Origin of the sequence: Pseudomonas sp. RGM2987, assembly GCF_022952855.1 — a bacterium.
Taxonomy (GTDB): domain Bacteria; phylum Pseudomonadota; class Gammaproteobacteria; order Pseudomonadales; family Pseudomonadaceae; genus Aquipseudomonas.
The window spans coordinates 1-44,441 of record NZ_JALJDX010000181.1; the positions used below are offsets into that span (position 1 = coordinate 1).

The following is a 44,441-nucleotide window of genomic DNA, read 5'->3' on the forward strand; positions in this document are numbered from 1 at the left end:
CGCGAAGAGAGCGGCCCATTCAACATCAATGCACGGCGCCCACCGCTTTCGCGAGCAAGCCCGCTCCCACAAAGGGCATGTGGCGTATATCAGGCCTCAGATCAGAAATGATACTTCAGCAAAAAGCTTGTATTGCTCTGGTTGGTCTTGAAGCCTTCGCTGTCTTCGATCCCGTACTTGTTCTTCCAGTAGTCATATTCCACCCCCACATACAGCTGCTTGGCGCCCAGGTTCAGGGCCTTGCCCAGGTCATATTTGATCTGCGGGTTGATGTGCAGGTTGGCGTGGTAGGTGCCTTTGGCATTGCTGTCATTGTCCACCACCCAATCGATGAAACCGTCGATCAGGATGTCGGATGAGCCCACCGCAATGGTGTAGGCCCAGGTCGGGGTGATCTGCCAGACGTTGTCGCCGGCGCGTGGGCCTTCGGTCTGGCGGTTGTAGAAGTTCAGCTGGAAGTAGTCGAAGCCGGGAATCGCCAGGTCGAAGCCCGGGCCGATCAGGTAGGACTCGTTGTCACCTTCGCCGAACTCGTAGGTCATCGCCAGCAACACATCCTTGATCGGGCCGAGTTCCAGCTTCTGGTCGAAGATCTTGCCGAACGACAGGCGCGGGCTGAACTCGCCGTAGTAGGTGTTAGGGCCCGACTGGCCGTCTTCCTTGCCGTTGTAGAAGATCCGGTCGAGGAAGAAGAAGTTGTCGCCGTATTTCCAGGCATCGGCGTGTTCGAAGGTCACGGTTTGCTGGATGCGCGGGTTGACCTGGAAGTCCTTGCCGTACAGGTAGGTCAGGCTGTTGTTCTGCCATTGGAACAGATCGTCGGCCATGGCCTGGCTGCCGGCCAACAAGGATCCTGCGAGTATCAGGCTGGTGCAGGTACGTTTCATTCGGTTTGCTCCCAAAGGTAAGTGGTACCGCTTTTTGTGAATCAGCGCTCTGATGTGGCGCCTTATTTCGGCGGATGAAACATCCGTTCGGTCAGCTTTTTGCTCGTGACAAAGGCTGACAGGATCTGGGCCATGACCGGAAAAGACTGGCAGTGGGTCAGGCGTTTATAGGCAGTATTGGTGTCGGCCGGACTCGAACGGCCGCGCAGGATACGGGCTTGCTTCGATGGGCTCAAGTGGCCGGCGACGGCGCGTCAGCGCTGGCTTTGCAGCGCTATGGCGGGGCTGGATCATCGAGTGCTTCGCTCTTGTTGTCATGGTCGAGGCGCAGCCTGCCGCCGGCAGGCGACCGGTCGTGTGCCGGCCTGCCTGTCAGCGGTATAACGCTGGTGCAGCGTTTGACTCAGTTGGTTCGTGCGCCCTGAGTGATCCATGCGCCGATCAGGTCGCGTTCCTGCTGGGTCATCTGGGTGATGTTGCCCAGGGGCATGATCTGGGTCGTCACGGCCTGGGCCTGGATCCGCGCGGCCTGTTGCTGGATCTGCTGCGGCGTATCGAACATCACCCCGCCGGGCGCTGCGCTGAACAGCGGGCTGGTGGGCTTGGCCGAGTGGCAGACCGCGCAGCGTTCCTGGATCACGCCGTGGACTTTCTCGAACGACGGGCCCTGGGCGCTGGACGCCTGGGCGGGTGGTGCCGTCGGCGCGGCTGGCGTGGCCGCCGGCTTGGCGCCCCCGCCCACGGCGGTTTCCGGCAGCGGCTGGTACTCGATGGCCGCCGGCGCTTTGGCCACGTCCGGTGCGCTGGAGACAGGCTTGGGCCCGGTGACATACGCCAGGCAGATCATCGCCAAGGCACCGACCGGCAGCGTCCAGGCAAACCGGTTGCTGTCGTGGCGGGTGTTGAAGTAATGCCGCACCAGTACCGCCGCCACCGCAATCCCGGCCAGGATCAACCAGTTGTACTGGCTGCCGTAGGTGCTCGGGAAATGGTTGCTGATCATGATGAACAGCACCGGCAGGGTGAAGTAGTTGTTATGCCGTGAACGCAACAGCCCCTTGGCCGGCAACGCCGGATCGGGCGTGCGGTTCTCGGCAATGGCTGCCACCAGTGCGCGTTGCGCCGGCATGATGATGCGGAACACGTTGCCGACCATGATCGTGCCGATGACCGCCCCGACATGCAGGTAGGCACCGCGACCACTGAACACCTTGCTGAACCCGTAGGCAGCGGCGATCAGCAGCACGAACAGGATCAGGCCGAGCAGGGCGGGGCGCTTGCCCAAGGCCGAGTCGCAGAGAAACGAATAGACGAACCAGCCGACGAACAACGAGCCAATGCCCAGGGCCACGCCTTCGGGGCCGCTCAGGCCACTGCCGGGCGCCAGCAGGTAGACCGTGGGGTTCCAGTAGAACACCACGCACAGCAGCGCGATGCCTGACATCCAGGTGAAGTAGGCTTCCCACTTGAACCAGTGCAGGTTGTCCGGCATGGACGGTGGCGCGAGCTTGTATTTTTCCAGGTGGTAGATGCCGCCACCGTGGATGGCCCAGAGGTCACCGGCCAGGCCGCTCCTGGGGTTGACGCGGTTGAGGTTGTTTTCCAGCCAGACAAAGTAGAACGACGCGCCGATCCAGGCCACGCCAGTGATCATATGAACCCAGCGAATGCTCAGGTTCAGCCATTCCAGCATATGTGCTTCCACAGTCGTTACCTCTCGCCCGTCACGCTTGTCTTCGCGTGATCGGACGCTTCTCTTATTGGTGGGGATCGAGGATCAACAACTCATCCTCTATGAAGAAATGCTCATCGCAGTTATTGCCTGTGCCACTGCGATCAACCACCAGGAAGTCATCCCGCTTTTCGATCGTCAGCACCGGGTGGTGCCAGACGCCGCGATGGTAATTGATGCCCTGCCTGCCGTTGGTGACGAAGGCGCGGACCAAGCCTGATACAGGTGCATCGCCAAGTGGCGCGACCACGATCAGAAAGGGGTTGCCGAGCAGCGGAATGAACGCCTGGCTGCCCAGCGGATGGCGCTCCAGCATGCGCACGGTCAGCGGCATCTCCAGCGCGTCGGCGCGGAAGATGCTGATGATCGCCTGGTCGTCCGGCGTGGCGGTCTCGACCGTCGCCAGGCGATGGAAGCGCATGGTCGAACCGTTGTTGATCATGAAGTGATCGCTGCCGTCGGTTTCGATCACGTCACCGAACGGGGCGAAGGCTTCTTTGGTCAAGGGTTCGATCTTGAGTGTGCGCATGCTGGTCTTCTTATCCAAAAATTCTGTGTTGTTGGTTCAGCTTTGTGGCGAGGGAGCTTGCTCCCGCTGGACTGCGCAGCAGTCCCTTGCTTTTTGCCAGAAGGGGGCCGCTTCGCAGCCCAGCGGGAGCAAGCTCCCTCGCCACGGGGGCGCCGCTTACTTCGCGACCTTGCCCAATACCCGCAGGCGACTCACGCCACCATCCGGGAACACATTCAGGCGGATGTGGGTGATCGGGCCCAGTGCCTTGATCTGCTCGTCGAAGGTGTGTTCGGCGTGCATTTGCAGCTTCTGGCTGGGCAGCAGCTCGCGCCAGAACAGCGATTGGGTTTCAATCTGGCTGTCGGTGCCACCCTTGACGAACGCGCCCTGGATCGAGCAGCTGTCCGGGTAGTTGCCCTTGAAATGCAGGGTGTCGACGATGATTTTCTCGACCTCACCGGCATGGCCCAGGGCGACGATCACCCAGTCATTGCCTGGGGTACGGCGACGGGCGGTTTCCCAGCCGTCACCCATGTTCACGCCACGGCCCGGGTTGAGGATGTTGCTCATGCGTCCGAAGTGTTCGTCGGAGCAGGCCAAGGCGCGGCCACCATTGAGGGCGGCGGCCAGGTCGATCTGTTCGTTGTCACCTACGGCCGACCAGTCGCGATACGGAATGCCGTAGACCCGCAGGCGGGCCACGCCGCCATCGGGATAGATGTTGAAGCGTAAGTGGCTGAACGCCTGGTCATTGCTGATTTCATGGTAGTGGTGGCTGTTGCCCTGCAACTCGACGGCCGAAAGCACTTCGGTCCACTGGGTGTTTTCGTCCGGCTCGCCTTGGGCCAGGAAGCAGGCTTCCAGGGACGCCGATGGCGGGTAGTTGCCGGTGAAGAACGAGGTGTCGATGTCCACGCCTTTGATCGAGCCCGCCACGCCCAGGCGGATCACTGCACTGTCGTAGCCTTCGAAGCGCTTGCGGCGTGATTCCCAGCCGTCCATCCATTTGCCGTTGTCGTCGAACACGCCTTCTTTCCACACCGCCGGGGTCGGCTGGAACAGGCGGTTGGCGTCGGCGAACCAGTCGTCGGTGACCGAGATGATTTTGGTGCCGAGGCGGGCGTCGGCCAGGTTGACGAACTTCTCGAACGGTACGGCGTAAGCTTTCATTCTTCTTGTCTGCCTTTGATAAGTTTGGCTGGGGATGCTTGCAGTGCTGTTTGACAGGCTGCTTGCTAGAGGGTCAGTAGTCGGAACAACGCGATTTTGTTGATCTCTGCCAGCGCGCATTTGAATTCGGTGTCGACCGAATGGTGGATGCGCGTTTCGAACGCCGCGAGGATCTGGTGCCGGTTGCTGCCTTTTACCGCCATGATGAAGGGAAACCTGAACTTGGCCTTGTAGGCGTCGTTCAGCTCGGTGAAGCGTTGGAACTCGTCACTGGTGCATTGGTGAATACCGGCGCCGGCCTGCTCGTGCGTGCTGGCTTCGGTCAGTTGGCCCTGGACGGCGGCTTTGCCGGCCAGGTCCGGGTGGGCGTTGATCAGTGCCAGTTGGCTGGCATGATCGGCGCTCAGCAGGATGTCGCTCATGCGCTGGTGCAGGGTTTCAATCTCATCGATCGACGGGTCCTGGCCCAGGTCGAAGGCTTTCTCGGCCACCCATGGCGAGTGTTCGTAGATATCGCCAAAGGCTTTGACGAACGCCTCGCGGCTCATGGTGGAAGGCTTGAGGGTCTGGAATGCAGTCATTTCGAACTCCCCGCTTCAGAAGCACCCGGATGCGGATGGACCTGCTGCCAATGCCGCGCAATGTCGACGCGACGGCTGAACCAGACCTGCTCATGGCCCTTTACATACTCAAGGAAACGCTTGAGGGAGGCGAGGCGGGCCGGGCGGCCGATCAGCCGGCAGTGCAGGCCGATGGAAAGCATCTTCGGCGCTTCGCTGCCTTCGGCATACAACACGTCGAAGGCGTCCTTGAGGTACTGGAAGAAGTCGTCGCCGTTGTTGAAGCCCTGGACCTGGGTGAAACGCATGTCGTTGGTGTCCAGGGTGTAGGGAATCACCAGGTGCGGCTTGCCGTTGGGGGTGTTCGGTTCCCAGTAGGGCAGGTCGTCGTCGTAGGTGTCGCTGTCGTAGAGAAAGCCGCCTTCTTCCATCACCAGCCGGCGAGTGTTGGGACCGGTGCGGCCGGTGTACCAGCCCAGCGGGCGTTCGCCAGTGATCTCGGTGAGGATGCGGATCGCCTCGAGCATGTGCTCGCGTTCCTGGGCCTCGTCCATGTATTGATAGTCGATCCAGCGATAGCCATGGCTGCAGATTTCATGGCCGGCGGCGACCATCGCACGGATCACGTCCGGGTGACGCTGGGCGGCCATGGCCACGGCGAAGATGGTCAGCGGGATGTCGAATTGCTTGAACAGCTGGAGGATCCGCCAGACCCCGGCGCGGCTGCCATACTCGTACAACGACTCCATGCTCATGTTGCGCTCGCCTTGCAGCGGTTGCGCCGCGACCATCTCGGAAAGGAACGCTTCGGACTCCTTGTCACCGTGCAGGATGTTGCGCTCGCCGCCCTCCTCATAATTGAGCACGAAGGACAGGGCGATGCGGGCATTGCCCGGCCACTGGGGGTGGGGAGGGTTACTGCCGTAACCGATCAGGTCGCGTGGGTAGTCAGCGCTCACTGCAGTCTTCCTTCTTGTTCGAACCATGTGGGTGGCGCCCGGGTGATGGATCTTGGGCTGGCGTCACGACGATGGAGTGATTGTATACAACTTTATGTGCGATTTGTAAGCCTGAATTTTCGCATTTTTCGCGCCAGCCTCTGATCTGGCTACACTGCAAGAAATCTGCCCACTTGATCAATTATTGAGTAGAAGCGTAGCGTATCCGTTGGTCTGGCTGTCAATTGCCCGTGGCGCTGCGCTGCGGTAGCCGGGGAATAAATTTCTGTTTTTTATTGTGTACAATTTTTGTCTGAAGTGTCTTAATTCGCTCATCGCCGTGGCGTTTCGTGCTCCGAAACGGTGCGGCCTTTCTTTCAACTGATTCAGGAGGCGTCGGGCCGGGCTGCCTTGCAGCCAGGCGCGCACAATCAATGGGACGTTTGACTACTCACGTTTTGGATGCTGCACATGGCTGTCCGGGCAGTGCAATCACAATCGAGCTGTACCGTGTGGAAGGCTCGCAGCTGCAATGGGTCGCCAGTGCGCAGACCAACAGCGATGGCCGTTGCGATGCACCGCTGCTGCAAGGCGAGGACTACCGCTCAGGGGTCTATCAACTGCAGTTTCATGCCGGCGACTATTACCGCGCCCGTGGCGTCCAGTTGCCCGAGCCGGCGTTCCTGGATGTGGTGGTGCTGCGCTTCGGCATCTCGGCCGAGCAGGAGCACTATCACGTGCCCCTGCTGATTTCGCCCTACGCCTATTCAACCTATCGAGGCAGCTGACCCCAAGCAGTTGCCTGGTCCTGGAAGCGACTGCGCATAGAGCTTCTCTGGTTTTTGCCCGCCCACACTGCGGGCTTTTTTTTGCGGCCTGTCTACAGCCTGGCGTTGTCATCCCTGATGATGAAAACGGTGTCCGCGTAGCCAGGCCGGATCTGCGCACCGCCCTTGAGCCAGATGATCTTGCCGGCCTGGTGGGCATCCTTGACCGCTTGTGCGGCAGCGTCGCCGACCTGGGTTTGCAGGTTGATGCCGGTGGTATTGGGATTCATGTGGGTGGGCAGGGAGAGTTTCGGCATGCGGGTGCGATGCAGGCTCATGAAAAATACGTAGTCATGCCCGGTGCGCCGAAACACCAGCGCCGGAAAGCTATTGAAGCTGTTGGGCTGCATGACCGTGTAGCCATTGCGCGTCAGGATGCCGGCCATGAAGCGCTTGAGGTCCATCGGCGAGTAGGTCGATATGAAGAAATTCCACTCTCGCTGGAACCGCAGGGGGTCGAAATCCAGCCGATCCAGCCTTCCTGTCGAAGTGGAAATGGGCAGGTCTATCGAACGCGAAGCACTTGTGATCCCAGAAGCGGTCGGGAGAACCGGCAGCATCAGCAAGGGATCGGTCCATTGCGGATGGATCGAGGGGGTCGCGTTCTTCCAGCCACTGAAAATCTGCCTCAGTGCGGTCAGGCCCGCTGCGTCGGCGAGAGATGAGCTGTTGGCGAGTTCGAATTGCCGTCTGGCGATATTTTCCAGGGTGACTGTGGTGACCTCCGGAAACATGTCCCTGACGTAAGCCGTCAGCGGTTTATCGAAGGGAAGCCTGGCGTCGATCTCCCAATGGTCGTCCGGCGGGACCCGGATTACGCTTCGGGGCTGCTCGTCCGGGGTATGCCTGAGGATGGCTTCCAGCAGGTCAAAATCATAGGCGGGATGGCCAGGATGCTGGATGTAGGCAATGGGGTAGTCCCGCGCGTCGATACGTGTCACCCGCTTATAGTGGGTGCTGCCGATGGTGATGAAGGCCGGCAGAGTGAGCTTTGGCTCGACCCCCCATTCCTTGCGAAAAACCGGGGCGCTTTGCACGGCGCCTTCGCCGGATGGTGCAACCGTGCGCTGGCGCTTGGGTGCGGGCCCTTCCAACGGATCATCGTCCGGCACGCTGTAGCGGGTAATGGTGAGCGTGGAGTCGCTGTCGTGGGAAATCTGCCGCCATAGCAGGCTGCCTTCGACTTGTTCCAGGCGTGGTCCGGAGGCAACGAGCTCAGCGCTTGACCGCGCCCGGTAGTGTTGGTCGGCATCGCGTCCCAGTAGCACCGTCCCACCTTCGGCAAGTTTGACGTAAGTCCGGGTCCTGAATGTCTGGATCCCGGAGATCGGGTCCGGGTCCGACAGCATGGGGATCAGCTCGGGGGAAAGGTAATAATTGTCCAGCGATAGCGAGGCGGGACCACCGGCGGTGGAGGCTTGGGCGGTGAGTTCCGTTACCTGGACCGCTGCGGGCTGGGCGTCGGCGGCTTCGGTTTGTCGTCCAGGCGACGAGCCGGACGATGGGTCGCTGTCATCGACCCGGATGGGGCTCCTGGGCAAGCTTTCGGGGGTGGTGTCGCGACTGCCGTGGGGTGTGTCGGGAGGAGACGTTGGAACGTTGGGGCGGGTGTTTTTTCTTGGGCTCATTGACGTTTGCGCTCTTGAATTTGAAAAATATGAACAACGGATGCGCCGTCGCCCGTCGTGTGGATTGACGGGCAACGCGCTAAAAGATGTTCTTGGAAAATCAACAGGCGGGTGCACTACATATGTATTGCGTTTGCAAGAGGCGTTCGCCGTCGCTGCTCAGGGCTAGGTATGTTCGGAGACGATCTCGCCTGGGGAGAGCATCCACCGCCAATGAGGAAGCTCCAGGCCAAAGGTCGGACCCAGGGCTATTGCCTGTGCAAGCATCAGTGACCTGTTCAACGTAGAGACCTGCGCCCATTTCACGCACTGTTCGCGCAACGAGCGCAGTGTCCCGTCGTCCAGGGGGGGATTCTGGCTGAGCCCTTCGCGAGCCAGGTCCTGATAGAGGCTGAGATGGTGATCGCACAAGTTGGTTTTTCTCAGGCTTGTTGGGGCGATCACACGGGATTGATCGGTATCGAGGGTCCACTTGCGCGCCTTGAGGTGATAACTCAAGGTGCCGGGCGAGCCATCCTTGAGCGCCATATTGGCCACCTTCAGTTGTGCCGATGCTAACCGTGACAATGGGTGGGGCAGGTCGGCTTCGGGATCGACCGGGGGAGAAAAATACCGGCCATCCAACGCCGTTACATAAATGCGCTCGAACAGGCTGTCGACTGTATGGACGACGCCCTGGGCCGTGATGACATGTATCTGGTCGACAAGGTCGTCCTCTGCGTAGGTGGGTAGATGAAGGACCGTCGTGCCCACTTGCAGCAGGTTATTGGCCAGTTTGATTTCGACCTCTCCGAGGCGGGTGGCGTCGAGTTCCCAGGTGGACGCGTGGGGGAGGCGGGGATTGGCGCCGGCCAGTGCGCCTGGCGTGGACAGGCGTAGCGTCATGCCCGGGCTCAGGTGGACAAGGTACGTGGCCCCTTGGCCTGTCAGCACCTCGATACCGCTCTGTTCAACGGCTGGCGTGAGCATCGCGCAAGTCGCCTGGCTGCCCATGGGGTGGGGTTTCTTATCCAGGGGCTGGAGAAACGCGTAGTGTTTTCTGGTCGGCGTGAGTGAAAGGGGGGCTAGTGTTTTCCATGCCACCGGATCTTTGTCGATGAATCCTTTGTCCAGCAACCGCGCAGGGTCGGGGGTGGGGATGGCCAGGCGGTAGGAGGCGCCGTCGCGCATGATCAGGATGAAAGTGTGCTGTGAATCCAGCGCGGAAAACGCACGTCGCCCGTTGGCCTTTGTTCGCGCGCTGTAGCGCTCATCGGAACGGGCCAGGTTGTTCAGGATGACACGGCGACTGCCAAAATCCAGGGTGAGACCGCACTCGCCATATTTCACCGTGTCCCCTTCGTCTTCCTGGATGACGTAGGCGTTGTAGTGAGCTTCGACCCGAGTCAGTTCGCTATGGACATAGTCCAGGTGAAGCGTGGTGGAATATTGGCTTTTTTGTCTCACCTTGAGCGTGGTGAATTCAATCAACCGGGAAACGTAGCAGCTCGTGTCTTTATCGTGAGCCACCCGGCGCTCGCTTCGGTCATTGAGGATGGCTGGGTTTCGCGGTATGCCGAGCTGCACCAGGATGGCTTCAATGACCAGGGGGCTGTCGTGTTCGAGGGTCTCCGGCAGGTCCGGCACCAGGTGGAAGCCGTCCTTCGTGATGAAGGTCAACCGGTTGTTCTGCAGGGATCTTGGGTAGTCCGTGTCGGCATAAACGTGGTGGATGGTGACTTTGCGTGACTCCCAGTCATTGCCATCGAAGCACGCCGTGATGACCAGGTTGCCTTGTTCGATCACCCAGCTTTCAATCAGGTCGGCGCGCCAGTCCAGTGTGATGAGGCTGCTGCCCACGCCGTCTTCGGTGACCGATACGTGGCCGGGTTTATGGGCAATGACGTACGCATCATCCCCAGGCCCACCGTCGGCGTTGCGGTTGTTGCCGCCGAGAATGAAGATCCGGTCATCACCCGCGCCGGCCTCGATGACATCGTTGCCGCGGGACTTGATGATGTTTGCACCGGCGCTGCCCTTGATGACATGGGTTCCGCCCTCAAGGATTTCCACATGTTCGATGCTTTCAAGGAGCGCGTGACGATACTGTTTGCTTCCATTCCTGGGACATTCCTGAGTGAGGATGGACGCCTGCCCTGCCTCCAGGTCGATGTGATAACCCAGTCGTGGTGTCTGACCATGAGCAGGGCCCCCAGCCAGTATCAACGCGTCGTTACCCAGGCCACCCACCAGTCTGTTCGGCGCAGGCGCGTCATCTCCAGCGGCGAGCTCTGTCGAGCCCTCGAAGACGAACACGTCATCTTTCGCGCCGCCCATCAGCCGTTTGACCCCTGATCCGTAGTGGAAAACGTTCGGCTTGTTTTCAGCCCCGACAATCGTGTCGTTGCCGCCGCCGATGTACCAATGGACGCCTTTGTGTTCCGCTGCCGCCTCGATGACCGCGCCGGGCGTTTCGTCCGTGACGCCTTGGCGGGCATCGATCCAGTCATCGCTGTCCTTGATTTTCGGGCGTACGGTGGTTGCTTGGTATTTTTCGCCGGTCCACCAGTTCCAGGTGTTATAGGTCACCTGCTCGAGTTCCACGGTGAACTGACCGTTCACGATCGCTTCGGTGCTGTCTTTCAACGGGCCCTTGAGCAAGTTCAAGGCGTTGGTCCGCAGCTGCCTGGTGTGTTCGGCGGTCGCCTTGGCGAGGGTGTAGCGCTGCTGGATATCGTCGTCGGGGTCGATTGTCCAGAAGGCGAACCACCCCGTTCGCAGACGCTCGTGGGCGCTGAGCGTTATGTAGTCGTCGATTTCATCGACCTGACGAATCGCCCCCCAGACCTGCGACCCGACCACCAGGATAAGCCCGGCGGCGAGACCCACAGGACCTGCTGAAGTGAACCCCGCCAGCGCTGCCATGCCGATGGTCAGGGTCATGGCGGCGCTGGTGACGCTCAAGGCTGCGCTGACGTAATGATCGGTGGCCGCTTTGCCGTTCGCGTTGGCGGCGGCCTTGAAAGCGTCAACCGCAGAGACGATGTCGAAAGGCAGGGTCAACACACTGGCGATCAGCCCACTCCCACGGGCCAAACGAGTCGCGAACGTGGTTTTCGCGAAATCCCCCAGGGAGCGCTGACCGGCCTGGATCATTTGCGTGGCTTGTCGGGTCACCAGCGCTTCGACACCCAAGGAAGCCACTTCGGCGGCCACGCTGGCGCCGTTGAACAGGGTCTGGTAATCGTCCTTGTTGCCGATGGCGTCCTGCAGGCCGCGCAGGCCACTGTAGATGCCAAAGGCCTGGAGCCCCAGGCCGGTGGGAATGAGGATCTGGCTCTTGGTCTTGTTTACCCAGTTCAGTGAAGTTTGGGCAAACTGATGAGGATCGAGGCCCTGCGCAGACTTCAGGAGTTTTTCCAGGATATTGTGGTAACTGCCCGCTTCAGCCCGTACTTCAGGGTTTGCTCTTAATAATGCACGCGCAGAGCGTGACCGTTGACTGGCTATTTCAAAAAGCAACGTCGGCAGGCGGTAGTCGTTTGCGTCGGTGGTCAGTTTTATGCGGGTTTCGACATCCGTTGCATTGAACTGCAGTGAGTCCAGGAAAAAACGACTGGGGGTACGAAAGAAACTGTTTTCACCGTTCAGTACCTGGCCATCGGTCGTAGCCCCCAGGGCATCCAAGGCGGAGCGGGTAACGGCTATGGAGCCGATATGGAGCGGGCCGTAAAGTTTGTCGACGACCTCAAGTTGGGCTTGCCGGTGCTTATGTTCCGGACTGAGCTGCGGCTGATCGGCGACTTTGAAGTCGAGCGTCTCGATCGTATGCTCATTGGCCTGAAAGACGATATCGCTAATGACGACAGCCCGGTCATCAGCAGCGGAAGAGGGCGCTATAAGTTGGGCCATTGTGAACTTCCTTGTTCAACGATGTTTGAATGGCCCTCTATGTAAGGTGTTTTCCCAAGTGCTGTATATCGATGGGTTGTTGCCACGTTTTGCCATTAGCTCAAGTCACGCAAATGAGGTCGTCAGGCGACACCGAAGGCTCAGTGGGCGGACAACAACGACGCTGCACCCGCGCCGCCAAACAGGCCTGCGCTGATCCGGTTGAACCAGCTCTGGCCCTTGCCTGTGCGCAGATAGCGCGCCGCGCCGTGGGCGCCGAGGCCGTAGGCCAGCTTGCAGAGCAGGTCGAGTACGGTCCAGGTGGCGATCATGATCAGCAGTTGTGGCAGGAACGGCTGCTGGGCGCTCAAGAACTGCGGCAAGAATGCGGCGAAGAACAGGATGTCTTTCGGGTTGCTGGCACCCAATACGAATGCCCGGCCGAACAGTGCGCGAAAACGTGGCACGGCGGCGGCCTGGGGCACTTCGGCGCCCTGGGCGGGTTGGCGCGATTGCTGCCAGCTCTGCCAGGCCAGGTAGAACAGGTACAGCGCACCGACGATCTTCAGCGCGCTGAACAATTTTTCCGAGGCCAGCAGCAACGCACCGAGCCCCAGCGCCGAGGCACTCAGCAGACAGATCGAGGCGAACACGCCACCGAGAAACGCCGGGTAGGAGCGGCGCAGGCCGTAGTTCAGGCTGTTGCCGATCATCAACAGCGACAGTGGGCCGGGGATGAGGATCACCACCAGGGCTGCACCGCTGAACAACAGCCAGGTTTCCAGATTCATTGCTTTGCTCCTGATAGACAAAAGCCTCACCCGACGGGGTGAGGCGGATGGCACCGTGTGCCGCTTACAAGAAGATGAACTTGGCGATGAAAATCGCGCAGAGCACCCACAGGCTGACGGAAATTTCCTTGCGCTTGCCGGTGCACGCCTTGAGCACCACGTAGGTGATGAAACCCAGGGCGATACCGTCGGCCACCGAGAACGTCAGGGGCATCATGATGGCCGTGACAATGGCCGGGATGCTGTCGGTCGCTTCGTCCCATTCGATGTGGGCCATGCCGCCCATCATCAGCATGGCGACGTAAATCAGCGCACCGGCGGTAGCGTAGGCGGGGATCATCCCGGCCAGCGGCGCGAAGAACATCGCGGCAATAAATAGCACACCGACCGTCACGGCGGTAAGCCCTGTACGACCACCCGCCGCCACACCGGCGGCGCTTTCCACATAGCTGGTCACCGGCGGCACGCCGACCATGGCGCCAAAGACGCTGGAGGCGCTGTCGGCCTTCAGGGCGCGGGACAGGTTTTCGATCTTGCCGTCAGGCTTGACCAGGCCGGCGCGCTGGGCCACGCCCATCAAGGTGCCGGCGGTGTCGAACATGTGCACGAACAGGAACGCCAGCACCACGCTGATCATGCTGACGTTGAACACGCCGGCCACGTCCATCGCCATCCAGGTCGGCGCCAGGCTCGGTGGCGTCGACATGACGCCGTTGTACTGCACCAGGCCTAGGCCCCAGCCGGCCAGGGTCACGGCGATGATGCTGATCAGGATCGCGCCGAACACCCGGTGATAGCTGAGCACGGCGATCATCAGGAAACACACGGCGGCCAGGAGCGGACCGGGTTCACGCAACGAGCCGAGCTTGATCAGCGTGGCGGGGCTGTCGACGATGATCCCAGCGGTCTTCAGACCAATCAGCCCGAGGAACAACCCGACCCCGGCGCCCATGGCGAACCGCAGGCTCACCGGAATGCTGTTGAGCAGCCACTCCCGAACTCGCGACAGGGTCAGGACCATGAACAGCACGCCGGAAATGAACACCGCGCCCAAGGCCGTTTCCCAGTGGTAGCCCATGGTGCCGACCACGGTGTAGGTAAAGAAGGCATTCAGGCCCATGCCCGGCGCCAGGCCTACCGGCCAGTTGGCGTACAGGCCCATCAACAGGCAGCCCAGAGCGGCGGCGATGCAGGTGGCGACGAATGCCGCGCCGTGGTCGATACCGGCGTCGGCCATGATGTTGGGGTTGACGAAGATGATGTAGGCCATGGTGATGAAGGTCGTCAGGCCGGCAATCAGCTCGGTCTTCACCGTGGTGCCGTGCAAGCTGAGTTTGAAGAGGCGTTCCAGCCAGCCACTGCGAAGGGGCGGCGAAAGGTCCAGCGTCTGGGCTTCGGGTTTGCGGCTTTCCACAGCGAGTACTCCTCAAGAGTTTTATTGTTATTTCCAGCGCCGCACGCCTAGGGGCTGGTTGCGAGGCTTTGAGGCAGGTAAGGCTGGCGAAGTGTTGACCGTATGGTCAGGAACTCGCACGAAGCGAATTATGCTTTTGTATACAAATAAAGCAAATAATGTTTTTCATGTTGTCGACGAAATGTTGGGCGATAGGGATATATCGCCCCTGTGGGAGCGGGCTTGCTCGCGAAAGCGGTAGGTCGGGCGGCATCTGTGTTGAATGTGCCGCCGTCTTCGCGAGCAAGCCCGCTCCCACAGTGGACCGTGGTGACTGAAGGACTTGTGTTCGACGACGCTATCCCTGTGGGAGCGAGCTTGCTCGCGATGGCGCCCGTTCAGACAACATCAGATTGAGGTTAAGCCTTCCCCAACCCCTGATTCACCGCCAACCAGCCATTCACCGCTTCCTCCCCCGCCTCGGCAAACACCCGCTCCAGCAATTTCACCTGTTCGCGACGCAACGCCTGCTCGAACCGCTGGCCCTCGGCAGTCAGCGCCAGCAGGCGTTTACGCTTGTCGGTTTCGGAGGCGACGCTGTCCACCAGGTGCATTTCCATCAACTGGCGCAGCGGCATATTCAGCGCCTGTTTGCTCACGCCCAGCAGCGCCAGCAGTTCTTTCACACTCAACGACGGATAGCGGGCAATGAAGAACACGATGCGCTGGTGAACCCGGCTCAACCCGCGACGCTCGAGCATTTCATCGGCCTTGGCGGTGAATGCCTGGTAGCCGAAGAAGAACGCTTCCATGGCCAACTGTTGGGAGATTGGATTTTTAAGGTCAAGCATGTTGACGTTTCCACAGAGGTCAGAGTAATTTCGGTCAACCAGTTTGACTCATTATTCCAACGACCGGCTACAGGTGACCCATGGCTTTCTCCGAACGTGTCTCGCGCCTCAAGAGTTCTTTGATACGAGAAATCCTCGCGGCGGCGCAGCGCCCTGAAGTGATGTCGTTCGCCGGCGGCTTGCCGGCCGAGGCCATGCTGCCGAAGGTGGAGTGGGCAGACATGCCGGTGTCCATGGGCCAATACGGCATGAGCGAAGGCGAGCCGGCGCTGCGCGAAGCCCTGGCGGCGCAGGCGCGCTCGCTGGGACTGGCCTGTGAAGCGAGCCAGGTGCTGGTGGTCAGCGGTTCGCAGCAAACCCTCGATCTGGCGGCGAAGCTGCACATCGACGTCGGCACCCCGGTGATGTTGGAAGCGCCCACGTACCTGGCGGCGTTGCAGATTTTCCAACTGTTCGGCGCTGACTGCATCACGGTGCCCCTGGAAGCCGACGGTCCGGACCTGCAACAGCTGCGGGCTCGACTGGAGCGTCATCGCCCGGCATTCATCTACCTGATTCCGACGTTCCAGAATCCCTCGGCCGTGCGCTACAGCGAGGCCAAGCGCGACGCAGTGGCCGCCTTGCTGGATGAGTTCGGTGTGACGCTGATCGAAGACGAACCCTACCGCGAGCTGACGTTTGATGGCGCCAGCGCCACGCCAATCACCAGCCGCTTGAAGAAGGCCAGTTGGATCTACACCGGAACCGTGTCGAAGACCTTGTTGCCGGGGCTAAGGGTGGGCTATCTGATTGCCAGCCCGGACTTGTTCCCGCACCTGCTGCGGCTCAAGCAATCGGCGGACTTGCACACCAATCGCATCGGCCAGTGGCAGGCGTTGCAATGGATCGGGACCGAACAGTACCGAAGCCATTTGTGCGAGTTGAGGGCTTTCTACCGCGACCGGCGCGACCGCTTCCAGGCCGCGCTGCACAAGCATTTTCATGACATCGCGGACTGGAACGTACCCCAGGGCGGGCTGTTTTTCTGGCTGACCCTCAAGCAACCGCTGGATACCCGCACCTTGCTCGACGCCGCATTGGCGGCCGATGTGGCGTTCATGCCGGGCGAGCCGTTCTTTCCCGAGCCGGACAAGCATCCGGGGCATCTGCGCTTGAATTTCAGCCACATCGATCCGGCGCGGCTGGATGAAGGGCTCAGGCGGCTGGCGGGGGTGGTGCGGGAGGGGTTGGCTGTGAAAGCAGCCTGACATCAGGACGTTTTTGCAGTGGTTTGCTGGCCCCTTCGCGAGCAAGCCCGCTCCCACAGGGATCGGTGCTGAATACAAATTTTGTGTTCGCCATATCCACTGTGGGAGCGGGCTTGCTTGCGAAGAGGTCCTAAGCACACCAGAAAATTGTCAGACTGCCGCGAACCGCTTATCCAGGTAATCAATGATCACCTTGGATTCATACATCCAGGTGGTCTTGCCATCTTCTTCGATACGCAGGCACGGCACCTTGATCTTGCCGCCTTGCTCCAGCAGCGTCTGGCGGTCCTGCTCGTTATTCTTCGCATCGCGCAGCGCCACCGGTACGTTGAGGCGGCGCAGGGTACGGCGGGTTTTCACGCAGAACGGGCAAGCATGGAATTGATACAGCGTCAGGCCCTGGGCCGCTTGGTCGACCTGCGCCTGGGCTGAAGCCGGGCGTTGTTTCTTGGCCGGACGGGTAATGAAATCGATGAAGATGATCAGCTGGCCCAGGCCAACCCGAAGTGCTTTGACGATCACGGAACAAGCCTCGCGGCAGGGAAGAAGAGGGCGCGCAGCTTACCTGATTTTCACGGGCGAAAAAAAACCGGCGATGGATGCCGGTTTTTTTCGAGTGACAGGTTACTTGATGAGGCTGAGGAACTCGCTGCGGGTGGCTGCGTTTTCCCGGAACTCACCGAGCATTACCGAGGTGATCATCGAGGAATTCTGCTTTTCCACACCGCGCATCATCATGCACATGTGCTTGGCCTCGATCACCACCGCCACGCCCAGGGCGCCGGTCACCTGCTGGACCGCGTCGGCGATCTGGCGGCTGAGGTTTTCCTGGATCTGCAGGCGCCGGGCATACATGTCGACGATCCGCGCCACTTTCGACAGCCCCAGCACCTTGCCGCTCGGGATGTAGGCCACGTGGGCCTTGCCGATGAAAGGCAACAGATGGTGTTCGCACAGCGAGTACAACTCGATGTCCTTGACCAGCACCATTTCGCTGTTGTCGGAACTGAACAAGGCACCGTTGGTGACTTCTTCCAGGGTCTGTTCATAACCACGGCAGAGGTACTGCATGGCCTTGGCAGCGCGCTTGGGCGTGTCGAGCAGGCCCTCGCGGGTAACGTCCTCGCCCAGTTGGCCGAGAATCGCGGTGTAATTCTGTTCCAGAGACATGAAACTACCTGTGGGGTTTTTCGCAAAGGGCAAGGGTACGGTGGCGGACACGGCGCTGCAAGCTCGGCAATCGCGGGCTACTCGTCGCGACCTTCCATCATGGTGCGCTTGAGCATCACGTACACCGCCCCGGCGCCGCCGTGTTTGGCCTGGCAGGAGGTGAAGCCCAGCACTTGTGGGTGCTGGCGCAGCCAGGTGTTGACGTGGCTCTTGATCATCGGCCGTTTGCCGTCCAGTCGCACGGCCTTGCCGTGGGTGACGCGCACGCAGCGGATTTCGAATTTGGTGGCTTCGGCCAGGAAGGCCCAGAGGGTTTCCCGGGCTTTTTCGACGTTCATGCCATGCAGGTCGAGGCTGCCTTCGAAGGGGATCTGGCCAACCTTGAGCTTGCGCATCTGGCCTTCCTGGACGCCGTCGCGGGCCCACATCAACTCATCTTCGGGGCCGACGTCGATCACGAACTGATCGGACAAGCCGTCCACAGTGGTGGCGTCGGTGCGCACGGTGGCCGCTTGGCGCAGCTTGGCGATCTGGGCGCGATCAGCCTTGGGTTTGCCGGTCTCGGCGCGATCGTGTTTGATCGGTTTAACGCCCTGGATCGCACTTTTGAACAGAGAAAAATCGTCGTCTTGCATGTCAGCCTCCGCGAAGGCCGGCCAGTTTACCCAACTCCGGCGGGATCAGGCGCGACAAAACGTCGGGTGGCGGCTCAGTCGTGCTTTTTCATCAGGTGGGGAGCCATGGCCAGCTCCAGGGATTGGCGGGCGCGACGGCGGCAGCGGCGCCAGAGCCAGACGCCCAGCCACAGGACCAGCAGGCCGACGACCAGGATAATCGCCGAACCGACCGGGGTGGCATTCAACTCGCCCAGCGCGGGTGGGCGGCCCAACAGGCTGGCGGCACCGGCCATGGCCAGCAGCACACCGAGCGTTGCCAGCAGCGCAGCGATCGCCGCGCCGATACGAAACCGCCAGTTGCTCTGGCCTTTGGGCCGCAACCGACGTGCGTCAAAACCATCGGATAACTTCATTCCGACCTTCCTCAATGGGTATCGGCCCTTCGACCGGAAGATGTTCGGGTTGTTCCTGAGGCTAGGGCAATTGCGGCGAATGAAAGGCTTTTGCGGATGAGCGGCTCCTGCGGCCGCTCACCGAGGGATAATCCCTCGAGATCAGATCAAATCGTGCGTCAGGGCCAGGGTGGCGAAGTTGTCCGCCATGATTGCCATTTCAGTCTGGTGCACATGTTCGGCGCTGAGCACGCCGCCCTTGTGCGGCAGGTCGCGGGTGGCGCAGGCATCTTCCACCAGGGTGCAGCGAAAGCCCAGGTTCTTGGCCGCGCGCACGGTGGTGCTGACGCTGGAATGGCTCATGAAACCGCAGACGATCAGGTCCAGCGGGCCAAACTCTTCCAGGCGCTTTTTCAATTCGGTGCCGTGGAACGCACTGGGCAACAACTTGCCGATAATGGTTTCGTCGCCCTGGGGTTCGAGGCCCGGGATGAACTCCCCGCGTTCGCCTTGTGGATCGAACAACCCGCCATGGGTGCCCAGGTGGCGCACATGCACCACCGGCCGGCCGGCCGCACGGGCCGCACCGAGCAATTGCTTGATGTTCGCGACGGCTGCATCCATGCCACTCAGGGCCAGGGGACCGGCCAGGTATTCTTTTTGGGCATCGATGATGATCAGGGTCGCTTGACTCAGGTTGGCTGCTGCGTAACCACGGCCGCTGAGTTGAAACATCGTTTTTGGAACGGACATTCTGGGGCTCCTTCGGGTGGGGCTTTTGCGACATTCTCCTCTGGCTGAGCGGTTCTGTGAATCGCTTCCATCGCAGGGGCCGTCGTTGCTGGCCTACAGCCTTGTCAAGATACTCGTCCTGTTCAATAGGTCGGGCAAAAAACGGAGATTTCCTACGGTTGGGTCGGTGTTTATCTTTCGTCCCTGAGCCCGGTTTGGGTGCTGTCGTGTTTGGCTGCTAGACTCGCCCGTCGATTTTTCTGGAGTTTGCCGCCGTGATCACTTCCCGCCTTCGCACCCTGCGTGACCATATCCGTTGGGCTGTCAGCCGTTTCCATGGGGAGGATCTGTTTTTCGGCCACGGCACCGACAACGCCTGGGACGAAGCCCGGCAACTGGTGTTGGGCGCGCTGCACCTGCCATGGGAAATTGCCGACAGCTACCTGGACTGCCGTCTCGAAGACGAGGAGCTGGTGCATGTCCAGCGCCTGTTGCGCCGGCGTATCGCCGAGCGGGTCCCGACCGCCTACTTGCTGGGTGAGGCCTGGTTCTGCGGGATGTCGTTCATTGTCGATGAGCGTGTGCTGATCCCACGTTCGCCCATCGGTGAGCTGATCGAAAAGCGTTTTGAACCCTGGCTGGGCCAGGATCCAGCACGGATCCTCGACCTGTGCACCGGTTCCGGCTGCATCGGCATTGCCTGCGCCTACGAGTTTCCCGAGGCCGAAGTGGTGCTGGCCGACCTGTCGTTCGAAGCGCTGGAAGTGGCAAACCAGAACATAGAGCGCCATGGCGTTGACGAGCGCGTGTTCACAGTCCAGGGCGATGGATTCGAAGGCTTGCCGGGACAACGCTTCGACCTGATCGTGTCAAACCCGCCCTACGTCGATGCCGAAGATTTCGCCGACATGCCCCAGGAATACCAGCACGAACCGGAACTGGGCCTGGCCTGTGGCGATGACGGTCTGAACCTGGTGCGCCGGATGCTGGCCGAAGCGGCTGATCACCTGACCGAGAAAGGCCTGTTGATCGTCGAGGTCGGCAATAGCCAGGTTCACGTCGAGGCGCTTTACCCGGAAGTGGATTTCGCCTGGCTGGAGTTCGAACGCGGCGGCCATGGCGTGTTCATGCTCAGCGCCGAACAATGCCGCCAGCACCAGGCGTTGTTTGCTTCGCGGGTTTAATTTCCCTGGGACGGTGCGACTGCTTCGCTCTTGTGGCGAGGGAGCTTGCTCCCGCTGGGCTGCGAAGCAGCCCTAAAAGCGTCACCGCACCGTTCCAGGAAAATCGCATCGCTGGAGTTCACGACTGCTGCGCAGCCGAGCGGGAGCAAGCTCCCTCGCCACAGGTGTCAACCATGTCCCCGGACCAAACAGGGCTGCGGTGAGCCCGGCCCTTAGTGCCGCGTCGCAATCCAGATCAACAGCCCCGCCTGGAACATGGCAAAAGCCACCAGGCAGGTGATGGTGAAGCGCAGGCCGGTGTCTTCGCGCTTGAACTTGTTGACCTTTTCTTCCTGCTGCTTGAGTTTGACTTCCTGTTCCGCCAGGTTCTGCTCGGCTTGTTGCAGCATCTGCGCAGCTTCGAGGATTTCCACGAACTGCAGCTTCTCGGTGTTCCAGTCCCCCACCAGATCGCCAACCTGGGCTGGCTTGACGCTGCCTTTGAGATGCTGGGCGTCGGCGTACGCCACCTCGAAACCCTGGGCCTTGAGAAAGCGATCACGGCGCAGGCGGGTGTCTTCGTTCAGCGCGTCCTTGTTATTCAGATCCAGGCCATCGACCCGATAGCCCGACCAGCGTTTCTTGGCCCAGGTGATGCCCTGGGCGGCCAGGAAGCGGCCGATCCCCCGGTTCAGCGGCTCGACTTGCAGGTTGTCCGGGGAAAAAGACAGGCATTTCTCGACGTGGTCGGCCCAGACATCCAGGTGATTCTGTTCCTTGCGCACCCGCTGGCCCGGCAGTTGGATGCTCATGCGCAGCAAACTGCGTTCCTTGCTGTGGCGCTCGGCATAGCTGAACTCGACGAACCGCAGCGGCCGCACGCCGGTGGCGCGGTCAGTCTTGAGCGGCGCCAACCGCAGCATCCGATGATGCTCGGCCTGCACATCCGCCCAAGGCAACTCCACAGCGGGCGGAGCCGGCGTTTCGGCAGTGGTGTCGGGTGAAGCTTGAGTGTCAGTCATAACGGCAAAATCCTGTCCAGGCCGGCGGGTCGGCAGCCATTGCGCTATCCGACACCGGTTTATCGGCCGTCTTTGCCAGGACTGGAGGGTTAAAAGAGTTTAACGAGCCGCTATCGCGTCAATAAAACCCACGATCCGCGCGCCGAGTTCGGCGGCCAGGGGCAGGTTGGGGTCCTTGTAGGAGGCCAGTTGCCGCTTCACGTCGTTGGGTACGATGCGCAGCACATGGTTCATGCCCTCGATCAACGCCAGCTCGGCGTCGGGCTTGGCCGTTTGCAACAGCCGGGCGTCGTCGACGCTGACCTGGATGTCGCTGCTGCCCTGGACGATCAGTGCCGGGATCTTCAGGGCGGCGAACGCCTGGGCCGGGTCCTGGCGAAACAGCGAGATCAGGTACGGCTGCACGCTCGGGCGGAAAATCACCTGCAGTTGCGGCGGCACATTCGGGTCGGGCCGGCCGGCCTTGAGGCTGTCGAGCAGCTCATTGCTGCGCAGCATCAGCGGCGGTGGCAGGCGGCTGCTCAACTGTTGGCGCAATACCTGGTCAATCGGCCGAGCGCTGCCGGACAGCGAAATGACCGCCGCCGCGTTGGCCTGGGGTGCGGCAAGGCTGGCGATCAACGCGCCCTCGCTGTGGCCCAGCAGGATCAACCGGCCGAGTCGCGGGTCGGCAGCGAGCTTGCGGCTCCAGGCAACGGCATCGTTGACGTAGGCCTCGACGCTCAGGTTGCGTTCGTCCGGTGTCGCCGCCAGGCTGGCCGCCACGCCACGCTTGTCGTAGCGCACGCTGGCGATGTTGTGCCGGGCCAGGACCCAGGCCAGGCGCTTGAGGCTGTCATTGCGCCCGCCCTCGGGGTTGTTTCCGTCACGATCCGTAGGACCCGACCCGGAAATGATCAGGACAACCGGCACCGGCGTGTCGGACTTGGGCAGCAATAGCGAGCCGAACAGCTCGCCGCTGCCGGTGTCGAGGCTGATGGGACGTTGCAGGACCGTGGCCTGGGCCAGGCCGGTAAAGAGGGTAAGGCACAGGACAAGCAGCTTTAACATCATCAGGCCATGAGTTGCGAAGGTGCCGGTTGGACTGGCGGGCATCGATAAGGTTCGAGGATGAACTACGCGGGGAGCCTGCGTATACTGGCGGCCATTACGAATCGGCGAATTCACGGAGCACCCTGCATGTCCGGCAATACCTACGGCAAGCTGTTCACTGTCACCACCGCGGGCGAGAGCCATGGCCCGGCGTTGGTCGCCATTGTCGACGGCTGCCCGCCGGGCCTGGAGATTTCCCTGGACGACCTGCAGCGCGACCTGGACCGCCGCAAGCCCGGCACCAGCCGCCACACCACCCAGCGCCAGGAAGCCGATGAAGTCGAGATCCTCTCCGGCGTGTTCGAAGGGCGCACCACCGGTTGCGCCATCGGCCTGCTGATCCGCAACACCGACCAGAAGTCCAAGGACTACTCGGCGATCAAGGATCTGTTCCGCCCGGCCCACGCCGACTACACCTACCACCACAAGTACGGCGAGCGCGACTACCGCGGCGGCGGTCGCAGCTCGGCCCGGGAAACCGCCATGCGCGTGGCGGCCGGGGCGATTGCCAAGAAATACCTGGCGAGCCAGGGCATCGTGATTCGTGGCTACATGAGCCAGTTGGGCCCTGTCGAAATCCCGTTCAAGACCTGGGACTCGGTGGAGCAGAACGCGTTTTTCTGCCCCGATCCAGACAAGGTACCTGAGCTGGAGGCCTACATGGACCAGCTGCGTCGGGACCAGGATTCGGTCGGCGCGAAGATCACCGTGGTGGCCGAAGGCGTGATGCCAGGCCTCGGCGAGCCGATCTTCGACCGCCTCGACGCCGAATTGGCCCACGCCCTGATGAGCATCAACGCGGTGAAGGGCGTGGAGATCGGCGCCGGTTTCGCCTGCGTCGCCCAGCGTGGCACCGAGCACCGTGACGAATTGACGCCGCAAGGTTTCCTGAGCAACAACGCCGGTGGCATTCTCGGTGGTATTTCCTCAGGCCAGCCGATTGTCGCGCACCTGGCCTTGAAGCCGACCTCCAGCATCACCACGCCGGGACGTTCCATCGACATCCATGGCAACCCGGTGGAGGTCATCACCAAGGGCCGTCACGACCCGTGCGTCGGTATTCGTGCCACGCCGATTGCCGAGGCAATGATGGCGATCGTGCTGATGGATCACCTGTTGCGTCATCGTGGCCAGAACGCCGATGTGCGGGTCGCCACGCCGGTGCTGGGTCAGCTTTGATGGTTGACTGGCCGAGCGCCGTGGCCTGACGGGCATGGCGGCATTGCCGTACTGGCGGCTTTCCAGTTTCTACCTGTTTTATTTCGCGCTGCTCGGTTCGACGGCGCCGTTCCTGGCGCTGTATTTCGATCACCTGGGGTTCAACGCGGCGCGCATCGGCGAGTTGGTGGCGATTCCCATGCTGATGCGCTGTGTGGCGCCGAACATCTGGGGCTGGCTGGGGGACTACACCGGCCGGCGCCTGGCGATCGTGCGCTTCGGTGCGATCTGCACCTTGCTGACCTTTTCGCTGATCTTCATTGATAAAAGCTATGCCTGGCTGGCGATGGTCATGGCGCTGCATGCGTTCTTCTGGCATGCGGTGCTGCCCCAGTTCGAAGTCATCACCCTGGCCCACCTGAGCGGGCAGGCCGCGCGCTACAGCCAAGTCCGCCTCTGGGGCTCCATTGGCTTCATCATCACCGTGGTGTTGCTGGGCCGGTTGTTCGAATGGCTGAGCCTGGACATCTACCCGCTGGCGCTGGTGTTGATCATGGCCGGCATCGTCCTTGCCAGTTTCTGGGTGCCCAATGCCCAGCCGACCCAACCGCCGCGCGTGGCGGGGGACGGTTTCCTGCGGCAATTGCGCAGCCCCGGCGTATTGGCGTTCTACGTATGTGTCGGCTTGATGCAGGTCAGCCACGGCCCGTATTACACCTTCCTGACCCTGCACCTTGAACGCCTGGGCTACAGCCGTGGACTGATCGGCATGCTCTGGGCCGTCGGGGTGGTGGCCGAAGTGCTGGTGTTTTTGCTGATGAGCCGGATCCTGGCGCGCTTCTCGGTGCGTCGGGTGCTGCTGGCGAGTTTCCTGCTGGCGGCGTTGCGCTGGTTGCTGCTGGGCTCGCTGGCCGAATTTCTCTGGGTCTTGCTGTTTGCCCAGGTGCTGCACGCGGCGACCTTCGGCAGTTTCCACGCCGCCGCCATTCATTTCGTGCAACGCAGCTTCGGCCCACGCCAGCAAGGCCAGGGCCAGGCGCTATACGCGGCACTGGCCGGCACGGGCGGGGCCTTGGGCGCGTTGTATTCCGGGTACAGCTGGAATGCGCTGGGCGCCGGTTGGACCTTCAGTCTCGCCAGTCTCGCTGCCTTTGCGGCAGCCATTATCATCGCGACCCGTATGCAAGAGGACCGGTCATGAGCCTTCGAACCGTTAATTTGCTGGAGCCATCGTCATGAGCAGCCTGTCCGTCTATCACGTCTTAAGCCCTGACATTCCGAACAAGGTGTTGACGCATTTCGAGGACATCGCCGCGACTCTGGGCGAAAAAGGTATTCGCTTCGATCGCTGGCAACCGACGGCGAAACTCCAGGCAGGTGCCAGCCAGGCTGAGATCATCGCGGCCTATCAGGTGCAGATCGGCACATATAAGGCCGAACGCGGCGATGTCTCGGTGGATGTCATCAGCCTCGACAGTGAATACCCACAAAAAGCCGAATTGCGCGCCAGGTTTCTGAAGGAGCACAGCCATGCCGGGGACGAGACGCGATTTTTCGTCACCGGCCGTGGCTTGTTCAGCCTGCACCTGGATGACTACGTCTATGCGGTGCTGTGTGAAAAGAACGACCTGATCACCCTGCCGGCCGGCACGCCGCACTGGTTCGATGCGGGTGAACAGCCGCACTTCGTGGCGATTCGCTTGCGCGACGAGTCAAAGGGCTGGGAAGAGCAGTTCACTGGCGATGAAATCGCCAGCCGTTTCCAAGGGCTGGACGACTGAACCAACTGTGGGAGCGAGCTTGCTCGCGAAGGCAGAGTGTCAGGCGATAAATGCGTCAACTGACCCACCGCTTTCGCGAGCAAGCCCGCTCCCACAGGGATTTGAGTCGTGGCTGGATTAGATGGCAACTCGCAAACCAATGTGGGAGCGAGCTTGCTCGCGAAGGCGGGGTGTCAGGCGACAATTGCGTCAACTGACACTCTGCCTTCGCGAGCAAGCCCGCTCCCACCATTCAGTATCTTCAGGCGCTGTGGTAGGTCGGCAGGGCGAAGCGATGCTGGCTTTGCAGCATGGTGATCTGTGGCAGTTCGCTGGCTTGTTCGGCCAGGTCACGGCGAATGGCACTGATCGCCCAGGACAATTGGTCCCCGGCGTGCAACTGGGCGTAGGAAATCGTGCGTTTGAACAGTTTGCCTTCGCTGTTGCGCAGGGTCAGCAGGATGCCGCCATCCGGGCGGGCCTGGGTGGTCACTTCGTAGTTGGAAAACAGGGATGCAAACTTCTCTTGAATCATGTTCATCGTTGAGCTCCATGGTCTTGTTGGCAAACCGTGGAGGGGTAGTTGCAGCGTCTGTGCCAGCCTTGGTGTATAGAAAAAATCCTTTAAAAACAAATAGTTATAAAATCACCTGATTTTTGCTTTCGTGCATCTTGCATGAATGGCCATCGTGCATCCTGCATTTTGCGTGGTCCGGCGATTTTATTTGGAACCAATCAGCCCTGCGGCGCTCCCGCTTCGCCTGCCTCCGGCGATGGATACAAAACATTGCAAAAACCGCGTGTACAGCCGCGCAACCCCTGACGTACTTTTCGAGCACATCAGGGCTTCAGCCCGACAACAAGAAAAACCGAGGCCCACGAGGTCGAACGGGGATCCACATGAGTCGTACACCCAGCGACGCCATTACCTGGGGCATGATGTTGCGCAAGCTGCCCGCCATCGCCCGAGCCGTACCCCGCATCGTCAAGGGCATGAAACTGGCCAACGTCCAGGATCCGTCCCAGCCTTGCGGCCTGGGCTGGTGTTTCGAACAGGCCGTCCGCCGCAATCCTCAAGGCCCGGCGCTGCTCTGCGACGAAACAGTATGGAGTTATGCACAGGTCAACGAGCGGGCCAATCGCATCGCCCATTACCTGATGGCGCAGGGCATCGGCAAGGGCGACTGCGTGGCGGTGTTCATCGAGAACCGTCCCCAGCTGCTGGTGACGGTACTGGCGGTGGCGAAGGTCGGCGCGGTCAGTGCGATGGTCAATACTTCGCAAACCGGCGATGCGCTGGTGCACAGCCTGGCTCTGGTCGCGCCAGTGGCGGTGGTGGTCGGGGACGAACGGGTCGCCGCTTTCAACGACGTGCGAGGCCGGACCGCGCTATCGAACACCAGGACCTGGTGGATAGCCGACCAGGACGGCATCGATGTACCGTCGGATTTCGTCGACCTGATCAGCCACAGCGATCCGTTCCCCACGGATAATCCGGCGTCCAGCCAGCAGGTTTTCTTCAACGACCCGTGTTTTTATCTCTACACCTCGGGTACCACCGGGCTGCCCAAGGCTGGGGTGTTTCGCCATGGCCGCTGGATGCGCACCTCCACCAGTTTCGGCCTGATCGCCCTGGACATGCAGCCCGACGACATCCTCTATTGCACCTTGCCGCTCTATCACGCCACGGGCCTGTGCGTCTGCTGGGGCGCGGCGATCTGTGGTGCATCGGGGTTTGCGATCCGGCGCAAGTTCAGCGCCAGCCAGTTCTGGAGTGATGTGCGCCGCTACCGGGCCACGACGCTGGGTTACGTCGGCGAGCTGTGCCGCTATCTGATCGACCAACCCGCCGCTGTCGAGGATCGCCAGCACGGTGTGAAGAAAATGATCGGCAACGGCTTGCGGCCAGGGGCCTGGTCAGCGTTCAAGACGCGCTTTGGCATCGAGCATATCTGTGAACTGTACGCGGCCAGCGACGGCAATATCGGCTTCACCAACATCCTGAACTTCGACAACACCGTCGGCTTTTCCCTGATGGGCTGGGAACTGGTGCAGTACGACCATGACAGCGGCGCACCGTTGCGCAACCTGCAAGGACGCATGCAAAAAGTCCCGAAGGGACAACCGGGCCTGCTGTTGGCGCGGATCGACGAAAAGGCGCCGCTGGACGGCTACACCGATCCGGTCAAGACCGAAAAGACCATCTATCGCGATGTCTTCACGCCGGGTGATCGCTACTTCAACACCGGCGACCTGTTGCGCAATATCGGCTTCGGCCATGGGCAGTTCGTCGACCGCCTCGGTGACACCTATCGCTGGAAAGGTGAAAACGTCTCCACCACCGAAGTGGAAAACGTGCTGCTACAACATCCACAAGTGGCTGAGGCGGTGGCCTACGGCGTGGAAATCAACGGCACCAATGGCCGGGCCGGCATGGCTGCGATCACGCCATCAGAATCCCTGGCGACCCTGGATTTCAGCGAGCTTTTGCAGTTCCTGCAAGGCAAGTTGCCGGCCTATGCGGTGCCGCTGTTCCTGCGGATCAAAGTGAAAATGGACACCACCGGCACCTTCAAATACCAGAAGATCCGTCTCAAGACCGAAGCCTTCGACCCATGCATCTCGGGCGGGGAGCCGATCTATGCCTGGCTGCCCGGCACCGCGACCTACGTGCCGCTGGATCGGCAGTTGGCGATGCAGATCCAGGCCGGGCAACTGCGCTATTGATTTTGGCTATACCGGGTACTGATAAAAAAGGAATGACAGGCTCTTGGGCGGTGGGGAAACTAGCCGCTTTGCGACGACCCGAATGGAGTTTCCCATGTCCGATACAAGCCGCCAGATGACCCCGGAAGAGGCTGCGGAGTTTGCCGAGCAGGTGTTCAATGTCGCCCGCCAGGGCGACGCCGCCATGATGGCCGCGTTGCTGAGCAAAGGCCTGCCGCCCAACCTGCGTAACCACAAGGGCGACACCCTGCTGATGCTGGCCGCCTACCACGGGCATGTGGAGACGGTGAAGGTGCTGCTGGAACACAAGGCCGATCCGGAAATCCGCAACGATAATGGCCAGAGCCCGATTGCCGGCGCGGCGTTCAAAGGCGACTTGGCCGTGGTCTCGGCCCTGGTGGACGGCGGCGCGCAAGTGGAAGGCGCTTCCTTCGATGGCCGCACGGCGCTGATGATGGCGGCGATGTTCAATCGGGTGGAAATCGTCGACTACCTGGTCGGCAAAGGCGCCGATCCGAAAGCCAAGGATGCCAATGGTGTCACGGCGCTGGATGCAGCGAAAACCATGGGTGCGGTGGATACCACGGCGCAGTTGCAGAAGTTGTTGGGCTAATCTCATTTGCCAGGTCTGATGCTACCTTGTGGCGAGGGGATTTATCCCCGCTGGGCTGCGAAGCAGCCCCAAAATCAATCTGATACATCGAGTTGTCAGCTTGGAGGGCCGCTTCGCGCCCCAGCGGGGATAAATCCCCTCGCCACAAAAGAGCGACCGAATTGTTTTCATCGCGGGCAAGCCTTGCTCCCACAGCAAGCTCCCTCGCCACGGGTTCATGACGCCAGGGGTGTGATGGAGTATGCTGCGCGCCCTCGAAATCCCCTATCCACAGGATCCACCCCATGAAAGCCGCACTCGCCGAACTCATCAGCAAAATCAGCTCCGGCTGCCTCGGCGAGGCTGACATTGCACGGATCGCTGACGAAGCGGCCCAGGCCTACGCCGATCCAGCGGCTTTCCTGACAGCGAACCCGGATATCAACTACGACGACACGTTCCCGATCCCATTGGGTGAGTGGGTGGTGGTGGGCAGCCTGCCGGACACCGTGTTGTTCCAGGCCGACAGCTACGTGGAGCTGTTCGAACAGATCGTTGCCTCGTTCGGCCCCGGCGTGGCGTTCAATCTCAAGCCCAAGCAACTGGCGAAAACCGAAGCCCTGACCGCGCTCAACCGCATCCAGATCCAGATGAGCAGCCTGAACAAGGAAAACGGCGGCTACACGCTGGTGAATTTCAGCCAACTGCTGGATGACGAGTTGCAGACGGTGCTGGTGTACGGCGACGAAGTGCCACGGGTGTTGGAGCTGTGTGCCGAAATCGGTATCGCCGCCGCGCCAGCCCTGGAAGCCCTCAAGGTCGCGGTGCACGTTTGATGCAATAAACGGAACCCTCGCCGGGCTGCGGCTATCCTAAGGTTGCCTGTCATCATTTGGGAGCGAGACCATGGGTTCCACCTTCAACGGCCTGATTGGCCTGATCATCCTGGCGCTCGATATCTGGGCGATCATCAACGTGCTCAAGAGTGGCTCTGAAGTCGGGGCGAAAGTCCTGTGGGTGCTGCTGATCCTGCTACTGCCGGTCTTGGGCCTGATCATCTGGGCGATTGCCGGACCGCGGGGCAACGTGCGGGTCTGATCTTGAGATTTAAAAGCCCGGTCGCCAACACTGTCCACTTCAGGTTGGCGAACTACATTGTGGCGAGGGAGCTTGCTCCCGCTGGGCTGTGCAGCAGCCCCAATCCAGGCTACGCGACTGTCCAGATAGACCGCGCCAGCCGGTTTTACGACTGCTTCGCAGCCGAGCGGGAGCAAGCTCCCTCGCCACGATCGAGTCTTTCAAGCCGTCGCCATGGCCCGCTTCTGCGCCGCGCTCAAAAAGCGCAGCAAGGCCAGCAACGGGAACACACTGCCAACGATCACCACCCATAGCCAGCCGCCGTGCTCATACACCGCGCTGGCAATTGACGAGCCAAAGGCACCGCCGATGAAGATGCTGGTCATGTACAACGCATTCAGTCGGCTGCGGCTCTTTCCATCGAGGGCGTAGATGGTGCGCTGGCCCAGCACCATGTTCATCTGCACGCAGAAATCCAGGACCACCCCGGTCACGGCCAGGCCAATAACACTGTAGATTGGATGAATGAACGCCGGCAGGAAGCTCAGGCTGGCGAACAACATCGCCAACAGCGACGCCCTGTGGGTATGGCCGGCATCCGCCAGGCGACCGGCGATGGGCGCGGCGATGGCGCCAATCGCCCCGACCAGGGCGAACAGGGCGATTTCCGTCTGGGACAAGCCATGATTGCGGGACAGCTCAAGCGGCACTGCGGTCCAGAACAGGCTGAACGTGGCGAACAGGCACGCCTGGTAAAACGCCCGCTGGCGCAACAGCGGTTGCTGGCGCAGCAAGGTGCCGAGCGAACCCAACAGTTGCCCATACGAGGCGCTGTGGTCGGGCTGGCGCTTGGGCACGGTCACGGCCAGGACCACGCTGATCGCCGCCATCAGGCCGGCCGCGATCATGAACATCGCCCGCCAGCCGAAGTGATCGGCCACCACGCTGGAAACCGGCCGCGCCAGCAGGATCCCGAGCAGCAGGCCGCCCATGATCCCGCCCACGACCCGACCTCGGGACTCTTCCGGCGCCAGGTGCGCCGCCAGGGGAATCAATACCTGCACCGACACCGAACTGAAACCCACCAACAGCGAGACCAGCAGGAACACATTCGGCTGATCGGTGAACGCCGCCCCCAGCAAACTGGCAATCGCCACCAGGGTGGTGACAATCATCAGCCGCCGGTTCTCCAGCAAGTCACCCAGCGGCACCAGGAAAAACAGGCCCAGGGCATACCCGATCTGGGTCAGCGAAACGATCAGGCTCGCCAGGGTGCTGCTCAGGCCGACGTCGGGAGCGATCAAGTCGATGATCGGTTGGGCGTAGTAGATGTTGGCAACGATGGCGCCGCAGCAGAAGGCGAACAGCAGGACCATGGCCCGGGTCAGGCTCGTGCCGGTGGATGCGGTGGAAAGAGGCGCGCGCATGGCTATCTCGTCAGTGAACGGGAAGAAAGGGCGCAAGGCTAAAGCGTTATGCAGCTCTGGAACAGGCTTTTGGGGTGATAGCAGACATGCCTGGTGTTGATGTAGGGAATTTTCTGAATTTTGAGGATGCTGAGAAATGTTCTGGATTTAGGGCCGTTGTGGCGAGGGAGCTTGCTCCCGCTGGGACGGTCCGACGCCTCGGGCGCAGCGGCCCCCAAGCTTTTGCGGTTGCTGCGCAACCGGGCGGGAGCAAGCTCCCTCGCCACAATGCATCTGTGCTCAGCCGTTACTTGCCGCTGTAGATCTGATCGAAAATCCCACCATCATTGAAGTGAGTCTTCTGCACCGTGCGCCAGTCACCGAAGGTCTTTTCCACCGACAGGAAATCCACTTTCGGGAAGCGGTCGGTGTATTTGGCCAGTACCGCCGGGTCCCGCGGACGCAGGTAGTTGGCAGCGGCGATTTCCTGGCCTTGCGGTGACCACAGGTATTTGAGGTACGCTTCGGCGGCCTCGCGGGAGCCTTTCTTCTCGACCACTTTGTCCACCACACTCACCGGCGGCTCGGCTTCGGCAGAGACGCTCGGGTAGATCACTTCGAACTGGTCGCGGCCAAATTCGCGGGCGATCATCTCGGCTTCGTTTTCAAAGGTCACCAGCACGTCGCCGATCTGGTTGGTCATGAAGGTGGTGGTCGCGGCGCGACCACCGGTGTCCAGCACCGGCGCCTGCTTGAACAGCTTGCCGACGAAGTCCTTGGCCTTGTTCTCGTCACCGCCATTCTTCAGCACGTAGCCCCACGCCGACAGGTAGGTGTAGCGGCCGTTACCGGAAGTTTTCGGGTTGGGCACGATCACCTGCACGCCGTCCTTGAGCAGGTCGGGCCAGTCTTTCAGCGCCTTGGGGTTGCCTTTGCGCACGATGAACACCGTGGCCGAGGTGAAGGGCGCACTGTTGTTCGGCAGGCGGGTGACCCAGTTCTCGGGCACCAGCTTGCCGTTGTCCGCCAGGGCGTTGATGTCGGTGGCCATGTTCATGGTGATGACATCCGCCGGCAGCCCGTCGATCACTGAACGCGCCTGCTTGCTGGAGCCACCGAAGGACATCTGCACGGTGATGTTTTCGTTGTGCTCGGCCTGCCAATGCTTTTGGAAGGCGGCGTTGTAGTCCTTGTAGAAATCGCGCATCACGTCGTAGGAAACGTTGAGCAATGTCGGTGCGGCATGGGCGAGGCTACCGAAGGTCAGGCCTGCGGCGAGAAGGGAGGCGCCAAAGAAGTTCTTCACTGCGAATTCCTTTTATTTGAACAGGGGTTCCGAGTCATCAGCCGGCACACTAGCGGCAAGCTGATATCACTTCAAGCACTAAAAAGTGCTTTGCTTATTCCACTTTTTTGAACAACGCACTGCCACAACGAGAGCAGAAAGCGGCTGCCGGTTCATGGCTTTTTTTGTTGCACACCGGGCAGTCATGCTGGAGCTGGTCACCGCGCATGGCAGAGGCCAGTTCGGCGGTGAAGATCCCGGTCGGCACGGCGATGATCGAGTAACCGGTGATCATCACCAACGAGGACACGACCTGGCCCAACGGAGTCTTGGGCACGATGTCGCCGAAGCCCACGGTGGTCAGGGTCACGATCGCCCAGTAGATGCCCTTGGGAATGCTGGTGAACCCATGCTCGGGGCCTTCGATGACGTACATCAAAGTGCCGAATACGGTGACCAGGGTCGAGACGCTGACCAGGAACACAATGATTTTCTGCTTGCTGCCCCGCAGCGCCGACATCAGGTAGTTGGCCTGCTTCAGATACGGGCTGAGCTTGAGCACCCGGAAGATCCGCAGCATACGGATGATCCGGATGATCAACAGGTACTGGGCATCGCTGTAATACAGCGCGAGGATCCCCGGCACGATTGCCAGCAAGTCCACCAGGCCATAGAAACTGAACGCATAGCGCAGCGGCTTGGGCGAGCAGTACAGGCGCAGGCCGTACTCGACGATGAAGATGAAGGTGAAGCCCCACTCGATGCCGGCCAGAAGGCCCGCATAGTGCTTGTGCACGCTGTCGATGCTGTCGAGCATCACGATCACCAGGCTGGCGAGGATGATCAACAGCAGGGTGCTGTCGAAGCGCCGGCCGGCCACGGTGTCGGTCTGAAAAATCATGACGTAGAGACGTTCACGCCAGTTGTTGCTGCTGTCCATAACCTTCGCCTGAACCAGGAATCAGCGAAGCCTAGGGCGATTGCCGGGCAGAGTGCAAGGCGCGCTTTCGCTCACGATCTGTTGCCACGTTCGCGCCGTGGCCTGCACCAGCCAGCAGGCGAGGATGAACGGCGCGGTGAGCGGCGCCAGGCCGAGGGCGACAAACCCCGGTGTGAGCAGGACGGCCAGCAGGATCCCGGCCAGCGGCAGCCAGGGTGGGTGGCGCTGTTGACTGAGTGCCAGCGCCACCAGCGCCGGGTTATAACTGCCCAGTCCGGACAGCGCCGTTGCGGGTTCCTGATGCAGCATGGCGAACGCGACGCCAATGGCCGAACCGAACAACGCCCAGCCGGCGGCACGCCGGTTGGCAACCAGCAGGCCCCCTGCAATCAGTGTTCCGGCCAGCGGATGGCCGAGAAACATGACTTGGCCTAATCCCTTCAAACAACCGGCCAGCAGGTTGGCCGGCGTCAGCTCAACCGACATCAGCTCAGGCGGCGGCGCAGCGAAACCCAGCAGCAGCCAGCCCAGCCCCACGAAAGGGGTGGTATAGGCGGGCAGGCAGCGCGGGACTTGGCTGCGCTTGAGCCATTGCTCGGTCAGCATCGCACTGAGCCCACCGCCGGCAATGACCAGCGGTGGCAACAAGGCGGACCAGGGCAACGTCAGGCTCACCAGCAACCCCAACAGGATACCGTTGTAGCTGAATAATCCGGCCTGCCGATCAGCCTTGGCGTAACCGCGCCGCTGGGCCGTGAGCAATCCGGCTACGCCGCCCAGCAGCGCACCGCCAAACAGCCCGGGCGCGGTGAGCAGGATGGCCAGCAGGCACAGCAGGCCGCACAGCGGGTGGCGCTGGAGGAAGATCTGGCTGAAGCCGTTGAGCAGGGCGGTGGCCCAGTCGGGGCAGGGGGTGTTTTGCATGTTTGTGGGTCTGATAAACCGGGTTGATCCCTTCGCGAGCAAGCCCGCTCCCACAGGGGCTTTATGAACGTCGCAAGTCCAATGTGGGAGCGGGCTTGCTCGCGAAAGGGCCGGTACAGGCGCTAGATCAACGTCTCGATACGCAACGAATTGGTCGACCCCGGCTTACCAAACGGCACGCCCGCCGTAATCAGCAGCGTGTCGCCACGCTGGGCCATGCCTTGGGCCTGGGCGATTTCCAGGGCGGTGGAGCAGACCTCGTCCACCTGCCGCAGCCGATCGTTGACCACCGAGTGCACGCCCCAGGCCACCGTCAAGCGGCGGGCCGTCGCCAGGTTCGGCGTGAGGTTGAGGATCGGCACCGTCGGTCGCTCCCGCGCCGCCCGCAGGCTGGAGCTGCCGGATTCGCTGTAGTTCACCAGCACCGCCACCGGCAGCACCGCGCTGATCCGGCGGATTGCACAGCTGATGGCGTCCGACACCGTGGCCTCGGCTTTCGGCCGGCTGACGTCCAGTTGCGTCTGGTAATCGGGACCGTTTTCCACCTGGCGGATGATCTTGCTCATCATCTGCACGGCTTCGAGGGGGTAATCGCCGGAAGCGGTTTCTGCCGACAACATCACCGCGTCGGCACCTTCGGCCACGGCGTTGGCGACGTCGGTGACTTCGGCGCGGGTCGGTGCCGGGGAGAAGCGCATCGATTCGAGCATCTGCGTGGCGACCACTACCGGTTTGCCGAGGGCGCGGCAGGTGCCGATGATGTTCTTCTGGATCTGCGGCACGCTCTCGGCCGGGACCTCGACGCCCAGATCACCGCGAGCCACCATGATCGCGTCGCACAGTTCGGCGATTTCCCGCAGTTGGGTGACCGCCGACGGCTTCTCGATCTTGGCCATCAGGAAGGCTTTGTCACCGATCAACGCCCGGGCTTCGCGGATGTCCTCGGGACGTTGCACGAACGACAGGGCCACCCAGTCCACGCCCAGCTCCAGGCCGAAGCTCAAGTCGCGGCGGTCCTTGGCCGTCAGCGGGCTCAGGTCGAGCACGGCTTGCGGCACGTTCACGCCTTTACGGTCCGACAATTCGCCGCCGTTGAGCACTTCGGTGTCGATGGCGTCGCTGCGTTTGCCGGTCACCCGCAGGCGCAGCTTGCCGTCGTCCAATAGCAAGTCCATCCCCGGCTCCAAGGCCGCGATGATTTCCGGGTGGGGCAGGTTGACCCGGCGTTGATCGCCGGGCGTCGGGTCGAGGTCCAGGCGCAGGGCCTGGCCGCGTTGCAGCAGCACCTTGCCGTCAGCGAACGGGCCGACCCGCAGCTTCGGACCCTGCAAATCCATCAGGATGCCCAGCGGGTAGTTGAGCTGCTGCTCCACTTCCCGAATCCACTGGTAGCGCTGGGCATGGTCGGCGTGTTCGCCGTGGCTGAAGTTCAGGCGGAAGATATTCACCCCGGCCTGTACCAGCTCATGGATGTCATCGATGCCGCGGGTGGCGGGACCAAGTGTGGCGAGGATCTTGACCTTTTTATCAGGCGTCATGTTTGGGGTTCTCAAGGATCAGGATGGCGCGAAAGTCGTTGACGTTGGTGCGGGTCGGCTCGGTGACGATCAGCGCATCCAACGCCGCGAAGTAGCCGTAGCCATTGTTGTTATCCAATTCATCGCTGGCGCTCAGGCCCAGTTCGCCGGCGCGGCGATAGCTGTCCGGGGTCATGATGGCGCCGGCGTTGTCTTCGGAACCGTCGATGCCATCCGTGTCGCCGGCCAGCGCGTAGATCCCGGGGTGGCCCTTGAGGCTTTCGGTCAGGCTCAATAGAAATTCGGCGTTGCGTCCGCCGCGGCCGTCACCGCGTACGGTGACGGTGGTTTCGCCCCCGGAGAGGATCACGCACGGTGCTGGCAATGGCTGGCCGTGCAGGGCGATTTGCCGGGCGATGCCGGCGTGGACTTTCGCCACTTCCCGGGATTCGCCTTCCAGGTCGCCAAGAATCAACGGGCTGAAACCGGCCTGGCGCGCTTTCACCGCGGCGGCTTCCAGCGACTGCTGGGGCCGGGCGATCAATTGGAAATGACAGCGCGCCAGGTGCGGATCGCCGGGCTTGACGGTTTCCGATTCCGGGCTGAGTAGCCAACTGCGCACCGCCGCCGGGACATCAATCTGGTAGCGCTTGAGGATCGCCAGGGCGTCGGCCGAGGTGCTGGGGTCGGCCACCGTGGGACCGGAGGCGATGACCGTGGCGAGGTCGCCCGGCACATCGGAAATCGCGTAGGTATGGACCGTCGCCGGCCAGCAGGCTTTGCCCAGGCGCCCGCCCTTGATCGCCGAGAGATGCTTGCGCACGCAATTCATCTCCCCAATGCTGGCGCCGGACTTGAGCAGGGCTTTGTTGATCGACTGCTTGTCGGCCAGGGTGATGCCGGCCGCCGGCAATGCCAGCAACGCCGAGCCGCCGCCGGACAGCAGGAAAATCACCCGGTCGTCTTCGTTCAGATTGCTGACCAGTTCCAGCACCCGTCCAGCCACCGCCAGGCCAGCGGCGTCGGGCACCGGGTGGGCGGCTTCCACCACCTCGATTTTCTGGCACGGCGCACCATGGCCGTAACGGGTCACCACCAGCCCGGTGACTTCGCCCTGCCAGCAACGCTCGACCACCTGGGCCATGGCAGCGGCCGCCTTGCCGGCACCGATGACGATCACCCGGCCACTGCGATCAGCTGGCAAGTATTGCTCAAGGACATGCTGCGGATGGGCCGCGTCGATGGCTGTGGCAAACAGCTCGCGCAGCAGTTGTTGCGGATCGACCGACATGGCGGGCTCCCGATTCTTATTATTTGAAGTCAGTGCAGATCCCTTGTGGGAGCGGGCTTGCTCGCGAAAGCGGTGTGTCAGTCAATACTTCAGTGACAGGTAGATCGCTTTCGCGAGCAAAGCCCGCTCCCACAGGGTTTTGTGGTGGGTCAGTTATCGCGAATCGAAAAATTCGCCATATGCTCCAACCCCTTGATCAGCGCCGAGTGATCCCAGTTGCTCCCCCCGATGGCCGCGCAGGTGCTGAACACTTGCTGGGCATTGGCGGTGTTGGGCAGGTTGATGTTCAGTTCCCTGGCACCTTGCAGGGCCAGGTTCAGGTCCTTCTGGTGCAGGCTGATGCGGAAGCCCGGGTCGAAGGTGCCTTTGATCATGCGCTCGCCATGCACTTCCAGGATCTTCGACGAAGCAAAGCCACCCATCAGCGCTTCGCGGACCTTGGCTGGATCGGCGCCGTTCTTCGAGGCGAACAGCAGGGCTTCGGCCACGGCCTGGATATTCAGGGCGACGATGATCTGGTTCGCCACCTTCGCGGTCTGCCCGTCACCGTTACCACCGACCAGGGTGATGTTCTTGCCCATGGCCTGGAACAGCGGCAGGGCGCGTTCGAACGCAGCGCTGTCGCCGCCGACCATGATGCTCAGGGTCGCGGCCTTGGCGCCGACTTCACCGCCGGACACCGGGGCGTCGAGGTACTGCGCGCCTTTCTCGTTGATCTTCGCCGCGAACGCCTTGGTGGCGGTGGGGGAGATCGAACTCATGTCGATCACCACCTTGCCCGCTCCCACGCCCGCTGCCACGCCATCGGCGCGAAACAGCACGTCATCGACCTGCGGGGTATCGGGCACCATGACGATGATGAATTCGGCTTCCTGGGCAACTTCCTTCGGGTTCGCCAGGGCCACCGCGCCGCCGGCCACCAGCTCAGCCGGGGCCTGATCGTGATGCTGGGACAGGAACAGGCTGTGACCGGCTTTCTGCAGGTTCAACGCCATTGGGTGGCCCATGATGCCGGTGCCGATGAATCCGATTTTAGCCATTGGAAAATCCTCTTGTTTTTGTAAATGCCTGATCTACCTGTGGCGAGGGAGCTTGCTCCCGCTGGGCCGCGCAGCGGCCCCAGAACAGTCACATCAGGTGGAAAGATTGCGTCTGCTTCGCAGCCGAGCGGGAGCAAGCTCCCTCGCCACGAAAGCGCGCGTCGTGTCAGATCGCGTTATGGGTTTTCAGCCAGCCCAGGCCCGCTTCGGTGGTGGTCAGTGGCTTGTATTCGCAGCCAACCCAACCCTGGTAACCGATGCGATCCAGGTGTTCGAACAGGAACCGGTAGTTGATCTCACCGGTGCCCGGTTCATGGCGTCCCGGGTTGTCCGCCAGTTGCACATGGTTGATCTCGCCCAGGTGCGATTGCAGGGTGCGGGCCAGGTCGCCTTCCATGATTTGCATGTGGTAGATGTCGTATTGCAGGAACAGGTTGACGCTGGCGACCTGCTCGCGGATCGACAGGGCCTGGGCCGTGTTGTTCAGGTAGAAACCGGGGATGTCGCGGGTGTTGATGGCTTCCATCACCAACTTGATGCCTGCCGCTTGCAGCTTCTCGGCGGCGTACTTGAGGTTGGCGACGAAGGTTTTTTCCACCAGCGTCTCGTTGCAGTTCTGCGGACGAATTCCGGACAGGCAGTTGACCTGGGTATTGCCCAGCACCTTGGCGTAGGCAATCGCCAGGTCGACCCCGGCGCGGAACTCCTCGACCCGGTCTGGCAAGCAGGCGATGCCACGTTCGCCCTTGGCCCAGTCCCCGGCCGGCAGGTTGAACAGCACCTGGGTCAGGCCATTGGCGTCGAGCAGGGCCTTGATTTCGGCGGAGCTGTAGTCGTAAGGGAACAGGTATTCCACACCCGTGAAACCGGCCTTGGCGGCCGCTTCGAAACGGGCTAGGAAGTCCTGCTCGGTGAACAGCATGGACAGGTTGGCTGCGAAACGCGGCATGGTGGTCTCCTGCAGATGTGTGGGGGCTTCTGTGGCGAGGGAGCTTGCTCCCGCTTGAGTGCGAAGCACTCACAAGATGGGCTGCTGCGCAGCCAGCGGGAGCAAGCTCCCTCGCCACAGGTCCGGTGATGTCCTTAATGAACAGTATTGCCCGTGGGGGCGCCAGTATTAGTCAAGCAACGAAATAGCCGTCGGCGCATCGTTACCCACCAGCGCCAAGTCTTCAAATTCGTTGACGGCGTTGATCTCGGTGCCCATGGAGATGTTAGTCACTCGTTCCAGGATCACCTCGACGATCACCGGCACCCGGAATTCCTCGATCAGCTCCTGAGCCTTGCGCAACGCCGGCTGGATGCCGGACGGTTCGAACACCCGCAGCGCCTTGCAGCCCAGGCCCTCGGCCACGGCGACGTGGTCGACGCCATAACCGTTGAGCTCCGGCGCGTTGAGGTTGTCGAAAGATAATTGCACGCAGTAGTCCATATCGAACCCGCGCTGGGCCTGGCGGATCAGGCCCAGGTAGGAGTTGTTCACCACGATGTGGATGTACGGCAGCTTGAACTGCGCACCCACCGCCAGTTCTTCGATCATGAACTGGAAGTCGTAGTCGCCCGACAGCGCCACGACCTTGCGGCTCGGATCGGCCTTGACCACCCCCAGCGCCGCCGGAATGGTCCAGCCCAAGGGACCGGCCTGGCCGCAGTTGATCCAGTGCCGAGGTTTGTAGACATGCAGGAATTGTGCACCGGCGATCTGTGAAAGGCCGATGGTGCTGACGTAGCAGGTGTCCTTGCCGAACACCTGGTTCATTTCTTCGTAGACGCGTTGTGGCTTGACCGGCACGTTGTCGAAGTGGGTCTTGCGTTGCAGGCTGGCCTTGCGTTGCTGGCAGTCTTGCAGCCAGGCGCTACGGTTCTTCAGCTTGCCGGCGGCTTGCCATTCGCGGGCGACTTCGATGAACACGGTCAGCGCCGAGGCAGCGTCGGAAACAATGCCCAGGTCAGGCGTGAACACGCGGCCGATCTGGGTTGGCTCGATGTCCACGTGAATGAACGTGCGGCCTTCGGTGTAGATATCCACCGAACCGGTGTGGCGGTTGGCCCAACGGTTGCCGACCCCCAGCACCAGGTCGGACTTGAGCAGCGTGGCATTGCCGTAGCGGTGTGAGGTTTGCAGGCCGACCATGCCGACCATCTGCGGATGATCGTCGGGGATCGCGCCCCAGCCCATCAACGTCGGGATCACTGGAATGCCGGTCAGCTCGGCGAACTCCACCAGCAGGTCACTTGCATCGGCGTTAATGATGCCGCCGCCCGCCACCAGCAGTGGGCGTTCAGCTTGATTGAGCAGTGCCAGGGCTTTTTCGATCTGCACGCGGTTGGCCGCGGGTTTGGCCAGGGGCAGCGGTTGGTAGGCATCGATGTCGAATTCGATCTCGGTCATCTGCACGTCGAACGGCAGGTCGATCAACACCGGGCCCGGACGGCCGGAGCGCATCTCGAAGAAGGCTTTCTGAAACGCGTAAGGCACCTGGCCCGGCTCCAGGACGGTGGTCGCCCACTTGGTCACTGGCTTGACGATGCTGGTGATGTCGACTGCCTGGAAATCCTCTTTGTGCAGGCGAGCGCGAGGGGCTTGCCCGGTGATGCACAGGATCGGGATCGAGTCGGCCGATGCGCTGTAGAGCCCGGTGACCATGTCGGTGCCGGCAGGTCCCGAGGTGCCGATGCACACGCCGATGTTGCCGGCTTTGGTGCGGGTGTAGCCCTCGGCCATGTGCGAGGCACCTTCAACGTGGCGCGCGAGGACGTGATCGATGCCGCCTACTTTTTGCAGGGCCGAGTACAGCGGGTTGATCGCGGCACCCGGGATGCCGAAGGCGGTGTCCACGCCTTCACGGCGCATCACCAGGACGGCGGCTTCGATTGCTCTCATTTTGCTCATGGTTTGTGCCTCTTACGTTTTGTAATTGTATACAAGTGGCTTTGCGCAGAGTGTATTCATGGCGAGCGGCGCAGGTCAATCCATTTCCTCAAGCGTCTGTTTCATTCACCTGGGAGTCTGACAGGCTGCGTATTTTCGTCGATAATGGCGTTTTTGCTGGAATTAATGTATACAAAAAATATATTTATTGTGCTCTATTTGTGGTGCTTGGTTTTCCTGAAGTCGAAAACCGAAAGGCTCTCCCATAACAAAAGAAGGACAGCACCCATGAGCGTTCTAACCCTGAAAATCGCCGTCGACCTGGCGGGCCAAGCCCTTGCCGCAGGCCGTGAAGCCCACTGCGCGCCACTGACCGTCGCGGTGCTCGACAGCGGCGGCCACCTGATTGCCCTGCAACGCGAAGACGGCGCCAGCCTGCTGCGCCCACACATCGCCATCGGCAAGGCCTGGGGCGCCATCGCCCTGGGCAAAGGCTCGCGCCTGCTCGCCCTTGACGCCCAACAACGCCCGGCCTTCATCGCCGCGTTGAACAGCCTGGGGCAGGGCAGCGTCGTACCGGTTCCGGGTGGGGTGTTGATTCGCAATGGGGAAGGGAAGGTGCTGGGTGCGGTGGGTATCAGCGGCGACACTTCGGATGTTGACGAGCAGGTGGCGATCCGGGCGGTGGAGGGGGTGGGGTTGAGGGCGGATGCGGGGGGTGGAGCTTGATGCCGTGGTGAGTTGACTGGCGCCTTCGCGAGCAAGCCCGCTCCCACAGGTTTCGGTGGCGGACACAAAATGTCTGAACGCTGCAGATCCCTGTGGGAGCGGGCTTGCTCGCGAAAGCAATCGACCAGACACATCCAGCCCAAAAGTCCGGCCATGATCATGCGTTGACAACGCTAGCCTTTCAGAAACTCATTGAAAGGAAGGCAATACAATGCCTGGACGCTCAGCTTCACATCGCCTGCGCATCGGTCGGTATACAGAACAAAACCGCATTTATTTACTGACAGCTAATACACGCAAGCGTGAGCCTGTCTTCCACGACTATGGGTTGGGCAGGATAGTCATACGTCAATTCAAGGATGTGCAAGGACAGGGCATCGCCGACTCCCTCGCTTTTGTCGTCATGCCTGATCATTTTCATTGGTTGATCCAGCTGCATTGCGGGTCGTTGGGGGAGTTGATGTGTCGGATGAAATCCTTGAGTGCCAAGGGTGTGAATGAGGCTGTTGGCTGGACGGGTAACCTCTGGCAGCAGGGATATCATGACCGGGCGTTGCGGCGGGACGATGATCTGGTAAAACTGGCTCGATATGTGGTTGCCAATCCATTGCGGGCAGGATTGGTGGAGCGGCTTGGCGACTATCCGTTGTGGGATGCCATTTGGGTATGACATGAAGTCGAGTTGCCGCTATTCGCGAGCGAGCCCGCTCCCACAGGGTCGGTGTGGACACAAAATGTCTGAACATCGCAGATCCCCTGTGGGAGCGGGCTTGCTCGCGAATGAGGCCCGCAGTTCCTCAGCCTAACTCACACCCCTTCAAAACCAACCGGATAATCGTCTGCGCCGCCGCTTCATAGTCGGCTTCATCGAGCTTCGCCTTGCCAGTCACGGCGCTGATCTGCCAGTCGAAATCGGCATAGGTCTGGGTCGCGGCCCAGATGCTGAACATCAGGTGGTTGGGGTCGATGGGGGCGATCTGGCCGCGGTCGATCCAGGTCTGGATGCAGTCGATGTTGTGGCGGGCCTGGGCGTTGAGTTGCTCCACCAGGTCGGCGCTCAGGTGCGGGGCGCCGTGCATGATTTCGCTGGCGAAGACTTTGGAGGCGAAAGGCAGGTCGCGGGAGATGCGGATCTTGGAGCGGATGTAGTGGCTCAGCACTTCACCCGGTACGCCGTCGGCGTTGAAGGGGGTCGAGGCCTGGAGGATCGGCTCGATGATGCTTTCCAGGACCTCGCGGTAGAGGTTTTCCTTGGATTTGAAGTAGTAATAGACGTTGGGTTTGGGCAGGCCGGCCTTGGCCGCGATGTCGCTGGTCTTGGTCGCGGCGAAGCCCTTGTCGGCAAATTCCTCGCTGGCGGCACGCAGGATCAGTTCTTTGTTGCGCTCGCGGATAGTGCTCATAAACCCAGGGGTTCCTTGCCTGTTCTGGCGGTGGCGCATGGTAGCACCGGCCTCGCGCGGCGCTCAAGAATGCCCACGGCGGTGCGCCTCGCGGTATGCTGCGCGGCATTATTATTCAAGGAGCCCCTCCATGGCTGGAAGCAGTTTGCTGGTATTGATCGACGACATCGCCACCGTGCTCGACGATGTTGCATTGATGACCAAAATGGCCGCCAAGAAAACCGCCGGCGTACTGGGCGATGACCTGGCGCTCAATGCCCAGCAGGTCTCGGGCGTGCGTGCGGAGCGGGAGCTGCCGGTCGTCTGGGCCGTGGCCAAGGGCTCGTTTATCAACAAACTGATCCTGGTGCCGTCGGCGCTGGCGATCAGTGCCTTCGTCCCATGGCTGGTCACGCCGCTGTTGATGGTCGGTGGTGCCTACCTGTGTTTCGAAGGCTTCGAGAAACTGGCGCACAAATTCCTTCACAGCCCCGCCGAAGACCAGGCCGAACACGCCCAACTGGTCGAGGCCGTGGCGGATCCGGCGGTCGATCTGGTGGCCTTCGAAAAGGACAAGATCAAGGGCGCGGTGCGCACCGATTTCATCCTGTCGGCGGAAATCATCGCCATCACCCTCGGCACGGTCGCCGATGCGGCGCTGACTCAGCAGGTGATCGTGCTGTCCGGCATCGCCATTGTCATGACCATCGGCGTGTACGGCCTGGTCGCGGGGATCGTCAAGCTCGATGACCTGGGCCTCTGGCTGACCCGCAAGCCAGGTCAAGCCGCCAAGAGCATCGGTGGCGCCATCCTGAGCGCCGCGCCCTACATGATGAAGAGCCTGTCGGTGATCGGCACGGCGGCGATGTTCCTGGTGGGCGGCGGGATCCTCACCCATGGCGTGCCGGTGGTTCATCACTGGATCGAAGGCATGGCGGCCAGCGCGGGCGGCGCTGGGTTTATCGTGCCGATGTTGCTCAATGCGCTGGCGGGGATTGTCGCGGGGGCGGTGGTGCTGGCAGGTGTGTTGGCGGTGGGCAAGATCTGGAAAGCGCTGAAAGGCTGAACCTGACAACGCAAAACAAACTGTGGGAGCGGGCTTGCTCGCGAAGACGGTGTGTCAGCTACAAATAGGCTGACTGATACAC

General features: G+C 61.4%; 42 protein-coding genes. 13 read left to right on the forward strand and 29 right to left on the reverse strand.

The window, feature by feature from the left end:
- Positions 1-101 precede the first annotated feature (101 nt).
- The 6 genes from RGM2987_RS10915 to puuE form a co-directional block, all read right to left on the reverse strand.
- On the reverse strand, positions 102-887 hold the full coding sequence (locus RGM2987_RS10915) for an outer membrane protein OmpK (RefSeq protein WP_245140733.1): 786 nt from the start codon (positions 885-887) through the stop codon (positions 102-104).
- 403 nt (positions 888-1,290) lie between these two features.
- The gene (locus RGM2987_RS10920; protein WP_245140735.1) at positions 1,291-2,592 is read right to left on the reverse strand and encodes a urate hydroxylase PuuD; all 1,302 of its coding nucleotides are present in this window, start codon (positions 2,590-2,592) and stop codon (positions 1,291-1,293) included.
- Positions 2,593-2,644: 52 nt separating this feature from the next.
- On the reverse strand, positions 2,645-3,148 hold the full coding sequence (locus RGM2987_RS10925; protein WP_245140737.1) for an ureidoglycolate lyase: 504 nt from the start codon (positions 3,146-3,148) through the stop codon (positions 2,645-2,647).
- 156 nt (positions 3,149-3,304) lie between these two features.
- The gene (gene alc, locus RGM2987_RS10930) at positions 3,305-4,300 is read right to left on the reverse strand and encodes an allantoicase (protein WP_245140740.1); all 996 of its coding nucleotides are present in this window, start codon (positions 4,298-4,300) and stop codon (positions 3,305-3,307) included.
- Positions 4,301-4,365: 65 nt separating this feature from the next.
- Positions 4,366-4,881: a 2-oxo-4-hydroxy-4-carboxy-5-ureidoimidazoline decarboxylase gene (gene uraD, locus RGM2987_RS10935; RefSeq protein WP_245140742.1), complete on the reverse strand. Its 516-nt coding sequence runs from the start codon at positions 4,879-4,881 to the stop codon at positions 4,366-4,368.
- Positions 4,878-5,819, reverse strand: coding sequence for an allantoinase PuuE (puuE, locus tag RGM2987_RS10940; RefSeq protein WP_245140745.1), 942 nt, complete (start codon positions 5,817-5,819; stop codon positions 4,878-4,880). Before puuE ends, uraD begins: the two co-directional genes overlap by 4 nt.
- Positions 5,820-6,232: 413 nt before the next feature.
- On the opposite strand from puuE, the gene uraH reads away from it, so the two are divergent.
- Positions 6,233-6,586 (forward strand): hydroxyisourate hydrolase, encoded by a 354-nt coding sequence (gene uraH / locus RGM2987_RS10945; RefSeq protein WP_245140748.1) that lies wholly within the window; start codon positions 6,233-6,235, stop codon positions 6,584-6,586.
- 92 nt (positions 6,587-6,678) lie between these two features.
- On the opposite strand, the gene RGM2987_RS10950 is transcribed toward uraH, so the two are convergent.
- The 5 genes from RGM2987_RS10950 to RGM2987_RS10970 all read right to left on the reverse strand — a co-directional run bounded on the left by RGM2987_RS10950 (position 6,679) and on the right by RGM2987_RS10970 (position 15,158).
- Positions 6,679-8,253: a hypothetical protein gene (locus RGM2987_RS10950; RefSeq protein ID WP_245140750.1), complete on the reverse strand. Its 1,575-nt coding sequence runs from the start codon at positions 8,251-8,253 to the stop codon at positions 6,679-6,681.
- Between the two features lie 165 nt (positions 8,254-8,418).
- Positions 8,419-12,144: a calcium-binding protein gene (locus tag RGM2987_RS10955; RefSeq protein WP_245140752.1), complete on the reverse strand. Its 3,726-nt coding sequence runs from the start codon at positions 12,142-12,144 to the stop codon at positions 8,419-8,421.
- 140 nt (positions 12,145-12,284) lie between these two features.
- Positions 12,285-12,914, reverse strand: a complete 630-nt coding sequence (locus RGM2987_RS10960) for a LysE family translocator (RefSeq protein ID WP_245140754.1) — start codon at positions 12,912-12,914, stop codon at positions 12,285-12,287.
- A 64-nt stretch (positions 12,915-12,978) separates the two neighbouring features.
- Entirely contained in the window at positions 12,979-14,328 is a 1,350-nt protein-coding gene (locus RGM2987_RS10965) for an NCS2 family permease (protein ID WP_245140756.1), read from the reverse strand.
- 398 nt (positions 14,329-14,726) lie between these two features.
- Positions 14,727-15,158, reverse strand: a complete 432-nt coding sequence (locus RGM2987_RS10970) for a MarR family transcriptional regulator (protein ID WP_245140758.1) — start codon at positions 15,156-15,158, stop codon at positions 14,727-14,729.
- Between the two features lie 80 nt (positions 15,159-15,238).
- On the opposite strand from RGM2987_RS10970, the gene RGM2987_RS10975 reads away from it, so the two are divergent.
- Positions 15,239-16,405, forward strand: coding sequence for a PLP-dependent aminotransferase family protein (locus RGM2987_RS10975; protein WP_245140760.1), 1,167 nt, complete (start codon positions 15,239-15,241; stop codon positions 16,403-16,405).
- Positions 16,406-16,555: 150 nt separating this feature from the next.
- On the opposite strand, the gene RGM2987_RS10980 is transcribed toward RGM2987_RS10975, so the two are convergent.
- The 5 genes from RGM2987_RS10980 to RGM2987_RS11000 form a co-directional block, all read right to left on the reverse strand.
- The gene (locus RGM2987_RS10980; protein WP_245140764.1) at positions 16,556-16,927 is read right to left on the reverse strand and encodes a glutathione S-transferase N-terminal domain-containing protein; all 372 of its coding nucleotides are present in this window, start codon (positions 16,925-16,927) and stop codon (positions 16,556-16,558) included.
- A gap of 102 nt (positions 16,928-17,029) precedes the next feature.
- Positions 17,030-17,575 carry a GTP cyclohydrolase I FolE gene (gene folE, locus RGM2987_RS10985; RefSeq protein ID WP_123328321.1) on the reverse strand — a complete coding sequence of 182 codons (546 nt, stop codon included), beginning with the start codon at positions 17,573-17,575 and terminating at the stop codon, positions 17,030-17,032.
- Positions 17,576-17,652: 77 nt separating this feature from the next.
- Entirely contained in the window at positions 17,653-18,210 is a 558-nt protein-coding gene (locus RGM2987_RS10990; RefSeq protein WP_245140766.1) for a Smr/MutS family protein, read from the reverse strand.
- 74 nt (positions 18,211-18,284) lie between these two features.
- Positions 18,285-18,605, reverse strand: coding sequence for a hypothetical protein (locus RGM2987_RS10995; RefSeq protein WP_245140769.1), 321 nt, complete (start codon positions 18,603-18,605; stop codon positions 18,285-18,287).
- A 141-nt stretch (positions 18,606-18,746) separates the two neighbouring features.
- Positions 18,747-19,337 carry a cysteine hydrolase family protein gene (locus RGM2987_RS11000; RefSeq protein WP_245140774.1) on the reverse strand — a complete coding sequence of 197 codons (591 nt, stop codon included), beginning with the start codon at positions 19,335-19,337 and terminating at the stop codon, positions 18,747-18,749.
- 254 nt (positions 19,338-19,591) lie between these two features.
- Between RGM2987_RS11000 and prmB the strand changes: the two genes are divergently transcribed.
- Positions 19,592-20,500 carry a 50S ribosomal protein L3 N(5)-glutamine methyltransferase gene (prmB, locus tag RGM2987_RS11005; RefSeq protein WP_245140776.1) on the forward strand — a complete coding sequence of 303 codons (909 nt, stop codon included), beginning with the start codon at positions 19,592-19,594 and terminating at the stop codon, positions 20,498-20,500.
- 212 nt (positions 20,501-20,712) lie between these two features.
- Here prmB and RGM2987_RS11010 read toward each other — a convergent pair whose 3' ends face one another.
- Together RGM2987_RS11010 and RGM2987_RS11015 are read right to left on the reverse strand one after the other, a co-directional pair.
- Positions 20,713-21,501: a hypothetical protein gene (locus RGM2987_RS11010; protein ID WP_245140779.1), complete on the reverse strand. Its 789-nt coding sequence runs from the start codon at positions 21,499-21,501 to the stop codon at positions 20,713-20,715.
- A gap of 99 nt (positions 21,502-21,600) precedes the next feature.
- Positions 21,601-22,554 (reverse strand): alpha/beta fold hydrolase, encoded by a 954-nt coding sequence (locus RGM2987_RS11015; RefSeq protein WP_245140833.1) that lies wholly within the window; start codon positions 22,552-22,554, stop codon positions 21,601-21,603.
- Positions 22,555-22,680: 126 nt separating this feature from the next.
- Here RGM2987_RS11015 and aroC point away from each other — a divergent pair, with 126 nt between their 5' ends.
- From aroC to RGM2987_RS11030, 3 genes are read left to right on the forward strand one after another with little or no spacing between them, the layout of a single operon-like run.
- A complete protein-coding gene (gene aroC / locus RGM2987_RS11020) occupies positions 22,681-23,772 on the forward strand; it encodes a chorismate synthase (RefSeq protein WP_245140782.1) in 1,092 nt (363 codons plus the stop codon).
- A gap of 34 nt (positions 23,773-23,806) precedes the next feature.
- Positions 23,807-24,952 (forward strand): MFS transporter, encoded by a 1,146-nt coding sequence (locus tag RGM2987_RS11025; protein WP_245140785.1) that lies wholly within the window; start codon positions 23,807-23,809, stop codon positions 24,950-24,952.
- 34 nt (positions 24,953-24,986) lie between these two features.
- A complete protein-coding gene (locus tag RGM2987_RS11030) occupies positions 24,987-25,532 on the forward strand; it encodes an acireductone dioxygenase (RefSeq protein WP_245140787.1) in 546 nt (181 codons plus the stop codon).
- Between the two features lie 241 nt (positions 25,533-25,773).
- Here RGM2987_RS11030 and RGM2987_RS11035 read toward each other — a convergent pair whose 3' ends face one another.
- Entirely contained in the window at positions 25,774-26,052 is a 279-nt protein-coding gene (locus RGM2987_RS11035; protein WP_245140791.1) for a DUF3509 domain-containing protein, read from the reverse strand.
- A 359-nt stretch (positions 26,053-26,411) separates the two neighbouring features.
- Between RGM2987_RS11035 and RGM2987_RS11040 the strand changes: the two genes are divergently transcribed.
- The 4 genes from RGM2987_RS11040 to RGM2987_RS11055 all read left to right on the forward strand — a co-directional run bounded on the left by RGM2987_RS11040 (position 26,412) and on the right by RGM2987_RS11055 (position 29,928).
- A complete protein-coding gene (locus RGM2987_RS11040) occupies positions 26,412-28,238 on the forward strand; it encodes a long-chain-acyl-CoA synthetase (protein ID WP_245140793.1) in 1,827 nt (608 codons plus the stop codon).
- Positions 28,239-28,332: 94 nt separating this feature from the next.
- Entirely contained in the window at positions 28,333-28,851 is a 519-nt protein-coding gene (locus RGM2987_RS11045; RefSeq protein WP_245140795.1) for an ankyrin repeat domain-containing protein, read from the forward strand.
- A gap of 284 nt (positions 28,852-29,135) precedes the next feature.
- The gene (locus RGM2987_RS11050; RefSeq protein ID WP_245140797.1) at positions 29,136-29,666 is read left to right on the forward strand and encodes a hypothetical protein; all 531 of its coding nucleotides are present in this window, start codon (positions 29,136-29,138) and stop codon (positions 29,664-29,666) included.
- A gap of 70 nt (positions 29,667-29,736) precedes the next feature.
- Positions 29,737-29,928: a PLDc N-terminal domain-containing protein gene (locus RGM2987_RS11055; protein ID WP_245140800.1), complete on the forward strand. Its 192-nt coding sequence runs from the start codon at positions 29,737-29,739 to the stop codon at positions 29,926-29,928.
- 200 nt (positions 29,929-30,128) lie between these two features.
- Here the strand turns inward: RGM2987_RS11055 and RGM2987_RS11060 are convergent, their stop codons facing one another.
- The 9 genes from RGM2987_RS11060 to gcl form a co-directional block, all read right to left on the reverse strand.
- Positions 30,129-31,334 (reverse strand): MFS transporter, encoded by a 1,206-nt coding sequence (locus tag RGM2987_RS11060; protein WP_245140802.1) that lies wholly within the window; start codon positions 31,332-31,334, stop codon positions 30,129-30,131.
- 286 nt (positions 31,335-31,620) lie between these two features.
- A complete protein-coding gene (locus RGM2987_RS11065) occupies positions 31,621-32,619 on the reverse strand; it encodes a sulfate ABC transporter substrate-binding protein (protein ID WP_245140804.1) in 999 nt (332 codons plus the stop codon).
- 94 nt (positions 32,620-32,713) lie between these two features.
- Entirely contained in the window at positions 32,714-33,538 is an 825-nt protein-coding gene (locus RGM2987_RS11070; protein WP_245140806.1) for an ion transporter, read from the reverse strand.
- 21 nt (positions 33,539-33,559) lie between these two features.
- A complete protein-coding gene (locus RGM2987_RS11075) occupies positions 33,560-34,462 on the reverse strand; it encodes an urea transporter (protein ID WP_245140809.1) in 903 nt (300 codons plus the stop codon).
- A 122-nt stretch (positions 34,463-34,584) separates the two neighbouring features.
- Entirely contained in the window at positions 34,585-36,000 is a 1,416-nt protein-coding gene (pyk, locus tag RGM2987_RS11080) for a pyruvate kinase (protein WP_245140811.1), read from the reverse strand.
- Entirely contained in the window at positions 35,990-37,270 is a 1,281-nt protein-coding gene (locus RGM2987_RS11085; RefSeq protein ID WP_245140813.1) for a glycerate kinase, read from the reverse strand. The genes pyk and RGM2987_RS11085 overlap by 11 nt, the downstream gene beginning before the upstream one ends.
- 149 nt (positions 37,271-37,419) lie before the next feature.
- Positions 37,420-38,310 carry a 2-hydroxy-3-oxopropionate reductase gene (locus RGM2987_RS11090; RefSeq protein WP_245140815.1) on the reverse strand — a complete coding sequence of 297 codons (891 nt, stop codon included), beginning with the start codon at positions 38,308-38,310 and terminating at the stop codon, positions 37,420-37,422.
- A 166-nt stretch (positions 38,311-38,476) separates the two neighbouring features.
- Positions 38,477-39,259: a hydroxypyruvate isomerase gene (gene hyi, locus RGM2987_RS11095; RefSeq protein ID WP_245140817.1), complete on the reverse strand. Its 783-nt coding sequence runs from the start codon at positions 39,257-39,259 to the stop codon at positions 38,477-38,479.
- Between the two features lie 168 nt (positions 39,260-39,427).
- Positions 39,428-41,203 (reverse strand): glyoxylate carboligase, encoded by a 1,776-nt coding sequence (gene gcl, locus RGM2987_RS11100; RefSeq protein ID WP_245140820.1) that lies wholly within the window; start codon positions 41,201-41,203, stop codon positions 39,428-39,430.
- Between the two features lie 267 nt (positions 41,204-41,470).
- Between gcl and RGM2987_RS11105 the strand changes: the two genes are divergently transcribed.
- Both RGM2987_RS11105 and RGM2987_RS11110 read left to right on the forward strand, forming a co-directional pair.
- Positions 41,471-41,911, forward strand: coding sequence for a heme-binding protein (locus RGM2987_RS11105; protein WP_245140823.1), 441 nt, complete (start codon positions 41,471-41,473; stop codon positions 41,909-41,911).
- Between the two features lie 211 nt (positions 41,912-42,122).
- Entirely contained in the window at positions 42,123-42,581 is a 459-nt protein-coding gene (locus RGM2987_RS11110; protein WP_245140827.1) for a transposase, read from the forward strand.
- A 127-nt stretch (positions 42,582-42,708) separates the two neighbouring features.
- Here the strand turns inward: RGM2987_RS11110 and RGM2987_RS11115 are convergent, their stop codons facing one another.
- Positions 42,709-43,314 carry a TetR/AcrR family transcriptional regulator gene (locus tag RGM2987_RS11115; RefSeq protein ID WP_245140829.1) on the reverse strand — a complete coding sequence of 202 codons (606 nt, stop codon included), beginning with the start codon at positions 43,312-43,314 and terminating at the stop codon, positions 42,709-42,711.
- 130 nt (positions 43,315-43,444) lie between these two features.
- On the opposite strand from RGM2987_RS11115, the gene RGM2987_RS11120 reads away from it, so the two are divergent.
- On the forward strand, positions 43,445-44,359 hold the full coding sequence (locus RGM2987_RS11120; RefSeq protein WP_245140831.1) for a DUF808 domain-containing protein: 915 nt from the start codon (positions 43,445-43,447) through the stop codon (positions 44,357-44,359).
- Positions 44,360-44,441: the final 82 nt, after the last annotated feature.

Bases quoted from the DNA above. Each gene is read 5' to 3' on its own strand.
- RGM2987_RS11055 (WP_245140800.1), top strand. From the start codon at position 29,737: ATGGGTTCCACCTTCAACGGCCTGATTGGCCTGATCATCCTGGCGCTC.
- RGM2987_RS11085 (WP_245140813.1), bottom strand. From the start codon at position 37,270: ATGTCGGTCGATCCGCAACAACTGCTGCGCGAGCTGTTTGCCACAGCC.
- RGM2987_RS11070 (WP_245140806.1), bottom strand. From the start codon at position 33,538: ATGGACAGCAGCAACAACTGGCGTGAACGTCTCTACGTCATGATTTTT.
- folE (WP_123328321.1), bottom strand. From the start codon at position 17,575: ATGTCTCTGGAACAGAATTACACCGCGATTCTCGGCCAACTGGGCGAG.
- uraH (WP_245140748.1), top strand. From the start codon at position 6,233: ATGGGACGTTTGACTACTCACGTTTTGGATGCTGCACATGGCTGTCCG.
- RGM2987_RS10955 (WP_245140752.1), bottom strand. From the start codon at position 12,144: ATGGCCCAACTTATAGCGCCCTCTTCCGCTGCTGATGACCGGGCTGTC.
- RGM2987_RS11025 (WP_245140785.1), top strand. From the start codon at position 23,807: ATGGCGGCATTGCCGTACTGGCGGCTTTCCAGTTTCTACCTGTTTTAT.
- RGM2987_RS11040 (WP_245140793.1), top strand. From the start codon at position 26,412: ATGAGTCGTACACCCAGCGACGCCATTACCTGGGGCATGATGTTGCGC.
- RGM2987_RS10915 (WP_245140733.1), bottom strand. From the start codon at position 887: ATGAAACGTACCTGCACCAGCCTGATACTCGCAGGATCCTTGTTGGCC.
- RGM2987_RS11090 (WP_245140815.1), bottom strand. From the start codon at position 38,310: ATGGCTAAAATCGGATTCATCGGCACCGGCATCATGGGCCACCCAATG.
- hyi (WP_245140817.1), bottom strand. From the start codon at position 39,259: ATGCCGCGTTTCGCAGCCAACCTGTCCATGCTGTTCACCGAGCAGGAC.
- RGM2987_RS11110 (WP_245140827.1), top strand. From the start codon at position 42,123: ATGCCTGGACGCTCAGCTTCACATCGCCTGCGCATCGGTCGGTATACA.
- RGM2987_RS10925 (WP_245140737.1), bottom strand. From the start codon at position 3,148: ATGCGCACACTCAAGATCGAACCCTTGACCAAAGAAGCCTTCGCCCCG.
- RGM2987_RS11045 (WP_245140795.1), top strand. From the start codon at position 28,333: ATGTCCGATACAAGCCGCCAGATGACCCCGGAAGAGGCTGCGGAGTTT.
- RGM2987_RS10995 (WP_245140769.1), bottom strand. From the start codon at position 18,605: ATGAAGTTATCCGATGGTTTTGACGCACGTCGGTTGCGGCCCAAAGGC.
- RGM2987_RS11120 (WP_245140831.1), top strand. From the start codon at position 43,445: ATGGCTGGAAGCAGTTTGCTGGTATTGATCGACGACATCGCCACCGTG.
- RGM2987_RS10950 (WP_245140750.1), bottom strand. From the start codon at position 8,253: ATGAGCCCAAGAAAAAACACCCGCCCCAACGTTCCAACGTCTCCTCCC.
- alc (WP_245140740.1), bottom strand. From the start codon at position 4,300: ATGAAAGCTTACGCCGTACCGTTCGAGAAGTTCGTCAACCTGGCCGAC.
- RGM2987_RS10960 (WP_245140754.1), bottom strand. From the start codon at position 12,914: ATGAATCTGGAAACCTGGCTGTTGTTCAGCGGTGCAGCCCTGGTGGTG.
- gcl (WP_245140820.1), bottom strand. From the start codon at position 41,203: ATGAGCAAAATGAGAGCAATCGAAGCCGCCGTCCTGGTGATGCGCCGT.
- RGM2987_RS11115 (WP_245140829.1), bottom strand. From the start codon at position 43,314: ATGAGCACTATCCGCGAGCGCAACAAAGAACTGATCCTGCGTGCCGCC.
- RGM2987_RS10975 (WP_245140760.1), top strand. From the start codon at position 15,239: ATGGCTTTCTCCGAACGTGTCTCGCGCCTCAAGAGTTCTTTGATACGA.
- RGM2987_RS11105 (WP_245140823.1), top strand. From the start codon at position 41,471: ATGAGCGTTCTAACCCTGAAAATCGCCGTCGACCTGGCGGGCCAAGCC.
- aroC (WP_245140782.1), top strand. From the start codon at position 22,681: ATGTCCGGCAATACCTACGGCAAGCTGTTCACTGTCACCACCGCGGGC.
- RGM2987_RS11075 (WP_245140809.1), bottom strand. From the start codon at position 34,462: ATGCAAAACACCCCCTGCCCCGACTGGGCCACCGCCCTGCTCAACGGC.
- pyk (WP_245140811.1), bottom strand. From the start codon at position 36,000: ATGACGCCTGATAAAAAGGTCAAGATCCTCGCCACACTTGGTCCCGCC.
- uraD (WP_245140742.1), bottom strand. From the start codon at position 4,881: ATGACTGCATTCCAGACCCTCAAGCCTTCCACCATGAGCCGCGAGGCG.
- RGM2987_RS11000 (WP_245140774.1), bottom strand. From the start codon at position 19,337: ATGTCCGTTCCAAAAACGATGTTTCAACTCAGCGGCCGTGGTTACGCA.
- RGM2987_RS10990 (WP_245140766.1), bottom strand. From the start codon at position 18,210: ATGCAAGACGACGATTTTTCTCTGTTCAAAAGTGCGATCCAGGGCGTT.
- RGM2987_RS11030 (WP_245140787.1), top strand. From the start codon at position 24,987: ATGAGCAGCCTGTCCGTCTATCACGTCTTAAGCCCTGACATTCCGAAC.
- RGM2987_RS11010 (WP_245140779.1), bottom strand. From the start codon at position 21,501: ATGACTGACACTCAAGCTTCACCCGACACCACTGCCGAAACGCCGGCT.
- RGM2987_RS11050 (WP_245140797.1), top strand. From the start codon at position 29,136: ATGAAAGCCGCACTCGCCGAACTCATCAGCAAAATCAGCTCCGGCTGC.
- RGM2987_RS11060 (WP_245140802.1), bottom strand. From the start codon at position 31,334: ATGCGCGCGCCTCTTTCCACCGCATCCACCGGCACGAGCCTGACCCGG.
- RGM2987_RS10970 (WP_245140758.1), bottom strand. From the start codon at position 15,158: ATGCTTGACCTTAAAAATCCAATCTCCCAACAGTTGGCCATGGAAGCG.
- RGM2987_RS11035 (WP_245140791.1), bottom strand. From the start codon at position 26,052: ATGAACATGATTCAAGAGAAGTTTGCATCCCTGTTTTCCAACTACGAA.
- RGM2987_RS11015 (WP_245140833.1), bottom strand. From the start codon at position 22,554: ATGATGTTAAAGCTGCTTGTCCTGTGCCTTACCCTCTTTACCGGCCTG.